Origin of the sequence: Solicola agrisoli, from assembly GCF_049059935.1 — a bacterium.
In the GTDB taxonomy this organism is placed as follows: Bacteria; Actinomycetota; Actinomycetes; order Propionibacteriales; family Nocardioidaceae; genus JAURVT01.
The window spans coordinates 1-44,832 of the sequence record NZ_JBMGQR010000031.1 but is presented as its reverse complement, the minus strand read 5'-3'; the positions used below and the strand labels follow the sequence as shown (position 1 = coordinate 44,832).

40 protein-coding genes and 1 tRNA gene are annotated in these 44,832 nt (G+C 73.7%); 12 read left to right on the top strand and 29 right to left on the bottom strand.

The window, feature by feature from the left end; translation table 11 throughout:
- A partial coding sequence (locus ACI6PP_RS12555) for a phytanoyl-CoA dioxygenase family protein (RefSeq protein WP_421111931.1) occupies window positions 1-614 on the top strand: 614 nt, incomplete at its 5' end.
- A gap of 61 nt (window positions 615-675) precedes the next feature.
- Here the strand turns inward: ACI6PP_RS12555 and ACI6PP_RS12550 are convergent.
- The gene (locus ACI6PP_RS12550; protein WP_421111930.1) at window positions 676-1,344 is read right to left on the bottom strand and encodes a response regulator; all 669 of its coding nucleotides are present in this window, start codon (window positions 1,342-1,344) and stop codon (window positions 676-678) included.
- The gene (locus tag ACI6PP_RS12545; RefSeq protein WP_421111929.1) at window positions 1,341-2,453 is read right to left on the bottom strand and encodes a sensor histidine kinase; all 1,113 of its coding nucleotides are present in this window, start codon (window positions 2,451-2,453) and stop codon (window positions 1,341-1,343) included. Before ACI6PP_RS12545 ends, ACI6PP_RS12550 begins: the two co-directional genes overlap by 4 nt.
- A 131-nt stretch (window positions 2,454-2,584) precedes the next feature.
- Here ACI6PP_RS12545 and ACI6PP_RS12540 point away from each other — a divergent pair, with 131 nt between their 5' ends.
- A complete protein-coding gene (locus ACI6PP_RS12540) occupies window positions 2,585-3,505 on the top strand; it encodes an ABC transporter ATP-binding protein (RefSeq protein WP_421111928.1) in 921 nt (306 codons plus the stop codon).
- The gene (locus ACI6PP_RS12535) at window positions 3,502-4,407 is read left to right on the top strand and encodes an ABC transporter permease (protein WP_421111927.1); all 906 of its coding nucleotides are present in this window, start codon (window positions 3,502-3,504) and stop codon (window positions 4,405-4,407) included. The genes ACI6PP_RS12540 and ACI6PP_RS12535 overlap by 4 nt, the downstream gene beginning before the upstream one ends.
- Window positions 4,408-4,477: 70 nt before the next feature.
- Here ACI6PP_RS12535 and ACI6PP_RS12530 read toward each other — a convergent pair whose 3' ends face one another.
- Window positions 4,478-5,536 carry a zinc-binding dehydrogenase gene (locus ACI6PP_RS12530; RefSeq protein WP_421111926.1) on the bottom strand — a complete coding sequence of 353 codons (1,059 nt, stop codon included), beginning with the start codon at window positions 5,534-5,536 and terminating at the stop codon, window positions 4,478-4,480.
- Window positions 5,537-5,562: 26 nt separating this feature from the next.
- Entirely contained in the window at window positions 5,563-7,089 is a 1,527-nt protein-coding gene (locus tag ACI6PP_RS12525; RefSeq protein WP_421111925.1) for a flavin-containing monooxygenase, read from the bottom strand.
- A gap of 70 nt (window positions 7,090-7,159) precedes the next feature.
- Between ACI6PP_RS12525 and ACI6PP_RS12520 the strand changes: the two genes are divergently transcribed.
- Entirely contained in the window at window positions 7,160-8,167 is a 1,008-nt protein-coding gene (locus ACI6PP_RS12520; RefSeq protein ID WP_421111924.1) for an AraC family transcriptional regulator, read from the top strand.
- A 4-nt stretch (window positions 8,168-8,171) separates the two neighbouring features.
- Here the strand turns inward: ACI6PP_RS12520 and ACI6PP_RS12515 are convergent, their stop codons facing one another.
- The 5 genes from ACI6PP_RS12515 to aztB form a co-directional block, all read right to left on the bottom strand.
- A complete protein-coding gene (locus ACI6PP_RS12515; protein ID WP_421111923.1) occupies window positions 8,172-8,555 on the bottom strand; it encodes a bleomycin resistance protein in 384 nt (127 codons plus the stop codon).
- 87 nt (window positions 8,556-8,642) lie between these two features.
- The gene (gene aztD, locus ACI6PP_RS12510; protein ID WP_421111922.1) at window positions 8,643-9,815 is read right to left on the bottom strand and encodes a zinc metallochaperone AztD; all 1,173 of its coding nucleotides are present in this window, start codon (window positions 9,813-9,815) and stop codon (window positions 8,643-8,645) included.
- 26 nt (window positions 9,816-9,841) lie between these two features.
- The gene (aztC, locus tag ACI6PP_RS12505; RefSeq protein ID WP_421111921.1) at window positions 9,842-10,777 is read right to left on the bottom strand and encodes a zinc ABC transporter substrate-binding protein AztC; all 936 of its coding nucleotides are present in this window, start codon (window positions 10,775-10,777) and stop codon (window positions 9,842-9,844) included.
- On the bottom strand, window positions 10,774-12,006 hold the full coding sequence (locus ACI6PP_RS12500) for a hypothetical protein (protein WP_421111920.1): 1,233 nt from the start codon (window positions 12,004-12,006) through the stop codon (window positions 10,774-10,776). Before ACI6PP_RS12500 ends, aztC begins: the two co-directional genes overlap by 4 nt.
- Entirely contained in the window at window positions 12,003-12,881 is an 879-nt protein-coding gene (gene aztB / locus ACI6PP_RS12495) for a zinc ABC transporter permease AztB (protein ID WP_421111919.1), read from the bottom strand. Before aztB ends, ACI6PP_RS12500 begins: the two co-directional genes overlap by 4 nt.
- A 41-nt stretch (window positions 12,882-12,922) precedes the next feature.
- On the opposite strand from aztB, the gene aztA reads away from it, so the two are divergent.
- Window positions 12,923-13,564: a zinc ABC transporter ATP-binding protein AztA gene (gene aztA, locus ACI6PP_RS12490; RefSeq protein WP_421111918.1), complete on the top strand. Its 642-nt coding sequence runs from the start codon at window positions 12,923-12,925 to the stop codon at window positions 13,562-13,564.
- A gap of 36 nt (window positions 13,565-13,600) precedes the next feature.
- On the opposite strand, the gene ACI6PP_RS12485 is transcribed toward aztA, so the two are convergent.
- Complete coding sequence (locus ACI6PP_RS12485) at window positions 13,601-14,254, bottom strand: GTP pyrophosphokinase (RefSeq protein ID WP_421111917.1); 654 nt, start codon at window positions 14,252-14,254, stop codon at window positions 13,601-13,603.
- 88 nt (window positions 14,255-14,342) lie between these two features.
- Between ACI6PP_RS12485 and ACI6PP_RS12480 the strand changes: the two genes are divergently transcribed.
- Window positions 14,343-14,573 carry a glutaredoxin family protein gene (locus tag ACI6PP_RS12480; RefSeq protein ID WP_421111916.1) on the top strand — a complete coding sequence of 77 codons (231 nt, stop codon included), beginning with the start codon at window positions 14,343-14,345 and terminating at the stop codon, window positions 14,571-14,573.
- A gap of 93 nt (window positions 14,574-14,666) precedes the next feature.
- On the opposite strand, the gene ACI6PP_RS12475 is transcribed toward ACI6PP_RS12480, so the two are convergent.
- The 11 genes from ACI6PP_RS12475 to ACI6PP_RS12425 form a co-directional block, all read right to left on the bottom strand.
- Window positions 14,667-16,808, bottom strand: coding sequence for a DEAD/DEAH box helicase (locus tag ACI6PP_RS12475; RefSeq protein ID WP_421111915.1), 2,142 nt, complete (start codon window positions 16,806-16,808; stop codon window positions 14,667-14,669).
- Between the two features lie 253 nt (window positions 16,809-17,061).
- Window positions 17,062-20,109 carry a bifunctional diguanylate cyclase/phosphodiesterase gene (locus ACI6PP_RS12470; RefSeq protein WP_421111914.1) on the bottom strand — a complete coding sequence of 1,016 codons (3,048 nt, stop codon included), beginning with the start codon at window positions 20,107-20,109 and terminating at the stop codon, window positions 17,062-17,064.
- A gap of 101 nt (window positions 20,110-20,210) precedes the next feature.
- Window positions 20,211-21,011 (bottom strand): transglutaminase-like domain-containing protein, encoded by an 801-nt coding sequence (locus tag ACI6PP_RS12465; protein ID WP_421111913.1) that lies wholly within the window; start codon window positions 21,009-21,011, stop codon window positions 20,211-20,213.
- 19 nt (window positions 21,012-21,030) lie between these two features.
- Complete coding sequence (locus ACI6PP_RS12460) at window positions 21,031-22,176, bottom strand: epoxide hydrolase family protein (protein WP_421111912.1); 1,146 nt, start codon at window positions 22,174-22,176, stop codon at window positions 21,031-21,033.
- 3 nt (window positions 22,177-22,179) lie between these two features.
- Complete coding sequence (locus ACI6PP_RS12455) at window positions 22,180-22,467, bottom strand: DUF1330 domain-containing protein (protein WP_421111911.1); 288 nt, start codon at window positions 22,465-22,467, stop codon at window positions 22,180-22,182.
- Between the two features lie 97 nt (window positions 22,468-22,564).
- A tRNA-Met gene (locus ACI6PP_RS12450) sits at window positions 22,565-22,641 on the bottom strand.
- A gap of 181 nt (window positions 22,642-22,822) precedes the next feature.
- Window positions 22,823-25,744, bottom strand: coding sequence for a UPF0182 family membrane protein (locus ACI6PP_RS12445; protein WP_421111910.1), 2,922 nt, complete (start codon window positions 25,742-25,744; stop codon window positions 22,823-22,825).
- A gap of 120 nt (window positions 25,745-25,864) precedes the next feature.
- Window positions 25,865-26,422 carry a PPA1309 family protein gene (locus tag ACI6PP_RS12440; protein WP_421111909.1) on the bottom strand — a complete coding sequence of 186 codons (558 nt, stop codon included), beginning with the start codon at window positions 26,420-26,422 and terminating at the stop codon, window positions 25,865-25,867.
- Window positions 26,413-27,459 (bottom strand): YlbL family protein, encoded by a 1,047-nt coding sequence (locus ACI6PP_RS12435; RefSeq protein ID WP_421111908.1) that lies wholly within the window; start codon window positions 27,457-27,459, stop codon window positions 26,413-26,415. Before ACI6PP_RS12435 ends, ACI6PP_RS12440 begins: the two co-directional genes overlap by 10 nt.
- Before the next feature lie 10 nt (window positions 27,460-27,469).
- Window positions 27,470-27,706, bottom strand: coding sequence for a hypothetical protein (locus ACI6PP_RS12430; RefSeq protein WP_421111907.1), 237 nt, complete (start codon window positions 27,704-27,706; stop codon window positions 27,470-27,472).
- Between the two features lie 58 nt (window positions 27,707-27,764).
- Window positions 27,765-28,190: a molybdenum cofactor biosynthesis protein MoaE gene (locus ACI6PP_RS12425; RefSeq protein ID WP_421111906.1), complete on the bottom strand. Its 426-nt coding sequence runs from the start codon at window positions 28,188-28,190 to the stop codon at window positions 27,765-27,767.
- 51 nt (window positions 28,191-28,241) lie between these two features.
- Here ACI6PP_RS12425 and ACI6PP_RS12420 point away from each other — a divergent pair, with 51 nt between their 5' ends.
- Entirely contained in the window at window positions 28,242-29,633 is a 1,392-nt protein-coding gene (locus ACI6PP_RS12420) for a zinc-dependent metalloprotease (RefSeq protein ID WP_421111905.1), read from the top strand.
- Window positions 29,630-30,235 carry an NUDIX hydrolase gene (locus tag ACI6PP_RS12415; protein WP_421111904.1) on the top strand — a complete coding sequence of 202 codons (606 nt, stop codon included), beginning with the start codon at window positions 29,630-29,632 and terminating at the stop codon, window positions 30,233-30,235. Before ACI6PP_RS12420 ends, ACI6PP_RS12415 begins: the two co-directional genes overlap by 4 nt.
- On the opposite strand, the gene ACI6PP_RS12410 is transcribed toward ACI6PP_RS12415, so the two are convergent.
- The gene (locus ACI6PP_RS12410; protein ID WP_421111903.1) at window positions 30,169-30,735 is read right to left on the bottom strand and encodes a M48 metallopeptidase family protein; all 567 of its coding nucleotides are present in this window, start codon (window positions 30,733-30,735) and stop codon (window positions 30,169-30,171) included. The two genes, ACI6PP_RS12415 and ACI6PP_RS12410, sit on opposite strands and share 67 nt — an antisense overlap.
- A 437-nt stretch (window positions 30,736-31,172) precedes the next feature.
- Here ACI6PP_RS12410 and ACI6PP_RS12405 point away from each other — a divergent pair, with 437 nt between their 5' ends.
- Both ACI6PP_RS12405 and ACI6PP_RS12400 read left to right on the top strand, forming a co-directional pair.
- The gene (locus ACI6PP_RS12405) at window positions 31,173-32,114 is read left to right on the top strand and encodes a hypothetical protein (RefSeq protein ID WP_421111902.1); all 942 of its coding nucleotides are present in this window, start codon (window positions 31,173-31,175) and stop codon (window positions 32,112-32,114) included.
- Window positions 32,111-33,463: an ABC1 kinase family protein gene (locus ACI6PP_RS12400; protein WP_421111901.1), complete on the top strand. Its 1,353-nt coding sequence runs from the start codon at window positions 32,111-32,113 to the stop codon at window positions 33,461-33,463. The genes ACI6PP_RS12405 and ACI6PP_RS12400 overlap by 4 nt, the downstream gene beginning before the upstream one ends.
- A gap of 74 nt (window positions 33,464-33,537) precedes the next feature.
- Here ACI6PP_RS12400 and ACI6PP_RS12395 read toward each other — a convergent pair whose 3' ends face one another.
- The 3 genes from ACI6PP_RS12395 to ACI6PP_RS12385 all read right to left on the bottom strand — a co-directional run bounded on the left by ACI6PP_RS12395 (window position 33,538) and on the right by ACI6PP_RS12385 (window position 34,414).
- A complete protein-coding gene (locus ACI6PP_RS12395) occupies window positions 33,538-33,744 on the bottom strand; it encodes a hypothetical protein (protein WP_421111900.1) in 207 nt (68 codons plus the stop codon).
- A gap of 13 nt (window positions 33,745-33,757) precedes the next feature.
- A complete protein-coding gene (locus ACI6PP_RS12390; RefSeq protein ID WP_421111899.1) occupies window positions 33,758-34,051 on the bottom strand; it encodes a WhiB family transcriptional regulator in 294 nt (97 codons plus the stop codon).
- 147 nt (window positions 34,052-34,198) lie between these two features.
- Window positions 34,199-34,414, bottom strand: a complete 216-nt coding sequence (locus ACI6PP_RS12385; protein ID WP_421111898.1) for a hypothetical protein — start codon at window positions 34,412-34,414, stop codon at window positions 34,199-34,201.
- A gap of 163 nt (window positions 34,415-34,577) precedes the next feature.
- On the opposite strand from ACI6PP_RS12385, the gene ACI6PP_RS12380 reads away from it, so the two are divergent.
- The gene (locus ACI6PP_RS12380) at window positions 34,578-35,207 is read left to right on the top strand and encodes a maleylpyruvate isomerase family mycothiol-dependent enzyme (protein WP_421111897.1); all 630 of its coding nucleotides are present in this window, start codon (window positions 34,578-34,580) and stop codon (window positions 35,205-35,207) included.
- A 7-nt stretch (window positions 35,208-35,214) separates the two neighbouring features.
- Here ACI6PP_RS12380 and ACI6PP_RS12375 read toward each other — a convergent pair whose 3' ends face one another.
- Entirely contained in the window at window positions 35,215-37,287 is a 2,073-nt protein-coding gene (locus ACI6PP_RS12375) for an ATP-dependent DNA helicase UvrD2 (protein WP_421111896.1), read from the bottom strand.
- A gap of 113 nt (window positions 37,288-37,400) precedes the next feature.
- Here ACI6PP_RS12375 and ACI6PP_RS12370 point away from each other — a divergent pair, with 113 nt between their 5' ends.
- Entirely contained in the window at window positions 37,401-37,646 is a 246-nt protein-coding gene (locus ACI6PP_RS12370; RefSeq protein WP_421111895.1) for a mycoredoxin, read from the top strand.
- Between the two features lie 110 nt (window positions 37,647-37,756).
- Here the strand turns inward: ACI6PP_RS12370 and nudC are convergent, their stop codons facing one another.
- From nudC to ACI6PP_RS12355, 3 genes are all read right to left on the bottom strand, one after another.
- The gene (gene nudC / locus ACI6PP_RS12365; RefSeq protein WP_421111894.1) at window positions 37,757-38,650 is read right to left on the bottom strand and encodes an NAD(+) diphosphatase; all 894 of its coding nucleotides are present in this window, start codon (window positions 38,648-38,650) and stop codon (window positions 37,757-37,759) included.
- 23 nt (window positions 38,651-38,673) lie between these two features.
- On the bottom strand, window positions 38,674-41,910 hold the full coding sequence (locus ACI6PP_RS12360; RefSeq protein WP_421111893.1) for a UvrD-helicase domain-containing protein: 3,237 nt from the start codon (window positions 41,908-41,910) through the stop codon (window positions 38,674-38,676).
- The coding region (locus ACI6PP_RS12355; RefSeq protein ID WP_421111892.1) for an ATP-dependent helicase at window positions 41,907-44,832 on the bottom strand (2,926 nt) is incomplete at its 5' end. The genes ACI6PP_RS12360 and ACI6PP_RS12355, both read right to left, overlap by 4 nt.

Sequence of the window (44,832 nt, the reverse complement as noted above, 5' to 3'; positions counted from 1 at the left end):
CCGCGCTCGAGCAGATGTGGCTGCACGACGACCTCATGCGCAGCGTCGCGCTGTCACCGCGCCTGGGCGGCCTGGCCGCCGGGCTGCTCGGCGAGGCGGGCGTGCGGATCTACCACGACAACGCGCTGTCCAAGGAGTCCGGCTGCGGCCGCACCCCGTGGCACCACGACGCCGAGCACTTCCCGCTCGACACCGTGCAGGCCGTCACCGCGTGGATGCCGATGTCGGCGATCCCCGGACGCATGGGGCCGCTGTCGTTCGCCCGCGGCCGCGACGTGCGCGACGAGCTGGCCGACCTGGAGTTCGACAAGGTGGGCACCACGTACGACACCGCCGTCGCCGAGCGGCTCGCCGAGCGGGGCGTCTCCGTCGAGTCCTCGCCGTTCGCCGTGGGCGAGGTGTCGTTCCACTCCGCGCTGTGCTTCCACACCGCCGGCCCGAACCAGACGACGCAGCCCCGCCGGGCGCTGGCCACGACGTACTACGCCGACGGCGCGCACGTCATCGCGCAGCCCACCCTGATCAGCGGGACGTGGCGCGAGTTCCTGCCCGGCGTCGAGCCCGGCGGCCTCGCGGCGTCCGACCTCAACCCGGTGGTCGGCACCCGGCCCTAACTCCCGACTCCCTGGAGTTGTCGGTGCCTCGGGGGCTATAGGCCCCTGAGGCACCGACGACTCATCGGTCGGGGCGGCGGCGGTCGGCGTCGAGGCCCGACTGCAGGGCGAACACCACGAGCTGCGCACGGTCGCGGGCCTGGAGCTTGACCATCGCGCGGCTGACGTGGGTGCGGACGGTGTCCGGGCTGAGGACGAGGGCCTCGGCGATCTCGGCGTTCGAGCGGCCCGTCGCGACCCACGCGGCCAGCTCGCGCTCGCGGTCGGTGAGGTCGCCGATCCGCGGGTGCGGACGGGACGGGCGACGTCCGCCCAGCTCCTCGATCATCCGGCGCGTCACCGACGGCGCGAGCAGGGAGCCGCCCGCGGCCACCTGTCGGACGGCGTCGAGCAGGCTGGTGGGCTCGGCGTCCTTGAGCAGGAAGCCGCTCGCACCCGCGCGCAGCGCCTCGAACACGTACTCGTCGAGCTCGAACGTCGTCAGCATCACCACCCGGACCGACGCGAGCGACTCGTCCTCCGCGACGGTTCGCAGCATGGCGAGGCCGTCGGTGCCGGGCATCCGGATGTCGCAGAGCACGACGTCGGGTCGCTGCGCGCGGACGAGCGCCAGCCCCGCGTCGCCGTCACCGGCCTCGCCGACGAGCTGCAGGTCGTCCTCGCCGCCGATCAGGGCCGCCAGGCCCATCCGCACGACGGACTGGTCGTCCACCACCGCGACCCGGATCATGCGGCACCGCCGACGGGCAGCTCGGCGCGGACGGCGAACCCGCCCGCCCGGCGCCCGGCCGAGACCGTGCCGCCCAGGGCCTCGACGCGGGCGCGCATGCCCGGCAGGCCCATGCCGAGGCCCGAGTCGGCGCTCGCGCCGCCCCGTCCGTCGTCGATGACCGACACGAGCAGCACCCCGTCGGCCACGTCCAGACGGACCTCGGCACGCGACGCCGCGGCGTGCCGCAGCACGTTGGTGAGCGACTCCTGGACGACGAGGTAGGCGGCAGCGCCGACGTCGTGCGGCACCGTCGCGTCCGCGCCGCGGAAGGTCACGTCGAGCCCGCCGGAGCGCACCCGGTCGAGCAGCTGCGGCACGTCGTCGAGACCCCGACGGGGGCCGGCGGGGGTGGCGTCCGGCCCCGCGCCCAGGCGGACGAGCTGCCCGCGCAGCTCCTCGAGCGACTGCCGGCTGGTGTCGCGGATCGCCTCGAGCGAGGCCCGCACCTGGGCGGGGTCGCGATCGAGAACGTGCAGCGCCACCCCCGCCTGCATCGCGACGACGGCGAGCCCGTGCCCGACGCCGTCGTGCAGGTCCTGGGCCATCCGCAGCTGCTCCTCGGCCGCGGCCCGGCGCGTCTGCTCGGCGTGGGACGCCCGCCGCTCCCGCAGCATCGCGCCGACGGCGACGGCCGCGGCCGTCAGGGCGAGCAGGCCCGTCATCGGCCAGACGGTGCCCTCGAGCGACTGGTCGGAGGTCAGCAGCCGGGTCAGCAGCCCCGCCCACATCAGGACCACGGCCACGGCCGCGAGGACGGCCGCCCGTCGGGTGGGGCGCTGCGAGGACGCGATTAGCGCCACGACGGGCACGGTGAGGTAGACCGGCCCGTCCGCTCCCCCGACGGCGAAGTACGCGGCGATCGCCGCACCGCTGCCCAGCAGCGCGGCGTCCGGTCGCCAGGGGGCCGCGCACACGCACACCACGGCCAGCAGGAGCGGCGCGGTCGTCGCGAGCATCGACCCCTCGCGGACGTTCGTCGCGACACTCCCGCCCACGAGCAGCACCAGGAGCGGCACGACCCACAGCGGCACGGCCGACAGCCGTGCGGTCGCCGAGGTCTGCGTCATGCCCGCAGGCTAGGCGCTCCCGACCGTCGCGGCGTACTCCCGCGAGCGGCCCGCGCCTACGCGGATCTGCGTACACCGGGGCCTCCCCGCGACGGACGACGCGGCGCCCGCCGTCCGCGAGGCTCGTCCCCATGACCGAGCACGTGATCGAGACAGACCGCCTCACCAAGCACTACGGCGACCGCGTCGCCGTGGACGCCGTCAGCATGACCGTGCGCCGGGGCGAGGTGTACGGGTTCCTCGGGCCCAACGGCGCCGGCAAGACCACCACCCTGCGGATGGTGCTCGGGCTGGTGCGCCCCACGTCCGGGCACGCCCGGGTGCTGGGCATGCCGGCCGGGACGCCGGAGGTCAACGCCCGCGTCGGCGCCCTGGTCGAGGGCCCCGGGTTCTTCCCCTACCTCACCGGCCGCGAGAACCTGCGGGTGATGGCGCGCTACCGGGGCCTGGCCGACCGCGACGTCGACCAGGCGCTCGACCGCGTCGACCTCGGCGGACGCGGGCGCGACCGGTTCCGGTCGTACTCCCTGGGCATGAAGCAGCGCCTCGGCGTCGCGTCGGCCCTGATGGGCGATCCGGACCTGGTGGTGCTCGACGAGCCCAGCAACGGCCTCGATCCCGCCGGCGTCCAGGACATGCGGACGCTCGTCGCCGACCTCGCCGCCGAGGGACGCACCGTGATCCTGTCGAGCCACCAGCTCGTGGAGGTGCAGGAGATCTGCCACCGCGTGGGCGTCGTCGGCGAGGGGCACCTGCTGAGCGAGTCGACCGTCGCCGAGCTGCGCGGGTCGGCCCGGCTGAGCGTCCGCGGCGCCCCGACCGCCGACGTCCTCGCCGTCGCGATGCGCGTCGCCGGCGAGGACGGCGTGCACCTCGACGGCGACGAGGTGCTCCTCGACGTCGGCGACGACCAGGCGCCGCGCCTGGTGGCCGAGCTGGTGGCCGCGGGCGTCGCCGTCCACGAGGTGAGGCTCGTCGAGCGCTCGCTGGAGGACGTGTTCTTCGAGATGACCGGCCCGCGGGCCGCCCACGACCAGGAGGCAGCAGCATGACCACGACCCTGACCACCGCCACCGACGACCCGCGGGCGCACGCCGAGCGGCGTCCGTCGTCCGGTGCGAGCGACCTCGTCCGCAGCGCCCGCGCCGACCTGTCGCGCCTCGTGCGCTGGCCTGCCGCCTGGATCACCCTCGGCGCCTGGCTCGTGCTGAGCGTGCTGTTCGGCTACCTGTTCCCGTACCTGTCGTACCTGAACGGCGGCGGCATCGGGCCCGAGGACGGCGCCGCGCCCCTGGCCGACGTGCTGCCCGCCGCCGTCCCGTCCGCGCTGATCCAGGGCACTCCCCTGTTCGGCGGCGCGCTGATGGTGGTGCTCGGCGCACTGGTCGCGGGCAGCGGCTACGGATGGGGCACCTGGAAGACCGTCCTGACGCAGGGACCGTCGCGCACGTCGGCGCTGGTCGGCTCCCTGCTGGCGCTCCTCGCGCTGGTCACCGGCCTGATGGTCGTCAGCCTGCTGCTCGACCTCGGCATCGCGTACGCCATCGCCGGCGTCGAGTCGGGCTCGGCCGCGCTGCCGGCGGCGTCCGACCTCGGCCAGGCGTTCGGCACCGGCCTGCTGGTGATGGGCATGTGGGCGCTGACCGGGTTCTTCCTCGGCACCGTGTCGCGCAGCCCGGCACTGTCGACGGGTCTCGGGCTGGTCTGGGCGCTCGCCATCGAGAACCTGCTGCGCGGCGTCGGCGCGCTGCTCGGTGCCGTCGAGACGCTGACGCACTTCCTGCCCGGCACGGCTGCGGGCTCGCTCGTCGGCGCCGTCACCGGGGCCGACGCAGGCACGCCGGGCGTCGTCGACACGCTGTCGGGCGAGCGCGCGCTGTGGACGCTGGCCGCGTACGTGGTGGTGTTCCCGCTCGTCAGCCTGCTGCTCGTGCGCCGTCGCGACGTCTCCTGACGCCCCGGTCCCGCCGACCTGTCGGTGCGTGGTGATGCCCTGGCATCACCACGCACCGACAACTCGCGGGTCAGGCGGGCTTGCGGCGGGGGTCGACGAGGATGCGGACGGGGCTGCCCTCGCGCTCCTGGAGCTTGCGGACGCCCTCGGCGACGTCCTCCAGCGCGATCACCTCGGAGATCGAGCGCGACAGGTCGAGGCGGCCGGTGGAGACGAGGCGGGCGAGCGTCGCGATGTCGGCGACGTCGTAGCCGAGGTGGCCCCGCACCTGCTTGCGGGTCAGGTTGAAAAGCATCGTCGAGCCGAGCGACACCTCCTGCGCGCTCATGCCCACGCCCACCAGGCGCCCCCTGTTGCCGAGCATCTCCAGCGCCTGCTCGAAGGTCGCGGTGATGCCGACGGCGTCGAACGCGACGTCGAGCATGCGCCCCTCGGTGATCTCGAAGATCTTCTTCTGCAGCTCGGGGTCGCGGGAGTCGAGCGCGAGGTCGGCACCCAGCTCGAGGCTGCGGGCGCGCACGTCCTCGTCGAGGTCCATCACGACGATGGGGCTCGCGCCGACCAGGCGGGCCAGCTGGACGACGTGCGTCCCCACGCCGCCGGCACCCCAGACGCCGACGGCCTCACCGACGCGGAGGTCGGCGGTGTGCACGACGGCGCCGTAGGGCGTCGACACCGCGTCGGCCAGGATCGCGGCCTGCTCCATCGAGACGTTGTCGGGCACCTTGGTCAGCCCGCCGGCCTGCGCGACGGTGTACTCGGCCCACGCGCCGTCGTACGCGAACGCCATCAGCTGCAGGTTCGTGCAGCCCGAGAAGTCACCGCGACGGCACGAGCCGCACGCCATGCACGGACGCCCGGCGGCCGGGACGACGCGGTCGCCGACCTGCCAGCCGGTCACGCCCTCCCCCAGCTCGGCGATCGTGCCGGACGCCTCGTGGCCCTGCGTGATCACCTGCGGCCCCATCGCCGGGAAGGTGCCGTCGATCAGGCTCACGTCGGAGTGGCAGATGCCGCAGAACGCCACCTCGACCAGCACCTCTCCCGGGCCGGGCGAGGGCACCGGCACGTCGGTCACCTCGAAGGTCAGGGTCGCGGTGTCCAGGCGCTGCGCGCGCATCGTCGTCATGTCGGGTCTCCTGGGGAAGGGGCGGGTCAGCCGGCGAGCAGGTCGCGGTCGGCGGCCTGACGGGTGGCAGAGCGGGGCGTCGCCCTGAGGGTCTTGGCGAGGTTGGTGCGCATCGTCGTGGCGGCGTCGACCAGGTAGCTCTGGCGCACGCGCCACGGCCCGCTGTCGCCCTGGCGCGGGAACGCCGAGATCGAGCGCTGGACGTATCCGGCGGCGAGGTCGAGCAGCGGACGCTCCTGCAGCTCCCGGTCGGGCACGGGCTCCACCGCGGCGTAGTCGTGGGCGTCCATCCAGCCGAGCACCTTGCAGACCAGCCGCGACGACAGGTCGGCGCGCAGCGTCCACGACGCGTTGGTGTAGCCGATGCAGACAGCGAAGTTCGGGACGCCGGTCATCATCGCGCCCTGCCAGACGAACTGCTCGTCCAGTTTGACCGTCTCGCCGTCCACCTGCGGCTTGATGCCGCCGAAGGCCAGCAGCTGCAGGCCCGTGGCGGTCACCACGACGTCGGCCTCGAGCACCTCGCCCGAGCTGAGCCTGATGCCCTCGGGCACGAAGGTGTCGATGGTGTCGGTGACGACGCTCGCGTCGCCGGCCTTCATCGCCTTGAACAGGTCGGCGTTGGGCACCGCGCACAGGCGCTGGTCCCACGGGTCGTACGACGGCGTGAAGTGCTCGGCGACCACCTCGGGATCCTTGAGGATCTTGGTGGTCAGGCCGAGCAGCAGCTTGCGCGCCTGCTGCGGACGACGCCGGCAGAACTCGTAGAACGCGGTGCCGAACACGATGTTCTTGGCCCGGATGACCTGGTGCGCGAGGTCGGCGGGCAACAGCTCGCGCAGCTTGTCGGCCTTCTTGTCACGACCGGGCACGGCGCTGATCCAGGTGGGGCTGCGCTGCAGCATCGTCACGTGCGCGGCCTGGGGCGCCATCGACGGCACCAGGGTGACGGCGGTGGCGCCGCTGCCGATGACGACGACCTTCTTGCCGGCGTAGTCGAGGTCCTCCGGCCAGAACTGGGGGTGCACGACCTCGCCAGCGAAGTCGTCGATGCCGGGGAACGTGGGCGCGTACGTCTCGTCGTAGTCGTAGTAGCCGGCGCACGAGTACACGAACCCGGTGGTCATCGTCACCTGCTCGGTGCCGGCGGCCGTCCGGCGCTCGAGCGTCAGGGTCCACAGCGCGTCGTCGCTCGACCAGTCCGCGGCGAGCACCTTGGTGCCGTAGCGGATCTTCTCGTCGATGCCGAACTCGGCGGCGGTCTCCTCGATGTAGCCCAGGATCGAGGCGCCGTCGGCGATCGACTTGGCCTCGCGCCACGGCTTGAACGGGTAGCCCAGGGTGAACATGTCCGAGTCGGACCGGACGCCGGGGTACCGGAACAGGTCCCAGGTGCCGCCCATCGCGTCGCGCGACTCCAGGATCAGGTAGCTCCGGTCCGGCACCTCGGTCTGCAGGCGGTAGCCCGCGCCGACGCCGGAGAGGCCGGCTCCGACGACCACGACGTCGACGTGGTCGGGCAGGTGGGTGCTGGTCGTGGGAGTGCTGGACATGTATCCATCCTGGTCGCTTCCCCCGACGGAGCGCTTGACTCTGCACGACAGTTGTTTGACCCTGGGCGACATGTCCGTCATCCGCTCCGCCGGCATCCGCGGGTTCCGCCAGGTGGTCACCGAGCTCGGTGGCGACGCCGACGCGATGGCGCGCCGCGCCGGGCTCGACCCCGCCGCCCTGGACGCGGACGACCTGCTGGTGCCCGAGGCCGCGATGGCCGAGGTGCTCGAGGTCGCGGCGCGGACGCTGGACCGCCCCGACCTCGGCCTGCTCGTGGCGAGCCGCCAGGACCTCAGCATGCTCGGCCCCCTGGCGCTCGCCATCCAGAACTCCCCCACCGTCTCGGGCGCGATGGAGTGCACGTCGCGCTACCTGTTCGTGCACGCGCCGTCGCTCAGCGTCACCGAGGAGCCCGACCCCGACGGCGTCCGCGGCGTCTCGGCCCTGCGGTACGGGCTGCCGCCCGGTCTGCAGGCGCCGGTGCAGGGCACCGACCTCGGGCTCGGCTTCCTGCACCGCGCGATCGGGCTGCTGGTGGGCGGGTCCTACGGCCTGCGCACGGTCGACCTGCCCCACGAGCCGCTGGCACCGATCGAGGTCTACGAGGAGTTCTTCGGCGCCCGGGTGCGCACCCGTCGCCCGGCCGCGCTGCTGCGACTGCCGAGCAGCCTCGGCGACCGGCCCCTCGCCGGCAGCGACGAGGTGATCCGGCAGATGGCACTCGGCTTCCTGGCCGAGCACGCCTCCCCCGACGACACCGGCGTCGCGCCGCAGGTGCGTCAGGCCGTCCAGCAGACGCTCGGCACCACCCCGCCCGACGTCGGCGCCGTCGCGGCGTTGCTCGCCGTCCACCCGCGGACGTTGCAGCGGCGGCTCGCGGCCGAGGGCACGTCGTTCGCCGAGATCCTCGACGACGTGCGCCGTCAGGCCGCCCGGCGCTACCTCACCACCACCGACGTGCCGCTGTCGCAGGTGGCCGGTCTCCTCGGACTTTCCGAGCAGTCCGCGCTCACCCGGTGCTGCCGGCGCTGGTGGGACACCACGCCGTCCGACGTCCGTCGCGGCGCGGAGGTCTGAGCGGCTACGCCTCGGCGCCCGTCGCCACCTCGGCACCGACCCGCAGCAGGTTGCCGCTGCGGTCGACGACCCCGAACTCCCGCATCCGGTAGTCGGTGGCGACCACGGGCGTGATCCGGCTCCCGGTCGCGGGGTCCGGCACGACGACGCGGGCCCAGGCGTCGTGCAGCGCGTCGACGTCGTCGACGTAGAGGTAGCAGCTCGAGGCCGTGCTCAGGGGGTCGACGTCGGGCATCGAGAAGAAGTGGAGCCACAGGTCGCCGCGCGCCACGATCACGTACCCCCACTGCTCGGGTGGGGCGCCGCGGCTCTCGAACCCGAGGGCCTCGTAGAAGGCGAGGGTCTCGTCCAGGTCGCGGCTGGGCAGGATCGGCACGCTGCTCTCCATCGGCGGAGTCTAGGCAGCGGGCCGACCAGGGTCGAGCGCCCGACGGGCCCGCCCCGCCGCGTCGGCGGCAGCGCGGGCCCGAGGTGGTCAGGAGGCGGCGACCACGCCGCTGATCTCGTTGGGCACATGCTCCAACGACGCGGTGTCGACGACCTCGCCGGTGGTCAGGTCCAACCGGTGCAGCTCCTGGCTGGCGGGCTCGGTGACGAACGCCTCCTCACCGCGGACGAACAGCGCCGGACGGGGCTGCTGCCAGTCGATCGGCTCCGTCCACGGCGCCGTCACCGGGTGCGACGCGGTGACCTCCGCGGTCTCGGGGTCGATGACGTGGAGCCTGCCGTCCGCGCCGAGGACCAGCCCCTCACCGTCGGGCCCACGACCCAGCGACCGGAAGGTGTAGGTGGTGCCGAGGTCGAGCAGACGCAGCTCGCCGGTGCTGGTGTCGGTGAGCGAGACGCGGGTGGGACGCTCGAGCTCGGCGTCGGGGTCGGTCTTGTAGTCGCCGAGCACGACCGGCGACTCGTCCGAGCCGGCCTGGTTGCCGATCCGCCCGTAGGCGTCGGGCGACTGGACCTTGGTCAGCTCGCCGTCGCGGTAGACGAGCAGGCCGTCCTCGCAGCCGACCACGACCGTCTCGTCCTCGGCGGTCGCCTCGCCGTGCACGCCGGGGCACTGCTCGTTGCGGGCGATCTCCTCGCGGTCCTCGTCGAGCACGCGCACGCCCGAGCGGCTCTCGGCGTTCCCGATGGTCGTGACCAGCTCGCCGTTGGCCAGCTCGATCGCCACGCCGTGGTGCGCCTCGGGCGACGGGATGCTCTCGGCGTCGCCGGCGGGGTCGTCGGAGTCGAGGACGCGGACCTCGCCGGTGCCGTCGGTGAACAGCACCGTCCTGCCGGCGTGGCGCACGACGTGCCCGGGCTCGGCACCGTCGTAGGTGGTGTCGGTCATCGCGGCCTCGGCGGCGTCGAGCAGGGTGAAGCCGGCCGAGGTGGACACGAACAGGTGACGGTCGTCGCCGGCGGGGTTGATCCGGTTGAAGCCGTCCAGGGCGATGGGGTCGCCCTGCGGCTCGAGGCTCTCGCCGTCGAGCACCTGCACGCCGCCGTCGTAGGTGTAGGCGACCGGCGCGGTCGCGGGGGACGTCGCGGCGTCCGCGGCGTCCGTCGGGCCCGACCCGTCGTCGGAGGCCGACCCACAACCGGTGAGGGCGGCGAGGACGAGCACCGCGGTGGCGGCGGCGGTCTGGTGGAGGGGTGACACGAGGATCTCCTGTCGGTAGTGGTGGATCACTGCTGGGACGGAGGCTCGGTGAGTCCGTCCACGATCGTGGTGGTGTTGGCGCGCATCATCGAGACGTAGCTGTCGGCGCCCTCGCCGGGCGCGGTCAGCGACTCGGAGTACAGGTCGAGCACCCGCACGCCCAGCCCCGCCTCGTCGGCGAGCACCTGGGCCAGCCGGTCCGGCTGCGAGGTGTCGGCGAAGATCGACCGGACGCCCGCGGCGCGGACCGCTCCGGCCAGGGAGTCCAGGTCCGAGGCGCTGGGGCTGGCGAGGGTGGTGCCGCTCGGCACCACGGCGCCGACGACCTCGTAGCCGAACCGGTCGGCGAGGTAGCCGAGCACGTGGTGGTTGGTGACGAGCTTGCGGTCGGGCTCGGGGACCGACCCGAGCTGCGTGGTCATCCAGTCGTCGAGCTCGGCCAGCTCGCCCAGGTACGCCTCGGCGTTGCGCTCGACCGCGGCGACGTCGACGCCGTCGACCTCGGCGACGACGGCGTCGCGGACCAGCTCGGCCGCGACGGAGACGCGGGCCGGGTCGGTCCAGAAGTGCGGGTCGGGGTCGCCGCGGGAGTCGCCACGGTCGTAGGCCAGCGGGTCGACCTCCTCCCCCACGGCCAGCGTGGCGGCGCCCTCACGCTCGGCGCTGCGGACCTGCCGGGCGACGCCCTCCTCCAGGCCGAGCCCGTTGTGCACGACGAGGTCGGCGGTCTCCAGGTCGGCGGCCTGGCGGGCCGACAGCCCGAACGAGTGCGGGTCGGCGTTCGGCGCCATCAGCACCGACACGCGGACCTCGTCGCCCACGACCTGCCGGACGACGTCGCCGAGGATGTTGGTGGTGACCACCACCTGCGGTCGCTGGTCGCCCGAGCACGCCGCCAGGCCGGCGACGGCGACGACCGCCAGGGCCGCTGCCGTGGCCCGGCGCAGACGTGTGGCCCTCATCGGCCCACCTCGGTCATGAAGTGCGGCGTGACCTCGGTGGCCAAGGTGCGGGCCACCCGGAGGTCGTCGGCGTGGTCGATCTCGACGATGCGGTCGCCCGCGGCGTCGTTGACGTAGGCGCGGGCGAGGTCGACCTCGATGACGGGGGCAGGTCCGGCAGCAGGATCGACCGGTCCGGACAGCACGGGCCGCGAGGCGAGCACCTGCCCGTCGGTGACCGAGCGCGCCTCGAGCACGCCGTCGCGTCGCAGCACCAGGACCGACCGGTCGTCGCCGGGCGAGGCGACCGCGACCGGCGGCTGCTCGGTGGCGATCAGCCTGGCCGTGCGGGCGGACGGGTCGACGACCCACACCCCGCCGTCGCCGGAGGCCGCCACGGCGTTGCTCCCGGGTCGCACGTGCAGGGAAGTCGCACGGTCGGCCGCCGACGTCCCGGCCGGGTAGCCGATCTTCTCCGCGTCGAACACGCCGTCGCCCTCGGTGACCAGGAGCAGGCCGTCGGCGCAGCCGAACAGCACCCCGGTGCGGGCCACGGCGTGCCCCCTCAGGTCGGGACAGGCGACGTCGAGCGCCTGCACCCGCTTGCCGTCGACACCGACGACCTCGACCCCGTCGGCGAGCCGGCCGGTGCTGCTCGCGGTGGAGACGACGACGTGCTCGCGGTAGGGCACGGCCACCCCGGCGTGGGGCCCGACGTCGACGCGGGCGCTCAGGTCGAGCTCGCCGTCGTCGAGGGCCTCGCGCGACAGCACGGCGACCTCGCCGTCGCCCTCGAACACGACCGCCGCACCGGCGGCGGAACCCGCGACGCTGCCCGGTGCCTGACCTCGCACGGCGCCGAGGGCGGCGGGCACGGCGGTGTAGTAGTGGTGGTGGTCGCCGTGCTCGACGGTCCACACGCCGCTGTCCAGCACCCGCACACCGGCGTCCGACTCGGGCGCCACATAGACGAACCGACCGTCACCGGTCAGGTCCTGCACCCTCTCGTCCCGGCGGGGACCGAGCGGCTGCGTCTTCTCCGAGGCGAGGTCCAGCATGCGGGGGCGGTCGCCGTCGACGGCCGCGTAGACCAGCCGGTTCTGCGCCTCGGCCTGCTCCTGTGCGCCCTCGACGTAGCCGTGCGGCGTGGACGTGTCACCGCCCGCCGCGGGGTCGGGTCGGCCGCACGCGGCGAGCACCGTGGCGCAGGCCAGCGTCGCGGCCAGCAGGGCCGTTCGGTGGGTGTTCACGAGATCTCCGTCCTGACGGGGGTGGGCGCGTCGATGGCGACGCGCGGGGCGAGAGGGCCGTGGCGGCGCACGAGCGCGGCGACGACGGCCGAGGCGAAGTAGGTGCCGACCGCGAGGCAGGCGATCGTCGCGCCCGCGGCGGTGCGGGCGTGCCAGGAGACCAGCAGGCCGACGACGGTGGCGGCAGCACCGAGCAGCGCCGCCAGGGCCATGGTCGAGCCGATCCGACGGGTCCACACCGCCGCCGCGGCCGGAGGGCCGAGCAGCATGCCGAAGACCAGCAGGGTGCCGACGACGCGGAACGAGGCGACCATGGCCAGCGCCATCAGCAGCAGCATGACGGTGCCCGCGAGGGCCGGTCGCATGCCCAGGCCGTGCGCGACGCGGACGTCGAACGCCAGCGCCACGAACGGCCGGTGCAGGGCGGTGGCGACGAGCACCGCCACGGTGGTCGACGCCGTCAGGACCGTCAGGTCGCCGGTCGTCACGCCGAGCACGTCGCCGAACAGGTAGCCGGTCAGGTCGACCGCGAACGACTGCGACCGGGACACGATGACCACGCCCACCGAGAGCATGCCGACGAACAGCAGGCCCACCCCGGTGTCGTGGGTCAGCGACCCGCGGGCGGTCAGCATCCTCAGCCCCGCGGCCATCACGACGGCCGCGACGGCCGCACCCAGCACCAGCGGTCCGCCGAGCAGCGAGGCGACCGCGATGCCCGGCAGCATCCCGTGCGACATCGCGTCGCCGAGGAACGCCAGCCCGCGCAGGACCACCCAGGTGCCGACGACCGCGCACATGACCGACACGAGGACGCCGGCGTACAGCGCCCGCTGCACGAACGAGACCTCGAACGGGCTCAGCAACCACTCCATGGGAGGATCTAAACAGGAATGAGTCTCATTACGAAATAAGGATGACGATGGAAACGATCGCCCGGCTCGACGACGTCGTGCACAGCCACGACGGCAGACGCGCGGCGCTGGACCGCTGCTCGTTCGACGTCCCCCGCGGACGCACGACCGCGCTGGTCGGCGCCAACGGGTCGGGAAAGTCGACCGCCCTGGCCCTGCTGGCCGGCACGGCCTCGCCCAGGTCGGGACGGGTGGTCGTGCGGTCGCGGCGACCCGCCGCCCTGGTCGTGCAGCGCAGCGCCGTCGACGACCGGCTGCCGCTGACCGTCCGCGACACCGTCGCGATGGGGAGGTGGGCGGACCTGGGCTGGTGGCGTCGGCCGCGCGCTGCCGACCGTCTCGTCGTCGAGGGGCTCCTGGGCGAGCTCGGCCTGCTGGACGTCGCCGAGCGACGTCTCGGCGACGTCTCCGGCGGCCAGCGCCAACGCGCGCTCGTCGCGCAGGGCCTGGCCCAGCGGTCGGACCTGCTGCTGCTCGACGAGCCCACCACCGGGGTCGACCTGGCCACCCGCGACCGCATCGGGGACGCGGTCGCCGCGGCGCGGGCGGCCGGGACGACCGTGGTGCTCGCGACGCACGACGTCGACCTCGCCGCGGCCTGCGACCACGTCGTGACCCTGGAGGACGGCGTCGCCCGCCCTTGACCCGACGACCGGGGCCGTGGCCGCGCGTGGGCGAGCCTAGGTCTGGCGCGACTCGCGGTGCAGCTGCTCCATCTGCTGGTCCAGACGCTCGGTGGCGGCGGCGACGCCCGCGAGCTCCATGCGGAGCTTGGCGGGCACCTCGCGGTGGTACTTGTAGTGGATCTTGTGCTCCAGGCTCGCCCAGAAGTCCATGGCGACGGTGCGGATCTGCACCTCGACGCGCACCTGCTCGGTGCGCTCGGACAAGAAGACGGGCACGTCGACGATCAGGTGGAGGCTCTTGTAGCCGCTGGGCTTGGGGTTGGCGATGTAGTCCTTGACCTGCACGACCGTGACGTCGGGCTGACGCTTCAGCATCTCGAGCACCGTGTAGGCGTCGCCGACGAAGCTGCACACGATGCGGATGCCGGCGATGTCGAAGACCTTGCCGCGCACCTCCTCGATGCTCGGCCCGCAACCGATGCGCTGGGCCTTCTCGGCGATGCTCGCCGGGCGCTTGAGCCGGTGGCTGACGTGCTCGATCGGGGAGTCGCCGCCGCCGGCGTGGGTGAGCTCGCGCCGCAGGATGTTGATCTTGGTGAGCATCTCGTCGAGCCCGAACTCGTAGAGCATCAGGAACGCGGTGAGGCCGTCGGTGAACTCGAAGAAGTCGCGCACCTCGTCGGGGTCGCGCCGCTCGTCCTGGCTCACGTCCCCGACGCTACCGCTCCCGGGCCCGTCCCAGGGCGCGATCGACGCCGTTGCGCGTGCGCGGCACGGGCTGCGCGACCATGGACCCATGACCGTGACGATCTACGGCGCCGACTGGTGCCCGGACTACCGCCGCTCCCGCGCCCTGCTGCAGGCGCGCTCCGTCGACCACGTCCACGTGGACACCGACACCGAGGACGGCGCCCGCCGGGCCCGCGAGATCAGCGGCGCGAGCAGGATCCCGGTGGTCGTGCTCGAGGACGGCTCGCACCTCGTCGAGCCGTCGGACGAGGAGCTGGCCTCGCGCCTCGGGGTGTGAGGAAGACGGTCGACCACGGCTGATGGTGCGAAGCACGGAAGATCTCCCGTGCCTCGCACCAGACACCACGTGAACGTGGTGTCTGGCCGACCCCTAGCCCCGACGCTCGAGCGCGTCGGTGAGCAAGGCGACCAGGGCCTCGAGCTGGACGTCGGACGACGACGAGACCTCCTCGTCGGAGCCGTCGAGCGCGCGGGCGGCGAGGCCGGCCTTGCTATCGATCAGCTCGGCGATGCGGGTGTCGATGGTCTGCGCGGCGATGATCCGCCAGGCGGTGACGGGCTCGTCCTGGCCGATGCGGTGGATGCGGTCGATGGCCTGGGTCTGCTCGGCGTCGGTCCACGACAGCTCGGCGAGCACCATGTTGGACGCCACCTGCAGGTTGAGTCCGACGCCCGCCGCCATCAGGGAGCAGACCACGATCTCGGTCTTCGGGTCCTTGACGAACGAGTCGATGTTGCGCTGGCGGGCCTGCGGGGTCTGGCCGCCGCGGATCGACGCGTAGCCGATGCCTCGCTTGGCGAAGGTCTCCTCCGCGACGTCCATGACGTCGACGTGCTTGGCGAAGAAGACCACCTTGCCGACGTTGCGCGCGAGCTGTGCGGCGTAGTCGGCGGCGAGCCCGGCCTTGGCCTGGCCGATGCGGCGCACCATGGTGAAGACGGTCTCGCCGGTCTTCTCGCCGTCGGAGTCGTCGAGCTCCCAGCCGGCGACGCGACGGACGAGGTCGTGGTCGACGCCCTCGACGACGACGCCCGCCGCGCGCGTCTCCAGGGCGGTGTCGTAGCGCCGGACCAGACGCAGCGCGAGCTCGGCCTCGGCCTGACGGACCGAGCGGCCGGCCTCGTCGCCGAGCTCGACCGGCATGTCGGCGATGCGCCGGGCCGGGATGTCGGACGCGACGTCGATCTTGCGGCGGCGCACGATGCCGAGGTCGATGACGGCGGCGCGCGCAGCCGGGTAGAAGGCGCGGTCGACCGGCGTCAGCCCGGTCTCCTCGAGCGCGGCCATCAGCCGCGGCGTGGGCTTCTTGTCGTCGATCCAGCCGAGGAACTGCCAGATCGCGCGGAAGTCCTCGATGTCGTTGATCAGCGGGGTGCCGGTGAGCGCCATCAGCAGCGGACGAGCGGTACGGGCCTGGATCCGCTCGGACAGCTGCAGCACGTGCTGCGAGCGCTGCGAGGTCTTGTTCTTGATGAAGTGCGCCTCGTCCACGACCATGCCGCGGAACCCGAGGTCGCCCAGCCAGCCGACGTGGCGGTCCAGGATCTCGTAGTTCACCACGACGATGTCGGCGAAGCCGTCGATCGTGTCGCCGTCGCCGTGCACCACGGTGACGGGGTGCTTGGGCGTCCACTGCTCGGCCTCGCGGGCCCAGCTGGTCTTGACGACGTTGGGCACCACGACGAGCAGCGGGTACGCGTCGGCGGCCTGCGCGGCGAGCAGCGCCTGCGCGGTCTTGCCGAGGCCGGGCTCGTCGGCGAGCAGGAACGTGCGGTGGCCCTCGGCCGCCGCGGCCACGAGCTCGGCCTGGTGGTTCATCAGGTGCAGGTCGCCGGGCAGGCGCACCGCGGACGGCTCGGGCAGCTCCATGCACGCCTTCGCGCCACCGCTGGCCTGCTCGAAGGAGCGGAACAGGGGGCCGAGCAGCTCCCACGTCGACAACCGACGGGTGGTGGTCGTCGGCACCTGCTCGACGGCGGAGAAGTCGGGGGTGAGGAACGGGTTGGCGAGCTGGCGCGAGATCACCGACTGCGGCACGACACGGCGCTCGGGCACGATCGGGACGAGGGGCTCGGCGTCGGGGGCCTCCTCCTCGGGGGCGGCGGCCTCGACGCCGCCGGCGACGAGCATCTCGTGCTCGAGCTCGCGCGCGGCGTCGGTGACCTCCGCGTCCTCGGCGAGCAGGGCCAGCAGGGACGGCTCGCGGGCGGCGGTCTTGGCCAGGATGGTGGCCACGCCGTCGAGACGCTTCAGCTGGTTGGCGCGGTGGGCCTCGGTGCTGGTGACGTCGGCCTTGACGGTGGCGCGCTCGCGGCGCATGAGCAGCGCCACCACCTGGAACTTGGTGCGGACCGAGGGCATCACGCGTCCCCGTTGGACGGCGTCCTCCACCTCGCGCACCACACGGGCGAGGACGGGGATGATCCCCTCCTCGTCGCGATCGCGGACGCGCCGCTGGGTGCGCGGTGCCGCACGTCGCGCCGTGGGCTGGCGCTGGCCTCGTCGAGCCAAGGACTCCTCCTCCGGAGCTGCCGGCGCGTCCACCGCGGACGGCAGGGATGCCGCACGCGGCCCGGCGGCCGGGGCGATGCGATGTCGAGCGGGGGTCCCGGGGGATCTGCGAGAGACCGACGCGACGGGCCGAGCGGCTCGTCCACGGTGGGACCGGTGGGCCACCACCGAACGGGGTGGTCCACCGCCGATACTAGCGCCCTCCGCCGTCGCCCGGGTGTCGCCCCGGGCACGAGCGCCGAGGGAAGCAGTGTCAGGCGAGGGCGGCACCGGGTCCGAGGTGGGCGGTGGCCTGGCTGGCGGTGAGGAAGCGACGCAGCGCGGGCTGCTCGATCGGGCGGCTGTAGAGGTAGCCCTGGACGCTGGGGCACTCCATCTGCGCGAGCACCTCGTGCTGGGCGCGGGTCTCGACACCCTCGGCGACGACCTCCATGTCGAGCCGCTGGCCCAGGGTGACGATCGAGTGGACGACGGCCTCGCACCGCGGGTCGGTGCCGAGCCCGGCGACGAACCGGCGGTCGATCTTGAGCACGTCGATCGGCAGCTCGGTGAGCATCGCCATGGACGAGTAGCCGGTGCCGAGGTCGTCGAGGGCGATCCTGACGCCGTGCCGGCGCAGACGGTCGATCTCGTCGCGCACCGAGTCGTGGATGAGCGGAACGAACGTCTCGGTGAGCTCGAGCACCAGACGGCCCGGGTCCACGCGGTGGCGCTCGAGGGCGTCGAGGACGCCGTCGCCGAGGTCGCCGGTGAGCTGGCGGCCCGACACGTTGACGTGCACCGCGGGCGTCACGCCGTCGCGCCCCGGCCACTGGGCGGCGTTGGCCAGCGACAGGTCGAGGATCTGCTCCCAGGCGCGACCCATCAACGCGCTGGTCTCGAGCACGTCGAGGAAGTGGGCGGGCGCGAGCACGCCCCGCGTCGGGTGGTGCCAGCGGACGAGCGCCTCGACGGCGGTCACCGAGCCGTCGCACGCCGAGAGCACCGGCTGCCCGACCATCATCAGCTCGCCGCGGTCGAGGGCCAGCGCCAGCTCGGGCAGCAGCTTGGCCGCGCGGGACGCTCGGGCCTGCTCGGGAGCCGAGAGCGAGACCACCTGGTCGCGCCCGCCGCGCTTGGCCTCGTACATGGCCTCGTCGGCCGAGCGCAGCAGCGTCTCGGCGTCGGTGGCGCCGAGCACCCGCACCACCCCCACCGACGCGCGGATCACGACCTGCCCCACCGACAGCCGCACCGGCTCGGACACGGCGGCGAGCACGCGTGCCGCCACCGCGTCGAGCTCGCCCTCACCGGACAGGTCGGGGCACAGGATCGCGAACTCGTCCCCACCGAGGCGGGCGACGGTGTCCGTGCCACGCACGAGCTGCTCGAGCCGCCGGGCGAGCTCGACGAGCAGCTCGTCGCCGGCCGCGTGGCCGTAGGTGTCGTTGATCCCCTTGAACCCGTCGAGGTCGAGGTACATCAGCCCGGCGGCGTCACCGCGGTCGTCGGTGGCCTCGATCACCGCGCTGAGGCGGTCGAGCAGCAGCGCCCGGTTGGGCAGGTCGGTGAGCTGGTCGTGCAGCGCCTGGTGGGTGAGCGCGTCCTCGGCCCGCTTGCTGGCCGTCACGTCCTCGACGAGGGCGACCACCGTCGGCTCCTCGTCCTCGGACTCCGACTCCGACTCCAGCAGCGCCAGCGAGACCGATCCCCAGGCGGGCGCGTCGGCGTCGCCGAACCGCAGCTCGGTGCGGACCTGCTCGGCGGCCTGGGCCCGCAGCGACCCCAGCGCCTCGTCGAGCTTGGCCCGGTCGTCGGGGACCACGAGGTCGCGCAGCGACCGACCCACGAGGTCGTCGGTCGTGGCGACCCCGGCGAAGGCGGCCAGGTCGTCGTTGGCCCGCCGGACGGTGCCGTCGGCGGCGCCGACGATCGCCATCCCGACCGGCGCGGTCTCGAACGCGGTGCGGAACCGTCGCTCGCTGAGCTCGAGGCGCTCGGCGTCGTGACGTCGCTGCGTGACGTCGCGGAAGGCGGCCACGGCCCCGGACGGCGGCGCGCCCGGTCCGAGCAGGTCCGACGAGCCGAGCGGTCGCGCGGTCACCGACATCACTCTTCGGTGCCCCGACTCGTCGACGATGGCCAGGTCGACGTCGTCGACGAAGTCGCCGCCCAGCGCCCGCATCACGGGCAGGTCGCGCTGGTGGATCGGCGAGCCGTCGGGCGCCGTCGGGGTGAAGCGCTCGAACCACTCGGCCACGTCGGCGCCGCCCGAGCCACCGAGCATCCGGCGGGCGGCCGGGTTGGTCAGGAGGATCCCGCCGCGCTCGTCGACGACCATGATGCCGTCGCTGATCGACGAGATGACCGCGTCGAGCAGTCCGGCCTGCTGGGCGGCTGCCCGGCCGGCCTCCTGCACCCGGGCGGCCAGGGCGTCGCGCTGGTCGCGCTTCAGCGCGAGCACCAGGGCCACGAGGGCGACGACGGCGATCATCGACTCGGCGACGACGCCGCGCTGGTCCACCGGGAGCGCGGCGAACGGCCCGCGTCCCAGGAGCGTGCTGGTGACGACGCAGGTGCCGGCCACCAGGGTGTGGACGGCCGCTGCCGTGGTCGAGAAGCGCAGCCCGACCCAGACCGAGAAGGGCACGACGAGGAACGCGACCGGCAGGCCGTCACCGAGCCCGAAGACGGCGCCGTAGGCCACCGTGAGGCTGAGCAGGGCGAGCGGGGTCTCCCACGCCCGCCGGTCGGGCGCGCGGTCGAGCACGACCGCGCTCGGCGCCAGGCGCAGGCCCGCGGCGGCGACGACGAACGTGCTGACCGAGATCCGGACCATCCAGGCGCCCCCGAGCGCGCCGAGCGTCCCGTCCGTGGCCACGGCGACCGCCACCGGCCCGATCACCGAGCTCGTCGCGGCGCCTCCGAGGCACGCGAGCGCCAGGGCACCCAGTCCCTGCGGGCTGGTGAGCACGTGCGGCCCGTCGGGTGCGAAGCGGTGCAGGATGCCGGCGCCGACGGCCGCCTGGACGACGTTGGCGACGCCCAGGGCGATCGCGACGGGCCACGCGGCGCCCGTCAGGCCGTTGCCGAGCGTCGCGAGGACGAGCACGGCGAGCACGGTGACCGTGAGCTCCCCGCGGGAGCGCCACGCCCACGACGTCCACAGCAGCCCGACGCCCGCCGCCGGCCACACGAGCGCGAGCTCGGAGCCCTCGAGGCGGGTCGCGCGCCCGAGGGCGACGGCTGCGACGAAGGCGAGCGTGAACATGACGAAGTGGCCCCGGCGCCCCACGGCGCGGCACACTTCGGTCCGCTTCATCGACTCCCCCATCTGGTCTAGACAACCGTCCCACACTCAGCCATCTGAATGAGGCGGTTTGGCAGTCTTGCCCGAGGTTCGAGGGGCCGGCCCCTCGAGCGTCAGCCGAGCGTGACGAGCTCGTCCAGGTCGTCGTCGGGGAGCCCGTCCTCGGCGACGGCGGTGACGACCGAGCGGTCCAGCACGATCGCACCGCCGTTGTTGGTCAGGAACGCGGTGTCGGCGGCGTCGCGACCGGTGGCGATGCGCACCAGGGTCGAGCGCGGGGCGAGCGCCGTCGCGTCGACGGCGTACCACCCGCCGCCGAGGTACGCCTCGGCCACGGCGTGGAAGTCCATCGGGTCGCAGCCGGGCGCGTAGACGGCGACGAGACGCGCCGGCACGCCGAGCGAGCGCAGCAGCGCGACGACGAGGTGGGTGTAGTCGCGACACACCCCCGCACCCGCCAGGAGCGTGTCGGTCGCGCCGTCCGTCGGTCCGCTGCTGCCCGGCACGTAGTCCAGGCGGGTGCCGACCCAGGACGACACCGCCGTGAGCAGGTCGGCGTCCGAGACGGGCCCGAACTGCTTGACGGCGAACCCGCCGAGCGTGTCGGACGCCGCGTAGCGGCTGGGACGCCGGTACACCGACAGGTCGTCGCCCGCCGGCTCGGGCGCGTCGCCCCGTCCGGTGACGGTGGCCTCGTAGCGGACCTCGAGCCGGCCCGCCTCGGCGTCGACGAGGTGCATCCGCCCGCCGTGGGGCGTCGCCACCTCGCGGACGGCCAGCGGGGCGCCGTCGAGCGTCACGGTGAGGCGCTCGTCGACCTCGATCCCGGGCACGCGTGCGACGGCGACCTGCATCTCGAGCTCGCTCGTCGCCTGGACGGTCACGTCCAGCTGGGCACCCACGGTCCGGTTCATGACCGGAGTCTGTCAGCGGCTACCGCAGGTCGCGGAAGGCGGCCCGGACGTCGTCGACCAGCAGGTCGGGTTCCTCCATCGCCGCGAAGTGCCCGCCGCGGTCCATCTCGGTCCAGCGCACGATCCGGTTGGTCTGCTCGGCGACGCGTCTCAGCGGCAGCGCGATGTCGTGCGGGAACACCGCGACCGCCGTGGGCGTGGTCGACGGGGCCGGGCGGACACGCGGGTGCGTCGACTCGTAGTAGATCTGCGCCGACGACCCTGCGGTGCGGGTGAACCAGTACAGGCTGACGGTGGTGAGCAGCGCGTCGCGGTCGACGGCGGACTCGATGGTGCCGTCGTTGTCGGTCCAGGCGTGGAACTTCTCGGCGATCCAGCCGAGCTGGCCGACCGGCGAGTCCGTCAGGCCGTGCGCGAGCGTCTGCGGACGCGTCGACTGGATGCCCTGGTAGCCCTGGCCGTCGGCGACGAACGCGTCGAGGCCGTCGATCCGGCGATGCTCCTCGTCGGTGAGCCCGCCGTCGAGGGGTGCGTCGCTGCTCGGCCGGTTCATCAACATGTTGAGGTGCACGCCGATGACGTGCTCGGGTTCGACCACGCCGATCTGGCGGGAAACGTGCGATCCCCAGTCACCGCCCTGCGCGGCGTAGCGCTCGTAGCCCAGGCGGCTCATCAGCGCGGCGAACGTGCGCGCGATGCGGTCGACGTTCCACCCCGGCTCGGTGACCGGCGTGGAGAAGGCGAACCCGGGGATCGACGGCGCGACGACGTGGAACGCGTCGGCCGGGTCGCCCCCGTGGGCGCGCGGGTCGGCGAGCGGCCCGACGACCTCGAGGAACTCGGCCACCGAGCCCGGCCACCCGTGCGTCACGATCAACGGCGTCGCGTCGGGCTCGGGCGACCGCACGTGCAGGAAGTGCACGCGCTGGCCGTCGATCGTCGTGGTGAACTGCGGCAGCTCGTTCAGCCGCGCCTCGTGCGCCCGCCAGACGTACGCGTGCCGCCAGTGCTCGGCCAGCTCACGCAGGTACGACGTCGGGATCCCCCGCACCCACTCCTCGTCGGGCGACTCCGGCGCCCACCGGGTGGCGTCCAGACGCCGGTGCAGGTCGTCCAGCTCGTCGTCGGGGACCTGGATGGTGAACGGCTCGACCTCGTGGTCCATGCGTCAGACGCCGGGCACGACGCGCAGGTCGCGGACGGCGCCGTCGCCGAGGGCCTCCAGCGCGGCCTGGTACTCCGGTGTCTCGTGGGCGGCGATCGCGGCCTCGAGGGACTCGAACTCGACGAGCACCGAGCGCTGCTCGCGCCCGGACTCGTACCAGGCCGCCGCCACGCCGCGGGCGAGGAACGTGCCGCCCGCTCCGGTGATCGCGGGGCCGGCGAGCTCGGCGTAGGCCTTCATCTTGGCCTCGTCGCGGATCTCGAGGTAGGTGCTGATCCAGTAGGCAGACATGGCCGCATCGTGGCACGACGCCGGGCCCTCGGCACGACGGCGGACCCCTGGACGTGCATCAGGCCCGGACGACGAGGTCGTCCGGGCCTGATGTCGGTGGTAGCGGGGACAGGATTTGAACCTGTGACCTCTGGGTTATGAGCCCAGCGAGCTACCGAGCTGCTCCACCCCGCGTCGGTAATCCCTACCTTACGCGGTACACCTGCGCGTCACCAAATCGGCACCGGGGAGACATGAGCCACACCTGCACCACCGGTCCCGGCGCCCACGGGAGATGACGCGATGCACGGGAGATCTCCCGTGCATCGCGTCAGGTACCACGTTCACGTGGTGATTAGTCCCCACCCGCCGACGGTCAGCCGTTGGCGTCCGCCGAGGGGGTCTCGGACGGCGCCGGGGTGGCGGCCGAGCCGAGGGTCGCCCGGGCGCGGTCGATCAGCGTGTTCATCGCGTTGATCCGGGTCTGGTACTCGGCCAGGTCGCCGTCGGCGAGCGCCTTCTGGGCGGCGTCGTACTCCGCCGAGGCCTGCGTGAGCAGCTGGTCGGTGGTCTGGGTCTGGCCCTCGGCACCACCGCCCGCGTCACCGGAGTCGTCCCCGCTGTCGCCACCGGTGTCGCCGGTGCCGGCCTGGGAGTCGCCGGACGTGTCGCCCGCCTGCAGACCCAGCGCGACGCGCAGCGCCTCGTCGAGCGACTGCCCGTAGCCGACGTCGTCGCCGAAGGAGGCCACCACGTACTGGAGCACCGGGAAGGTTCCCGACGCGCTGTCGCGTCTCACGTAGACCGGCTGCACGTACAGCAGGGCGTCCGACACCGGCAGCGTCAGCAGGTTGCCGTACACCACCGACGTGCCCGAGCTCTGCGTGAACGGCAGCAGCGCCTGTCTGACGCCGGGGTCGGCGCTGAACTTGTTGGCGATCTGGCTCGGGCCGTCGACCTGGGTGTCGGCGTTGAGCTGCAGGATCTCCAGCTTGCCGTAGTTCTCGGTGTCGCTCGCCTCGGAGTTGACCGAGACGTACGACGCGAGGTTCTCACGACTGTTCGGCAGGTAGACGCTGGTGAGGCTGAACCTCGGGCCCGCGTCGGGCTGCGTCGGCTGGGTGACCGAGAGGTAGTACGGCGGCTGCTTGGAGTCCGCCGTGCCCGCCGGGTCGGTCGGGACCTGCCAGCGCTCGCCGTCCTCGTAGAACGTCTGCGGGTCGGTGACGTGGTAGCGCGAGAGCATCTCGCGCTGCACCTTGAAGATGTCGACCGGGTACCGCAGGTGCTTGAGGAGGTCCTCGCTGATGTCGCTCTTGGGCTTGACGGTGCCCGGGAAGGTCTTCATCCAGGTCTTGAGGATGGGGTCCTTCTCGTCCCACTGGTACAGGTCGACCGAGCCGTCGTACGCGTCCACCACGGCCTTGACCGAGTTGCGCATGTAGTTGACCTCGTCGGACGGCAGACGCACCTGCGCGCCCCCCTGCGTCAGCGTGTCGGACGTCGCGTCGTCGAGCGAGACCTTCTGGCTGTACGGGTAGGAGTTGCTCGTCGTGTACCCGTCGACGATCCAGACCACCCGTCCGCCGACGACCGCGGGGTACGGGTCGCCGTCGACGGTGAGCCACGGCGCGACCCTGTTGACGCGGTCGCGCGGGTGGCGGTCGTAGAGGATCTTGGAGTTCTCGTTGACGCGGCTCGACAGCACGATGTTGGGCTCGGAGAACTTGATCGCGTACAGCAGCTTGTTGAACAGGCTGCCGACCGGCACTCCCCCGTCGCCGTCGTAGGTGTTCTGCGTGGCCGCGGCCTCGGCGTTGCTGTCGGAGTCGTCGCCGCCCCCGCCGCGCGGGATGTCGACCTCGATGGGCGCGGCGCCGTCGGGGCGGCCCACGATGGAGTACGACGGCGAGTTCTCGCCGAAGTAGATGCGCGGCGGCGTCTGGATGTCGAGGTCGCCGGTGGGCGGGATGTCGCGCTCGACCCAGACCGGCTGGCCCTGGTCGCCGCGCTGGTTGCCGCGCGCGGCGATGACGCCGTAGCCGTGGGTGTAGACCGTGTGGTCGTTGGCCCAGTTGCGCTGGCTGGCCTGCAGGCCGTCGAGGTTGAGCTCGCGGGCCGCGATGACGATGTCCTGCGCGATGTCGCTGCCGGGCAGCTGGTAGCGGTCGACGTCGAGCGTGTCGGGGACGGTGTAGTAGCCGCGCACCTGCTGCAGCTGCTGGAACGCCGGCGAGACGAGCGTCGGGTCGAGCAGACGCGTGGAGACGCGCGACTCGGCCGACTGGGTCAGCTCGGTGGGCGTCAGCGAGGTGCTGCCGGTGTAGTTGGTCTTCTCCGTGCCGGCGACGTTGTACGCGTCCCTCGTCGCCTCGATGTTGCGTTCGATGTAGGGCGCCTCCTTGTCCGGCTCGGACGGGCGCACCTGGAACGACTGCATGACGGCGGGCCAGATGCCGCCGATGAGGATCGCCGAGAGCAGCAGCAGGCCCAGGCCGATGGCCGGCAGCAGCAGCGTCTGACGGATGACGTTCGCGAAGAACAGCAGCGCGCAGATGATCGCGATGACGATCAGGATGTTCTTGCTGGGGATGCGCGCGTTGACGTCGGTGAACGTGGGGCCGTCGATCAGGCCGGTGTCGGAGTTCATGAAGCCGAACCGGTCGAGGTAGTAGCCGAGCGCGCGGAGCAGGATGCCCAGGCCGATGATCACCGACAGGTGCACGGTGGCGGCGCGGGAGATCCGGCGGTCGCGCGGCTGCAGCGAGATGCCGCCGTAGACGTAGTGCACCAGCAGCACCGCGATGCCCGTGACGATGAGCAGGGCGAAGCCGTAGGAGACCAGGAACCCGATCCAGGGCAGGTCGAAGACGTAGAACCCGACGTCCTTGTTGAACTGCGGGTCACGCTGGCCGAACGAGGTGCCGTTGCGCCACATCTGGAACGTGCGCCACTGGCCGGCGGCGGCCGAGCCGGCGAAGACGGTGAGCAGCAGGCCGAGCCCGGCGAGCGCGATCGTGCGCAGCGGGTCGATCGCCTGGCGGTAGCGCATCACCGGGTCCGAGCGGTCCAGCTGGGCCACGGTCATCGGACGCGTGCGGTACGCGATCACGATGTTGGCGACGACGACCGCCGCGAACACCAGCCCGAACGTCACGAACATGACCACGCGGGTGGTCAGCATCGTGCGGTACACCGAGCCGAAGCCCACCGAGCGGAACCAGAGCCGGTCGGTCCACACCCCGGTGAACACCGCGCCCAGGAACAGCAGGGCCGCGAGGGTGATCAGGGTGGGCACCAGCACACGTCGCCGGTGCTGGGACGCGGGCGGAGGCGCCTGCCGGGGGAAACCTGCCGCGGGTCCGTCGCTCACTGTGCTCCTTGGGTCGTGCCGAAGTTCCGGATCGGGCCCGGGGGGTCAGTCTGCCAGGGTCTGGAAAAGGAGCTCCACGAGACCGGGCACCAGGTCCGGGCCCTCGAGGACCTCCTCGCCGTCGCCGACGTGGGGCCGCACCGCGCAGTGCGCCTCGCCCTTGCGGGTCACCGCGGCGGCGATGCGCACCTCCTGGCGGTCGGGGTGGCTCGCCGCGTAGTCGGCGGCCGCGTCGGCGTCGTCGGGGATGCCCGCCTCGGCCTCGGGCGGCAGCATCAGGCGCTCGAGCACGACGGCGCAGCCGACCACCTGCGGCGGCCACGCGATCTGCTCCAGCAGCTCCTCGATGGTCGTGTCGTCGGGCAGGTCGTCCTGCTCGACGGGCGTCAGCGCGCCCTCGACCGACCCCTCGGCGACGCCGAGCTGCTCGGCGAGCTCGGGCTCGGACGCGAGCAGGTCGGTGGTCTGCACGAGCGCGTACAGGCGGGGCGCCTGGTCCCAGCCGCCGGCGGCGACGTGCGTCTCGACCTCGAGCGTCACGCGACGGATCGGGGCGTCGGGGTCGGGACCGGGCAGGTCGCTGGGGTCGGGGGTCACTGGCACGTCGGCACCTTCGCGTCGGGGTCGTCGGCGAGCTTCTCCAGGGAGTCGATCGCCTGCTTCAGGGTGCCGATCTCGACCAGCTTCAGGCCGTGGTCGGGACCGGCGGCGGCCTCGGCGCAGTTCGCCTCGGGCACCAGGAACGTGGTGGCGCCGGCCTGGTCGGCGCCGGCGATCTTCTGCGAGATGCCGCCGATGGGCAGCACCTGGCCGTCGGCGGTGATCTCGCCGGTGCCCGCGATCGCACGGCCCCCGGTGAGGTCGCCCGGCTCGAGCTTGTCGTAGATGGCCAGCGCGAACATCGTCCCCGCGCTGGGGCCGCCGATCTCGCTGAGGTTGTTGCGCACCGTGATCGGGAACTGGAAGTCCTCGGCCAGCGACAGGCCCACCCGCGCGACGCCGGGGGCGTCGGGGAGCGTGTCGGTGGTGATCTGCACCGTCGAGTCCTTGCCGTCGTGCGTGATGCCGAGCTCGACGACGTCGCCGGGCTCGGCGGCCCGCACCAGCCGGATCAGGGTGCCCGAGCCGTCCACCCGCTCGCCGTCGACGGTGCGCACCTGGTCGCCGACCTGGACCTTGCCGTCGGACGGCCCGCCCTCGATGACCTCGCTGGCGCGGACGACCACGGGCACCTCGTAGCCGGCGGCGCGCAGGGCGGCGGCCTCCGAGGTCTGCTTGGACCCCGACATCTGGTCGGCGCTCTGCTGCTGGGTCTGCTTCGGGTCGGTGCCCTCGGGGTAGTACTGGCTGCGCGGGATGACGGCGTCGTCGTCGTCGAAGTACGACGCGAACGCCTGCGCGATGCTCACCCGGGCGTCGGCGCTCGTCACCGAGACCGTGGTGAGGCGCAGCGAGCCGTCGGTCGGATAGGTCTTGGCACCGTCGAGCTCGATCACCGGCTTACCCTCGAACGACCCCAGGGTGTTGACCGTCGGCCCCGGCTTGAGCGTGACGTAGGGCACCGGGAGGACGAACGCGACGAACGCGAGGACGAACAGGAGCACGGACGCGCAGACGAGCGTGGCGGAACGACGGGTCACGCGGGCGGCCTCAGGACCGGGTGCGGTGCTGCGAGGGACGTACGGCGATGCCGGTGGGTCGCTCGGGGCGCTGGGCGACGACGGTGCGCGCACGGGCGGGCAGCGGACGGGTGACGGCGGCGCTGAAGCGCTCGTACGCGGCCTCGCGACTGGGCTCGCGCCGACGACGACGGCCGGACCACGCCGCCCACACCATCGCGAGCAGCACGACGCCGAGCGGCACCGCGAGCCAGAGCAGGACAGTCACGCGGCCGAGTCTACGGGTGCTCCCCCGCCGTTCCCGGCAGGCGTGCCCACGGGCACCGCTACGGCGTCCCCACCCACTCGGTGGTGCCGTCGGAGAACACCTGGTGCTTCCAGATGGGCACCTGCGACTTGAGGTCGTCGACGAGGGCGCGGCACGCGTCGAAGGCCTGACCGCGGTGGGCGGCGGAGACGGCGGCGACGACCGCGAGGTCGCCGACGCGCAGGTCGCCCACCCGGTGGACGACCGAGAACGCGATGGCCTCGTGACGGTCGGCGACGGCCTCGGCCACCTTGCGCATCTGCTCGACGACGGTCGGGTGCGCGGAGTACTCCAGGGCGGTGACGTCGCGCTGGTGGTCGTGGTCGCGGACCGTCCCGACGAACACGTCGACGGCGCCGGCGCGGTCGTCGAGGACCGAGCGGTAGACCTCGTCGATGCTCAGCGGCTCGGTGTGGAGATCGACCAGCCGGATCCGTTCGCTCATGGCGCAAAGAGTAGGACAGGTGCGTGGGCGTGCAGCCGGTACGTTGGAGGCATGGCTGGCGAACCCGACGAGACCAACGACCCCGACGACCCGCGCCGCAAGGACACCAACCCCTTCGCCGGGACGCCGATGGAGGACATGTTCAAGGCGTTCAGCGGCGGGCAGATGCCCGACATGAACGTCCTCATGGGACAGATGCAGCGGATGTTCGCGCCGCACGAGGGTCACGTGAACTGGGACATGGCCAAGGACGTCGCGCGCCACACCGTCGCGGCCTCGCCCGACCCGTCGCCCACGTCCAACCAGGGCGGTGCGGTCGCCGACGCGGTCCGCCTCGCCGAGACCTGGCTCGACCGCGCCACCTCGCTGCCGGTCGGCGCGACCACCTCGGTCGCCTGGAGCCGCGCGGAGTGGGTCGAGGCCACGGCCGGCACCTGGAAGGGCCTCGTGGAGCCCATCGCCGAGCACGTCGTCGGCGCCATGGGCCAGGCCATCCCCGAGGAGGCCAAGGCCATGGTCGGCCCCCTGCTCGGCATGCTCACCCAGGCCGGTGGCGCGATGTTCGGCCAGCAGGTCGGGCAGGCGCTCGGCGGCCTGGCCTCCGAGGTGCACTCCAGCACCGACGTCGGCCTCCCCCTCGGCCCCGACGGCGTCGCCGCCGTCCTGCCGTCCAACATCGCCGCGTTCGGCGAGGGCCTCGAGGTCAGCGACGCGGACGTGCTGCTCTACGTCGTCATCCGCGAGTGCGCCCACCACCGCCTGTTCGCGCACGCCCCCTGGCTGCGGGGCCGCCTGGTCGGCGCCATCGAGGCGTTCGGGCGCGGCACCACCATCGATGTGTCCGGCATCGAGGCCAAGCTCGGCTCGATCGACCCGTCCAACCCCGCCGCGATCCAGGAGGCCATGCAGGAGGGTCTGTTCGAGCCCCAGCGCACGGCCGAGCAGCAGGCCGCGCTCGACCGCCTCGAGTCCCTGCTCGCCTTCGTCGAGGGCTGGGTCGACGACGTCGTCGACCAGGCCACCCGCGAGACCATGCCGTCGGCCCCCAAGCTGCGCGAGGCGATGCGTCGCCGGCGCGCCACCGGCGGCCCGGCCGAGCAGGCCTTCGCCTCGCTCGTGGGCCTGGAGCTGCGTCCCCGGCGTCTGCGTGACGCCGCGACGCTCTGGGCGGCGCTGCGCGACCGTCAGGGCGCCGAGGCACGCGACGCCGTGTGGGCCCACCCCGACCTGATGCCGTCGGCGTCCGACCTGGACGACCCGCTCGGCTTCGCCCAGGGCGAGCGCGCTGGTGGCGAGCCGAGCAGCGACGAGGCCGACTTCGACGCCGCCCTGGCCGACCTGCTGGAGCAGGGCGAGGCCGAGGCCGCCGACGAGGAGAAGGGATCCGCCGACCCCGGGTCCGACGGCCCCGACGCCGACGGTCCGGACCGCCCCACCGCGTGAGCCTGCACGCCGACGCCCGCCGGGTCCTCGGCGACTGGGACCACCCGGACGCCGACCAGCGGGCGCTGCGCGACGCCTACCTCGCGCACCTCGACGACCACCCCGACGCCGCCGACCGGTCGTGCCACCCCGACCACCTGACGGCGAGCGTCGCGGTGCTGTCGGCCGACCGGTCGCAGGTCGTGCTCACGCTGCACGCCCGGCTGGGGCGTTGGCTGCAGACCGGCGGGCACTGCGAGCCCGACGACGCCACGCTCGCCGGCGCCGCGCTGCGCGAGGGCCGCGAGGAGACCGGCATCGAGGCCCTGTCCATCGACCCGGTGCCCGTGCTGCTGTCGCGCCACGAGGTGCCGTGCGGTCCGATCAGCCCGGCGCACCACCTCGACGTCCAGTTCGTGGCGACCGCCGAGCCGGGCGCGACGCCCGTGCGCAGCGAGGAGAGCAGCGACCTGCGCTGGTTCGACGTCGACGCCCTGCCCGAGGGCAGCGACGCGTCGGTGCGCGACCTGGTGCGAGCGGCGGTGGGGCGGACGGCTCAGTCGGCGTCGCCGGACCCGGTGGGCTCGCCGCGACCGCCCGCCGCCGACCAGCCCTCGAGGTAGCCCCGCGCGCGCTCGGTGCGCGGGAACCGGTCGACCAGCGCCCAGAAGTCGGGGCCGTGGCTCGCGACCAGCAGATGCGCCAGCTCGTGCACGAGCACGTAGTCGACCACCCAGTCGGGCATCGGCCGCAGGCGGCTGGACAGCCGGATCGTGCCGTCCGCGGGGGTGCACGACCCCCAGCGGGTGTGCTGGTTGTCGACCCAGCGGACGCTCGCGGGCTCCGCACGACCGTCGAGGTGGTCGCGGCTCAGCTCGCGGGCCCGCGCGAGGAGGTCGTCGTCGCTGGTGCGGGTGGTGGAGCCCCGCTTGTCCAGGCGCGCCACCATCGTGTCGACCCACCGGGCCTCCTCGGCCGCCGTGAGCGCCGCGGGCACGAGCACCACGATGCGCCCGCCCTCGCGGTAGGCCTGCACCGAGCGGCGGCGGCGGGTGCTGCGGCGCACCTCCACCCCGGGGCGCACCTCCTCGATGCTGCGCGGCGCGGGTCGTCGGGGGCTCACGCGGTCACGCTAGCGGCAGGCACCGACGGCGGCGTGCGGTCCACACGCTGGGGACGGCGTCGTGGCTGGTCACGGGCCCGCGACCGTCGCCGCGGCCGCTCGTCCTCCACCGCTCGTCCACCCCCGACGTCGCTGTCTCCACAGGGCGACGGCGCGTCGCCCACAGTCTGTCCCCAGCGTTGTCCACAGGGGTGGACAAGGAGCGCCGCGAACCGGTTGACGGCCCTCAGGGCCCCGGCATACGGTCGTCGCACACGAGGCCCTCGGTGGCCGGGAGCGTCCGCAAGGGGAAGGCAGGCGCTCCTGGCCCCGGGGGTCCGTTGCGTTCCCGACCGCCCCCGCGATTGCCCTGTGGACGACCGCCCGGAGCCCTCGGTCCCGGTGCACGCTGGGAGACCGCGGGCGTCCGGCCCGCGGCCGTCCACCGGAGGTCCGCCATGCGCCCCGTGCTCCGCCCCGGTTCCGTCGTGCTGCGCCGCGACGCCACCCACCTGCAGGTCGGCACGACGCCGCGCCACGCCCACGTCCTGCGCGACGCGCCGGGGCTGGTCGAGCTGGTCAGGCTGATGGACGGGGTGCGCGACCTCGACGCCCTGCGCGTCGACGCCGCCCGGCACGCGCCGTCCCTGGCCCGCGAGGTCGACGACGTGGTGCACGAGCTGTGCGCGGCCGGGGTCCTCGTCGACGCCGACCAGTGGGAGGTCGCTCCCCCGCCGGCTCGAGCCGAGGCGGCCCACCTCGCGTGCCGTGGCGTCGGCCCCGACGACGGCGCGCGGAGGCTCGCCAGGCGGGCCGCCTCGCGCGTGGAGGTGAGCGCGGGCCCCGGGCTGGCGACCCTCGCCGGACACCTCGTCGACGTCCTCGGCACCGCCGCCGTCCCCTGCGGCACGTCGCGCCACGACGGCACGACGCTGGTCGTCGTGCTGAGCGACCGTCCGAGCCCACGCGAGCCCTTCGAGGTGCTGCAGCACGCGGGCGTCGACCACCTGCCCGTCTTCCTCGAGCAGGGTCGGGCCCAGCTCGGGCCGTTCGTCGTCCCCGGCCGCTCGCCCTGCCTGGGGTGCGCCGACGCCGACCGTGCCGCCTGGGACCCCGCCTGGCCGGCGCTGCTCGCCCAGCTCGACCAGCCGGTGTGCGGGCCGCCCGAGCACGGGCCCGACGGCCTCTCGGCCGTCACCGCACCGATCGTCGCCGCCGCGGTCGCGGCCGAGGTGCTCGCCCACGTCGACGGCGACCCGCCCAGCACCCTGTCGGCGATGCTGACCGTGGGGCCGGGCCCGTGGGACCACGAGTACGTGCCGCTGGGGTTCCACCCACGCTGCGACTGCCGTGGGCTCATTCGGCCAGGTCACCGCCCGACCGCGACAATGGAGGCATGACCGATCGGGACCGCCAGGACGAGGACCAGGACCGCTCAGCCTTCCCCGGTGGTGCGGTCCGACGGACCGCCCGGCTCGCGAGCCTGCCGATCGGGTTCGCCGGACGCACCACGATGGGCCTCGGCCGCCGGATCGCCGGACGTCCAGCCGACGCCGTCCTGACCGAGGTGCAGCGGCGCACCGCCGAGCAGATCTTCAGCGTGCTCGGCGAGCTCAAGGGCGGCGCCATGAAGTTCGGGCAGGCGATGAGCGTGTTCGAGTCGGCCCTGCCCGAGGAGGTCGCCAAGCCCTACCGCGAGACGCTGCGCAAGCTGCAGGACTCCGCGCCGCCGATGAGCGGGCGCGCCGTCCACCGCGTCCTCGCCCGCGAGCTGGGTGAGGACTGGCGCGACAAGTTCGAGCGCTTCGACGACGTGCCGGCTGCGGCCGCGTCGATCGGACAGGTGCACCGAGCCCGCTGGCACGACGGCCGCGAGGTGGCCGTCAAGGTCCAGTACCCCGGCGCCGCACGGGCCCTGGAGTCCGACCTCAAGCAGATCTCGCGCATCGCCCGCATGTTCGCGGTCCTCGCGCCCGGGCTCGAGGTGAAGCCGTTGGTGCAGGAGCTGCGCGACCGGATCATCGAGGAGCTCGACTACGACCTCGAGGCGCAAGCCCAGCAGCAGTTCGCCGAGGCCTTCGCCGGCGACCCGGACATCGACGTGCCCGAGGTGCTCGCCCACTCGAACGCCGTGATCGTCTCGCGCTGGCTGGAGAGCTCGGGCTCGCTCGCCGCCCTGATCGACGCCGGCACCCAGGAGGAGCGCGACCACTTCGGTGAGGCCTACGTGCGGTTCCTGTTCGCCGGTCCCGAGCGGGTGGGCCTGCTGCACGCCGACCCGCACCCCGGCAACTTCCGGATCCTCGCCGACGGTCGCCTCGGCGTCGTCGACTACGGCGCGGTGGCCCGGCTGCCCGGGGGCGCCCTGCCCGCCGCCACCGGCCGGTTGCTCCGCGCGGCCGTCGACGACGACTACGACGCGGTCGTGCAGGGCCTGCGCGACGAAGGCTTCATCAGGCAGAGCACCAAGATCGACGCCGACGTCATCCGCGACTACCTGGCGCCGTTCGTCGAGCCCGCGCAGACCGAGACGTTCCGGTTCAGCCGCGCCTGGATGCGCGAGCAGTTCGTGCGCGTCAGCCGTCCCGACAGCGACGGCCTGGGCACCGCGATGAAGATCAACATGCCTCCGGAGTACCTGCTAATCCACCGCGTGTGGGTCGGCGGCATCGGCGTCCTCAGCCAGCTCGAGGCCGAGGCGCCCTTCCGCGACATCCTCGCCCGGTCCCTGCCCGGCTTCGCGGACTGACCCGCCCTCGGACAGCACGACGCCCCGACCACCGCTGGTGGTCGGGGCGTCGTCGTCGGTGCCTCGGGATCGGGTCAGATCATCCGGGCGAGGTGCAGGCGTGCTTGCATGGCGGCACGCTCCGCCCGGCGGGTGAGGCGCTTGGCGCGGAGCAGCTCGACGCTGCGCCGCTCGTGATGCGCCCGCTCGAGGCGCTCGAGACTCTGTGCTCGAGCGAGCTCTTCATGCATGAGGTTCATGGTGGTGCTCCTGGTCGATGAGGTCTGGTTCGTGTCGGTCATGGATCGGTGGAGGTCAGGCGGCGACGGGGTTCTTGCGAGGGCGCCCGCGCGGACGCTTGCGTGGGATCACCACGCCGCGCAGGAACAGCTCGCCACCCCACACACCCCACGGCTCGGCCCGGTCGAGGGCTCCGGCGAGGCACTCCCGACGCACGGGGCAGTCCAGGCACAGGGCCTTGGCCACCTCGACGTCCTGGGGCGTCTCGGCGAAGAACAGCTCGGGGTCCTCTCGCAGGCAGGGCACGGTGTCCGGGTCGCGGACGCCGTCCACCACCGAGGGGATGCTGTCGATGACGCTGGTACTCATGTCACCTCCTCCACGAGGTCGGTCTGGTCGCTGGCTGCAGGTGCTGGTCATGGGCTGCTCGTGGTCTGTCGGGGCCGAGAAATCACAAAGGCCGCGGATCCTCTGGTGAGGGTCCGCGGCCTGGGGTGCCGGTCTGATCGTGCCGATCTAGACAGGTGGACCCCAGGTGGACAGACCCTGGTGGGCATCGAAGGTGCGCTCGTCGCTGGACATGGCTCCGCCATTGCCGAAGGACGTGAACGCGATCGTGGTGCCGCCGGCCGGACGGACGTCCGAGCCGGTGCCGAGGCACACCTCGGGCAGGAGCGGACGCACGGGCAGCACGGCGTACGCCGGGCTCCAGGTCTTGGTGGTGATCTCCATGGGGTCCGCCTCCTTCCGGTGAGTGCGTGTCTCACGACAGTGAGCTGATGGGCGTGACGTTACTGCCCCCCTTCGCGGGGTGGCAAACGAATTAACGACCCATTCTTGAAAACTTCGGACCCACCCCGTAACGGGACGGGGCGGACGCCCGATGATGCTCCCCATGGACCTGTGGGACGACCTCGCCGACGAGCGGCGCGCCATCGCCGACCTGCTCGAGTCGCTGACGCCCGAGCAGTGGGCCACGCAGACCCTGTGCGAGGCGTGGGACGTGCACGCGATGGCCGCGCACCTGGCGGTGCCGTGCACGTTCTCCACCCTCGAGATGGTGACGACGATGGTCCGGGCCCGGGGCAACCCCGACCGGCTGTCGGTGCTGATGGCGGCCCGCCGGGCCGAGCTGTCGCCGGCCGAGCTCGTCGCGCTGCTGCGCGAGAAAGCCGGGGCGCGCAAGGCGCCACCGATCGTGGGGGTCCTCGGTCCCTACACCGACGCCCTCGTGCACACCCAGGACGTCATGGTGCCCCTCGACCTGAACGACGACCGTCCCGCGGTGCGCTGGCTGCCGTCGCTGGAGTTCCTGGTGTCGCGGCGCGCACGCGTCGGCTTCGTCGCCGCTCCCCTGCCGGCGGTGCGGATGGAGGCCACCGACATGGGCTGGGCGCACGGCGCAGGCCCCGAGGTGCGCGGCACCGCCGCCGACCTGGCGCTCGCGATGCTGCGCCGGACCGCCCGGCTGGACGCGCTCACCGGCGAGGGCGCACCCGTGCTGCGCGAGTGGGCCGCCGCCTGACGACCCGTCAGCCGGCCGGGACGCAGAGCGCGAGGACGTCCTCGCCGTAGCGCTCCAGCTTGGTCCTGCCCACGCCGGGGATCTTGAGCAGCGCGAGGTCGTCGGCCGGGCGGGCCTCGGCGATCGCGGTGAGCGTGGCGTCGGTGAAGACCACGTACGCGGGCACCTTCTGCTCGGTGGCCTGCTCGGTGCGCCAGGTGCGCAGCGCCTCGAACAATTGCTCGTCGTAGCTGGCCGGGCAGTCCAGGCAGCGCCCGATCTTGCGCTCGGCGCCGGACGACAGCACCGCGTCGCAGACCCGGCAGTGCGCCACGGTGCGCTCACGACGCTTCTTCGGGCGCTGACCCGCGATCCCGCCCCCGTCGGCGTCGGGCGGGCGCAGGCCGTCGAGGAACCGGCTGGCGCCGCGCTTGCCGCGCCCACCGGGCGTGCGAGCGGCCGCCCACGAGACCCGCAGGTGGCGACGGGCGCGCGTGATGCCGACGTAGAACAGCCGGCGCTCCTCCTCGACCTTCTCGGGCGTGGTCGCGTAGACGATGGGGACGGTGCCCTCGTGCATGCCCACGCAGAACACGGCGTCCCACTCCAGGCCCTTGGCGGTGTGCAGCGTGGCGAGGGTGACGCCCTCGGCGACGGGCGCGTGCGACTGCTGGGCGCGGCGCTCGAGGTCGGCGACCAGCTCGGCGAGGCCGGCGGACGCGTCGGCGTCGCGCATCTCGGTGGCCATGGACACGATGGCGTGCAGGGACTCCCAGCGGTCGCGCTGGGCGCCCGCGGCCGACGGCGCGGTGGACGTCCAGCCCATCGACGACAGCACGGCGGTGGTCTCCTCGACGAGGTCGTCGCCGGGCGAGCCGGCGCGGGCCTGCCCGCGGAGCAGCGTCACGGCCTGACGCACCTCGGCGCGCTCGAAGAACCGCTCGACGCCGCGCACGACGTACGGGACGTGGCGCGCGGCCAGTGCCTCCTCGTAGGCCTCGGACTGGGCGTTGATGCGGAACAGGACGGCCATCTGGCTCAGCGGCACACCGGAGTCGCGGAGCCTGAGGATCTCGGCGGCGGTGGACTCGGCCTCGGCGACCTCGTCGGCGTAGCCGGCGTAGGCCACGTCGGGACCGGCCCCCTGCTGCGACTGCAGCACGACGCCCTCGCGCCGTCCCTTGGCGAAGACCTGGTTGGCCGCCGACACCACCTGCGGGGTGGACCGGTAGTTGCGCACCAGCTCGAGTCGCTGCGCGCCGGGGAAGCGCTTGGTGAAGTCGCGCAGGTGGCTGGGCGAGGCGCCGGCGAAGGAGTAGATGGTCTGGAGGGGGTCGCCGACCACGCAGAGGTCGTCGCGGCCGCCGAGCCACTGGTCGAGCAGCGCGGCCTGGAGCGGGTTGACGTCCTGGTACTCGTCGACGACGAGCCACTTGTACTGGCGGCGGACGGTGGCCGCCACGCGCTCGTCCTGCTCGAGGATGGCCGCGCAGCAGAGCAGGACGTCCTCCATGTCCATGCGTCCCCGCTCGCGCTTGACCTCCTCGTAGGCGGCGAAGACGTGCGCGACGGTGGGCGCGTCGACGGCGTCGATGGAGCGTCCGGCCGCCCCGGCGAGACGGACGTAGTCGTCGGGGCGGACGTTGGAGACCTTGGACCACTCGACCTCGGACGCGAGGTCGCGCAGCAGGGCGCCGTCGCCCCGCACGCGGCAGCGCCGCGCGGCCTCGGCCAGCAGCGAGAGCTTGGACGCGGTCAGCTCGGGCAGGTCGCCGCCGAAGACCTGGGGCCAGAAGTAGCGGGCTTGGCGCAGCGCAGCGGCGTGGAAGGTGCGGGCCTGCACGCCGTCGGCACCGAGCGCGCGGAGCCGTCCGCGCATCTCACCGGCGGCGCGGGCGGTGAACGTGACCGCCAGGACCTCGGTGGGCGTGTAGACGCCCGAGGCCACGCCGTAGGCGATGCGGTGGGTGATGGCCCGGGTCTTGCCGGTGCCTGCTCCGGCGACGACGCAGACCGGCCCGCGCAGGGCCAGCGCGACCTCGCGCTGCTCGGGGTCGAGCGCGGCCAGGAGGTCGTCGGCGGTGGGCGCCACGGTGCTCACGCGATGGGCTCCTCACGGGGTGGAATAGGGTCGCCGGACGCCGGCGTTGAACCGGTGACGAGGCCAGGGGACTGGCCGCTCATCCCAGCCTAGACGCCGGAGGCGACACTCAGATGGCCGCACAGTTCACGCTCTACTCGACCCCCTGGTGCGGCTACTGCCACCGCCTGAAGGGCCAGCTCAAGCGCGACGGCATCACCGACTTCGACGAGGTCGACATCGAGCAGCAGCCCGAGGCCGCGCTCGTCGTCGAGCAGGCCAACGGCGGCAACCAGACCGTGCCCACGCTCGTGTTCGCCGACGGCTCCGCGCTGACCAATCCCTCGCTCGCCCAGGTCAAGGCGAAGCTCAGCGCCTGACGCGACGTCCTGAGGCGTCCCGCGCCACGTGGGCAAGGCGCCGTCACGAAGACGAGCTGGGTTCGCTCGTCGAGTGACGAGCAACGCCGCCCACGGGGATGCGGGGGGCCTCAGGCCCACTCGCTGGGGAGCTCGCCGCCGTACCAGCCCTCGATGAGCCAGCGCGAGATCGACAGCCGGCCGGGCAGGACGACCGAGCCGTCCACGCAGGCGGCGGCGAGGTCGTGGCGCGAGAACCAGCGTGCCTCGGCGATCTCGACGCCGTCGACGTTGATGTCGAAGGCGTCGGCGACCGCGTAGTAGCCGAGCATCAGGCTGGCCGGGAACGGCCAGGGCTGGCTGCCGGCGTAGACCACCTCGCCGACTCCGACGCCCGTCTCCTCGGCGATCTCGCGGCGCACGGCGTCCTCGAGCGACTCCCCCGGCTCGACGAAGCCGGCCAGCGTGGAATACCGGCCGTCGGGCCAGGCGGCCTGGTGGCCGAGCAGCGCGCGGTCCTCGGCGTCGGTGACGAGCATGATGACGGCGGGGTCGCTGCGCGGGAAGTGCGTGGCTCCGCAGACCGGGCAGCGGCGCACGTGCCCGGCCTCGGCGGCCTCGGTGCGCGCACCGCACCGGCTGCAGTGGGGGTGCGTGCGGTGCCACTGGGCGACGCCCACGGCGTGCGCGGCGAGGCCCGCGTCCACGGCCCCCAGCACGGGCGCGAGCATCCGCAGGCTCTGCGGTGCCAGCTCCTGCGGCACCTCGTCGACCACCACCGCGAAGCGCTCGGTGCCGTCGTCGGCGCGGCCGAGGTAGATCCGGTCGCCGACGGCGTCGACGTCGGCCGACGGACGCCACGCGAGGTCGTCACCATCGGTGGCGACGTGCTCGCCGGCCACGACGAGCACGCTCGCGTGCTCCCAGCGTCGGTCCATCTCGGCGACGTCCTTGCGCGCCTCGGACGCACGGTCGTGCCAGTCGTTCGCGAAGGTGAACAGGGGCGGCGTCACGCGGTCGGGCACGCCCCCGAGGGTATGCCGGGGGCTCAGGGCGTGCCGCCCCGGCCGGTGTCGGACAGCACGGCCTCGAGCTCCGCGCGGCCTGGCAGGCCCGCGGGCCGGACGACCTCGTCGCGCCGCACGTAGTAGAAGGCGGCGTCGACGTCGCCCGGGTCCACGCCCTGCGCCTCGGCCCAGGCCAGGCGGTAGACCGCCAGCTGCCACGGGTCGGCATCGGCCCGACGGCTGGTCTTCCAGTCGACGACCTCCCAGCCGTCCGGCCCCTCGTAGACCGCGTCGATGCGGCCGACCACCTGGCGGTCGCCGATCCAGGTCGAGAACGGCACCTCGACGGCGAAGGGGTCGCGCGAGCCGTACGGGCCCGCGGCGAACGCCTCGGTGAGCGCGGCGAGCTCGGCCTCGTCCTCGATGTCCTGGTGGTGCCGGCCGGGCAGGTCGCCCTCGTCGAGCAGGAGCTGCTGGCCCAGGTGGGCCTCGATCCAGGCGTGGAACCGGGTGCCGAAACGCGCCGACGCCGCCGGGGGGCGCGGCATCGGACGGACGAGGTCGCGCACGAAGCCCTTCTCGTCGCGTCGCAGGCGCATCAGCGCGGTGGTGGACAGCGACGCGGGCAGCGGCACCTCCACGACGTCGGCCTCGGCGTCGGCCGCCTCGGCGAGGAGGCGGGGCAGGTCGGCGTCGATCTGCTCGAGCCGTCGCCACGCGTCGGCGCTGTCGGCGAGCCGTCGGTCGGGTTCGGGGAGCGCGGCCGGCTCGACGCCGGACCCGACGTGCGCCGCCACGGCCTCGGCGGCCGCGCGCCGGCGGTCGAGCCACGGGCCGTGCGGCGAGGACGGCCAGCTGACCGCCTCGGCCTCGGCCGCGAGCGGGTTGGGGGTGCCCACCGCAGGCGTCTCGGCCCAGCGCTCGGCGTCGCGCCCGCGGTGGCGCAGCCACTGCCGGACGGTGGTGAGGTAGGCCGACGGTCCGCGCGGCTTGACCTGGGTACGACCCCAGACGTGGCCGGAGACCACGAGCTCGTGGCGCGCCCGGGTGAACGCGACGTACCCCAGGCGCAGCTCCTCCATGGCGGCGTCGTCGCGCCCCTCCTGGTGGTAGGCGTCGATGCCCGCGCGGGTCCACTCGTGGACGTCGGGCTGCAGGTGGGCGTCGCCGCGCAGTGCCGCGGGCAGCTCGGACGCGGTGCGGGTCCAGCGCGGCCGGGCCTTGGCCGAGGGGAAGACCTGCTCGGACAGGAACGGCACGAGGACGACGTCCCACTCCAGGCCCTTGGCCTTGTGGGCGGTGAGCACCTTGACCGAGTCGTCGGCCGACGGCGTGGCGACCTCGAGCCCGTCCTCGTAGTCGTCCTCGGCGCGCAGGTAGGCCAGCAGGGCACCCAGGGACGCGCCGGGCTCGCGGGCCTGGAACTCCCCCACGACGTCGACGAACGCGGACAGGTTGTCGCGGGCGACCTCGCCCGTCGGTCCCCCGCGGGCCCCGAGCTCGACGTCGAGGTCGAGCGCGGTGACCACCCGGCGGGTGAGGTCGGCCAAGGGCTCGCCGACGTGCCGACGCAGGCCGCGCAGCAGCGAGGCCAGCTCGGAGACGCGCTCGGCGGCCTCGGCCGAGTAGCCCGTCTGGCCCGGGTCGTCGACGGCCTCGTACAGCGCGAGCACCTCGGACGGGTCCTGTCCCTGGACCGCTCGGAGCATCGTGGTGGCAAGGTCCTCGTCGCCGGCCGGCGCCCCGCCGCCGGCGAGCTGACGGGCGCGGCGGCCGAGGAGTGCGAGGTCGCGCGGGCCGAGGTTGAAGCGCGGGCCGGTGAGCAGGCGCAGCAGCGAGCCGTTGGCGCAGACGTCGCCGAGGACGTCGAGGGTGGCACGGACGTCCTGCACCTCGGGGGTGCGCAGGAGACCGGCCAGGCCGACCACCTCGACGGGGATCCGTCGCGCCCGCAGCGCGGCGACCAGCGAGGCGATCTCGGACTTCTCGCGCACCAGCACGGCGGCACGCGACCAGCGGGGCCCGTCGCCGTCGGGCTCGGGCAGCGCGGCGACCTGGTCGGCCACCCACTCCACCTCGTCGGCGACGGTCGGCAGCAGGGCGGCGCGGACGGTGCCGGTGGCGGCCTCGGGCGGCGCGACGAGCGGCTGCACGTGCTCGGACGTGGCGTAGTAGGGGGCGGCGAGGGTGTTGGCGACGTCGAGGACCTCGGCGGCGCAGCGGCGGTTGACCCGCAGCCCGTGCGCCGCCCCGGTGGCGCCGTCGGCGGCCGGGAAGTCGTCGAGGAAGCCGGTGAGGTTGTCGGCCGCGGCGCCGCGCCAGCCGTAGATGCCCTGGCACGGGTCGCCGACGGCGGTGACGCTGTGCCCGCGTCCGCGGGCGACGTCGGCGCCGGAGAACAGTCCCTGGAGCATGTCGCGCTGGGCCACCGAGGTGTCCTGGTACTCGTCGAGCAGCACGACCTCGTAGCGCTCGCGCTGGGCGCTGGACACCTCCGGGCACGACAGCGCGAGCCGCGCACCCCAGGCCATCTGGTCGGAGAAGTCGACGACGCCGGCCTGGGCCTTGGCCTGGCGGTAGAGCTCGACGAACGTCAGCAGCTCGTCGCGCTTGTGCGACGCCGCGACGACGTCGGGGACGTCCTTGACCGGCTCGTCGAGCCCGGCGAGGTGGGCGCGCAGCTCGCGGCCCCAGGCGCGGACGACCTCGGGGTCGACGAGGTGGTCGGCCATCTGGCCGTCGAGGGCGAGGACGTCGGAGACGAGGGTGGGGACGTGCGTGGTGAGGTGCTCGACGCGCCCGCGGTGCGAGGTGACGGCACGGATCGCGCGCTGGTGCCGCGACGCGTCGGAGACGACCTGGAGATCGGGCTCGTAGCCCAGCAGCGGTCCGAACTCGGCGATCAGGGTGCCCGCGTAGGCGTGGTAGGTCGAGACCGTGGGCGAGCCCGCCTCGTCGAGGAAGTCGGCGATGCCGGCGTCGTCGGCGAGCAGCTCGAGCGCGCCCCGGACGCGCTGGGCGAGCTCGGCGGCGGCCTTGGTGGTGAAGGTCAGGCCGAGCACCGACCCCGGGGCGACCTCGCCGCGGCCGACCAGCCAGACGACGCGGGCCGCCATGACGGTGGTCTTGCCCGAACCGGCACCGGCGACCACGACGCACGGCGCGTCCTTGGGAGCCGTGATGGCCGCGAGCTGCTCGTCGCTGAACCGGACGCCGAGCACGCGGCACAGGTGGTCGACGTCGCGCAGCAGGCGGGTACGGACGCCGGTGCCGGTCATGCGGGTTCCTCCGAGACGGTGGGAAGGACGGTGCGTCCCTCGGGCTGGGCCGGGCAGACCGGCTTGAAGGTGCAGAAGGCGCACGCCTTGTCGTTCGGCGTGGCCGCGAACACCTCGTCCCGGACGCTACGGGTGGCCTCCGACAGTTGTGTGACGACCGCGAGCGGGGCGTCGTCGCGGGGCCCGTCCTGCGGCTGGACCGCGGGGTGCAGGGGCAGCCGGGCGCCCGCGGGCAGGCGGAGGTGGACGAGCTCGGCTCCCCCGGACCGCGCCGGGCGGCCCAGCACGCCGTCGACGGCGCCGTGCTCGACGGCGGCCTGGTAGACGCCGAGCTGGGGGTGCGCGGCGAGCTCGTCGCCCTTGACCTTGTTCTTGCCGGTCTTGAAGTCGACCACGCGCACCAGGCCGTCGACGTCGACCTCGACCCGGTCCATCGACCCGCGGAGCACGACGGTGTCGTCGCCCACAGGGATGCTCACCTCGAACGAGAGCTCCGCCGCGACCGGGGTGCGGCCGTCCTGGGCCCGGTGCCACTCGACGAGGCGCTGCACGGCCAGGACCGCCTCGCGGCGCTCGCGCACCGAGACCCAGGGCGCCTGGAACGCCATCGCGTCCCACACCGTCTCGAGGTGGGCGGCGAGGGTGGTGGCGTCGGCCTCGCGGTCGCCGCGGACGAGGTCGGCGGCGAGCGCGTGGACGAGCAGGCCGAAGCCCTGGGCCGAGCTGCTGGCGGACTCCCCCTTGGCCTCGTGCCGCAGGAACCACGACAGCGGGCAGCCGACGAGCCCGTCGAGCGCGCTGCCCGACAGCTGCAGCGGCTCGTCGGCGGGCCGCACGGGCACCTCGGAGCGCGTGACGTCGCGGACGCCCCACCAGCGGGAGGGACGCGCGGCGGCCGCGCCCTCGTGGCCGCTGGCGGCGAGCACGGCGAGGCGGGCGGCCGCCGCGTCGCGGACGTCGGCGTCGGGCGAGCCCTCGGCCAGGGACCTCAGCTCGGCCACCACCCCGCGCAGCGACAGCGGTCGCTCGGGACGCGCGAGGGGCGGCCCGGGCGGGACGGTGGCGTGGCGGCGCAGCTCGAGCAGGAACCGGGACGGCTGCTGGCCGTCGTCGGCGGCGCTCTCGACCGCGGTGACCACCAGACGCGCACGGGCGCGGGTGCAGGCGACGTAGAACAGCCGGCGCTCCTCGGCCAGCCGGGCGAGGTGGCCGGGTGCCACGACGGTGTCGGCGACGCCGCCGACCGACACGAGCCGCTCGGGCTGGAGCAGCGAGCCGCGGTGCCGGACGTCGGGCCACACCTCCTCCTGGACGCCGGCGACGACGACCAGCGACCACTCCAGGCCCTTGGAGCGGTGGGCCGTCATCAGGCGCACGGCCTCGCGTCGGACGCCGCGGTCGGCGAGGGTGTCGGCCGGGATCTGCTGGGCGCCGACCTCGTCGAGGAACGCCTCGACGCCACGACGCCGCCGCTGCTCGTCGGCTCGTGCCGCCACGGAGAACAGCGCGCAGACGGCGTCGAGGTCGCGGTGGGCCGCGCGGGCGTCGTCGCCGCCGTGGTCGGCCTGCGCGCGGAGGCGACGGGCCCACGCGCTGGCGTCCCAGAGGCTCCACAGCACCTGCTCGGGCGGCTCGTGCGCCTCGACGAGGGCCTTGGCGGCGTGCAGCCGGGTGGCTGCCTCGCGGGCGCGCTCGGCGGGCTGTCCACCCCCGGCGTCGACCGCGAGGGCGAACGCCAGGGGCTCGGCCAGCGCCTCGGCGAGCAGCTCGGCCGACGGCCGCGCGACGGTGCGCTCGTCGGCCGCGGCGTCGATGCGGCGCAGGGTGCGGCCCAGGCGACGCAGGGCGGTGGCGTCGAGTCGACCGAGCGGCCCGGTGAGGAAGTCGACGACCTCGGAGGGGTCGAGCGGCGCGACCTCGGCGCGGTCGGGACGGCGGGCGAGCCGGGCGGCGAGCCTGAGACCGAGCAGCAGCGGCGCGACGGCCGGCTCGGACCGCAGCGGCACCTCGTCGCCCGCGATCTCGACCGGCACGCCCGCGGCGGCGAGCGAGCGCTGCAGGCGCGGCACCGACAGCGACGCCGAGCGCACGAGGACGGCCATCTCGCTCCACGGCACGCCGTCGTCGAGGTGGGCGCGGCGCAGCAGGGTGGCGACGTGGTCGGCCTCGGCCGCGGGCGTGCGGAACGTCTGGACGACCACCTCGCCCGGCTCGGCGGCCGACGGAGTGGGCGCGCGGAACGCGGCGAACGTGGCGGCGTCGACACCGCCGGTGGCGCCGAGCCCGGCCACGATCGACCGGGTGGCCGCGGCGATGGCGGGGCCGAAGCGTCGCGCCGTGGTGAGCGAGAGCGTGGGGGCCGGCCCGGCCGCGGTGGCGAAGTCGTGGGCGAAGGACCAGATGCCGCCCACCTCGGCGCCGCGGAACGCGTAGATGGACTGGTCGGGGTCGCCGACGGCGACGAGGTCGCGACCGCCCGCGACGAGCGCGCGCAGCAGCGCGACCTGCGCCGGGTCGGTGTCCTGGTACTCGTCGACCACCACGAGGTCGAACCGGCGGGCCAGCGCCGGGCCGGTCACGGGGTCGGTGGCCAGCAGCCGCGCGCGGTGCACCAGCTCGGCGTAGTCGAGCAGGTTCTGCGCGTCGAGCACCTGCAGCACCTCCTCGTGGAACGCCGCTGCGACCTGCCAGTCGGGACGCTCCTGCCGCTCGGCCAGCGCACGGACCTGCTCGGGGTCGAGGCCGTGCGCGCGGGCGCGGGCGAAGAACGCCTGCAGCTCGCGGGCGAACCCGTGGGTGCGCAGCGCCGGACGCAGTCGCGCGGGCCACGACGAGGCGACGGTGGACTCCGCGCCGCCCATGAGCTCGACGATCCGGGCGTCCTGCTCGGGTGCCGAGAGCAGGGTCATCGGGTCGGCGAAG

What these genes read in the sequence shown, in the direction of transcription:
- ACI6PP_RS12425 (WP_421111906.1), bottom strand. Translation starts at nt 28,190, where the DNA reads ATGAGCGAACGGATCCGGCTGGTCGATCTCCACACCGAGCCGCTGAGC.
- ACI6PP_RS12395 (WP_421111900.1), bottom strand. Translation starts at nt 33,744, where the DNA reads ATGACCGACACGAACCAGACCTCATCGACCAGGAGCACCACCATGAAC.
- ACI6PP_RS12465 (WP_421111913.1), bottom strand. Translation starts at nt 21,011, where the DNA reads ATGAACCGGACCGTGGGTGCCCAGCTGGACGTGACCGTCCAGGCGACG.
- ACI6PP_RS12400 (WP_421111901.1), top strand. Translation starts at nt 32,111, where the DNA reads ATGACCGATCGGGACCGCCAGGACGAGGACCAGGACCGCTCAGCCTTC.
- ACI6PP_RS12455 (WP_421111911.1), bottom strand. Translation starts at nt 22,467, where the DNA reads ATGTCTGCCTACTGGATCAGCACCTACCTCGAGATCCGCGACGAGGCC.
- ACI6PP_RS12530 (WP_421111926.1), bottom strand. Translation starts at nt 5,536, where the DNA reads ATGACGACGATGCGCGCGCAGCGCCTGGACACCGCGACCCTGACCTTC.
- aztA (WP_421111918.1), top strand. Translation starts at nt 12,923, where the DNA reads ATGACGATGGAAACGATCGCCCGGCTCGACGACGTCGTGCACAGCCAC.
- ACI6PP_RS12470 (WP_421111914.1), bottom strand. Translation starts at nt 20,109, where the DNA reads ATGAAGCGGACCGAAGTGTGCCGCGCCGTGGGGCGCCGGGGCCACTTC.
- ACI6PP_RS12550 (WP_421111930.1), bottom strand. Translation starts at nt 1,344, where the DNA reads ATGATCCGGGTCGCGGTGGTGGACGACCAGTCCGTCGTGCGGATGGGC.
- ACI6PP_RS12420 (WP_421111905.1), top strand. Translation starts at nt 28,242, where the DNA reads ATGGCTGGCGAACCCGACGAGACCAACGACCCCGACGACCCGCGCCGC.
- ACI6PP_RS12540 (WP_421111928.1), top strand. Translation starts at nt 2,585, where the DNA reads ATGACCGAGCACGTGATCGAGACAGACCGCCTCACCAAGCACTACGGC.
- aztC (WP_421111921.1), bottom strand. Translation starts at nt 10,777, where the DNA reads ATGAGGGCCACACGTCTGCGCCGGGCCACGGCAGCGGCCCTGGCGGTC.
- ACI6PP_RS12460 (WP_421111912.1), bottom strand. Translation starts at nt 22,176, where the DNA reads ATGGACCACGAGGTCGAGCCGTTCACCATCCAGGTCCCCGACGACGAG.
- aztB (WP_421111919.1), bottom strand. Translation starts at nt 12,881, where the DNA reads ATGGAGTGGTTGCTGAGCCCGTTCGAGGTCTCGTTCGTGCAGCGGGCG.
- ACI6PP_RS12525 (WP_421111925.1), bottom strand. Translation starts at nt 7,089, where the DNA reads ATGTCCAGCACTCCCACGACCAGCACCCACCTGCCCGACCACGTCGAC.
- ACI6PP_RS12480 (WP_421111916.1), top strand. Translation starts at nt 14,343, where the DNA reads ATGACCGTGACGATCTACGGCGCCGACTGGTGCCCGGACTACCGCCGC.
- ACI6PP_RS12385 (WP_421111898.1), bottom strand. Translation starts at nt 34,414, where the DNA reads ATGGAGATCACCACCAAGACCTGGAGCCCGGCGTACGCCGTGCTGCCC.
- ACI6PP_RS12370 (WP_421111895.1), top strand. Translation starts at nt 37,401, where the DNA reads ATGGCCGCACAGTTCACGCTCTACTCGACCCCCTGGTGCGGCTACTGC.
- ACI6PP_RS12380 (WP_421111897.1), top strand. Translation starts at nt 34,578, where the DNA reads ATGGACCTGTGGGACGACCTCGCCGACGAGCGGCGCGCCATCGCCGAC.
- ACI6PP_RS12545 (WP_421111929.1), bottom strand. Translation starts at nt 2,453, where the DNA reads ATGACGCAGACCTCGGCGACCGCACGGCTGTCGGCCGTGCCGCTGTGG.
- ACI6PP_RS12390 (WP_421111899.1), bottom strand. Translation starts at nt 34,051, where the DNA reads ATGAGTACCAGCGTCATCGACAGCATCCCCTCGGTGGTGGACGGCGTC.
- ACI6PP_RS12515 (WP_421111923.1), bottom strand. Translation starts at nt 8,555, where the DNA reads ATGGAGAGCAGCGTGCCGATCCTGCCCAGCCGCGACCTGGACGAGACC.
- ACI6PP_RS12520 (WP_421111924.1), top strand. Translation starts at nt 7,160, where the DNA reads ATGTCCGTCATCCGCTCCGCCGGCATCCGCGGGTTCCGCCAGGTGGTC.
- ACI6PP_RS12360 (WP_421111893.1), bottom strand. Translation starts at nt 41,910, where the DNA reads ATGACCGGCACCGGCGTCCGTACCCGCCTGCTGCGCGACGTCGACCAC.
- ACI6PP_RS12535 (WP_421111927.1), top strand. Translation starts at nt 3,502, where the DNA reads ATGACCACGACCCTGACCACCGCCACCGACGACCCGCGGGCGCACGCC.
- ACI6PP_RS12405 (WP_421111902.1), top strand. Translation starts at nt 31,173, where the DNA reads ATGCGCCCCGTGCTCCGCCCCGGTTCCGTCGTGCTGCGCCGCGACGCC.